Origin of the sequence: Micromonospora sp. NPDC050980 (assembly GCF_040653835.1) — a bacterium.
GTDB lineage: Bacteria > Actinomycetota > Actinomycetes > Mycobacteriales > Micromonosporaceae > Micromonospora.
Genome location: NZ_JBFAGS010000006.1, coordinates 247,704 through 304,269, shown reverse-complemented (window position 1 = coordinate 304,269; position 56,566 = coordinate 247,704). Strand labels below are relative to the sequence as shown.

Genomic DNA, 56,566 nt, shown 5'->3' with positions numbered 1-56,566 from the left:
GCTCCAGGAGGAGTTCGCGTTCAGCAAGCTGGTCGGCGTGTTGGCGGTGCTCGGCGACAAGGACGCCGCCGGCCTGCTCGAACTGCTCGAACCGGTACTCGACACGATCGTGGTCGCGGAGAACAGCTCGCCCCGGGCGATGCCCGTCGACGAGCTGGCCGAGCTGGCCGGGGAGATCTTCGGGCCGGACCGGGTGCAGGTGGCTCGGGAGATGCCGGACGCCATCGAGGCGGCGGTGGCGGAGGCCGAGTCCGACGTGCCGGGCGAATTGGCCGGCGTGGGCGTGCTGATCACCGGTTCGGTGGTGACCGTGGCCGACGCCCGCCGGCTGCTCAAGCGATGACCGGCCCGCAGCGGCGCCCGGACGCGGAGCCGGGCCCGGGCGGCGAGGCGGGTCCGGGCGCGGAGCAGCGCCCGGAGCAGCCGGGCGGGGCGGGTCCGGGCGGCGCCCGCCGGTCCGGGCTGCGCAACCCCGACAAGGCGGTACGCGGGCTGGGCGCCGGCACGCTGGCGCTGGAGGCGCTGGTGTTGCTGTTGGCCATCCAGCCGATCCGGGTGGTCGGCGGCGACCTGAGCGGCGCGGCGGTCGGCGCGATCGTCGCGCTGGCGGTGGCCTGCGTGGTGCTGGCCGGGATAATGCGGCGCGGCTGGGCCTGGCAGGCCGGCACCGTGGTGCAGGGCCTGCTGCTGCTCTCCGGGCTGCTGCACTGGTCACTGCTCGTGCTCGGCGTGATCTTCGCCCTGGTGTGGGCGTACGCCTGGCACGTGCGGCGGGTCATCCTCGGCTGACGCGCTGCCCGCGGGTCAGCAGGGGGCCGTTGCTATACCTCAGGCGTTAAGAAGGGGCCCCTCCTTGCACCTCAGGCGTCGGCGAGGGAGCGCCACTGGGTGAGCGCCACGCCGTGGCCGTCGGGGTCGCGGAAGGCAGCCGCCCACACCTCCAGCTTGGTGCCCCGGTTGACCACCCGAGGGGCGTAGGTGAACCGCACACCGGACCCGCGCAGCCGCTCGTACGCCGCCTGGATGTCGTCGACCTCCAGGTTGACGTGCACCAGGCGGCGGCTGATCGGCGCGGCGCCGGTGACCCGGCGCAGCACCAGCCGGGTCGGCCCGGAGCCGAGCACCGCGTTGCCCTCGCCCCGGTCCAGCTCCTCGAAGCCGAGTTCCCGGTAGAAGTCGAGGGACCGGTCCAGGTCGGTGACGAGCAGCGTGATCCCGACTCCGCTGATCGGGCTGGCCAGCTCGTCGTCCGGCGCGGCCTCGCCGGTCGGCCCGAAGATGGCCTCGTCCAGCTCCTGCGGGGTGGGCGGCGCGTCCCGCCCCGGGGCGTCCAGCGGGACGTCGATCGGGTCCACCGCCACCGTGTCGTCGGCGGGTCCCTCGGCCGGCGGGCGGGGCGCCGGCGCGCGCCGGGGGAGCGGGCCCAACGGAGCCGGCTCGACCAACTGTCCCTCCAGCACGACCGGCCCGCCGGGCCGGCGGCGCACCATCACCGGCTCGCGCTCCTCGGGGCCCGGCGGAAGGTCGTCCAGCAGCGGATCCGGCGCAGGCGGGTAGTCGTCGCGGAAGTCGTCCTCCGGGGCGCGCCCGGCCCACGGTGGGGCCTCCTGCGCGATCAGGGTCTCGTCGAACGGGTCCGCGTCGGCGTACTCCGGCGGCAGGTCGGCGACCGGGGCGGAGTTCTCGGCGTGGGTGGGCACCTCGTCCCAGAGCACCCGGACGTGGCGCTGGTCGTCGAGGGCCACCCGGACGGGCAGCGCCTGCCCGAGCGAGGGCCACTTGGCGACCGGCACCCGCGGCTCGATGATCTTCTTGGAGCGCGGCGGCAGCCCCGGCGCGTCGATCACCAGTTGCAGCTCACAGCGCCCGAAGGCGTATTGCGTGGGGGGTTCGGAGGCGCTGTGCACGTGGCCCAGGCCGACCACCCAGGTGCGGCCACCGCCACGGACCGTGGCCAGGGCGATCGCCAGCACGAGCAGCGCGACGCCGAGCGCGACGATCGCCCAGCTGGTCATCCCGAGCCCGAACAGGGTCACGAACGCGGCCACGGTGCCCAGCACCGCGCCGATCAGCTTGCGTACCGGCGCGATGGTGCGGTTCCCGCCATTCGCCACAGTGGACCTCCCAGGGGTTCCATGGTCAGGCTAGGCCGCCGCGGCGGGCCAGGGAAGACGCAGCCGCCGCGCCGGCGCCGGGACCGGGTCGCTACGCTGACCGTACCCAGCCCGACCCGGTTTGAGTGCACAGGAGGAAGCCAGCGTGTCCAGCAGCAGCCCGGACGAGCGGACGCTCGTACTGATCAAGCCCGACGCGGTGCGCCGTGGTCTGGTGGGCGAGATCCTGTCCCGTTTCGAGCGCAAGGGCCTGCGGATCGACGCGCTGGTGAGCCGGACCATGGACGGCGACTTCGCCGACCAGCACTACGCCGAGCACGTCGAGAAGCCGTTCTACCCGCCGCTGAAGACGTTCATGACCGGCGGCCCGCTGGTGGCGCTGGTGCTCTCCGGCGACCAGGTGATCGAGGTGGTCCGCGCCATGATCGGCAGCACCGACGGCCGCAAGGCCGCCGCCGGGACCATCCGGGGCGACCTGTCGCTGTCGAACCGGGAGAACCTGGTGCACGCCTCCGACTCGACGGACAGCGCCAAGCGCGAGATCGGCCTCTGGTTCCCCGAACTGGGCTGAGCCGTCGCCCCCGGCCGGTGAGGGGGCGCGGGGCGTCGCGGCCCGTCTCCGCCGGCTCCGGGGCGTTCGTCGGAGTGGCACGTTGGGTGACCGTCGACAGGTGGCGATCTTCTCTGAAATATCCGTTTCCGCTTCTCGCTGGCTCTCGTTGGCCCTGATGGTCGGGCCTGCGACGGCACCCGACTGACGGTGGCGCGGCGAGCGCCCGTCGAGGCAGGTCCGGTCGTACGACCGGGCGGCAGAGGGTGGAACGGATGACACTGGTCGGTGTTCGGACGCAGCCTGGCCCACGGGAGATCGGCGTCAACGCCGCGGGCAGCCCGCGGAAGACCTTCCGCGGTGACATCGAGGGCCTGCGCGCGGTGGCCGTCCTCCTGGTGCTGGTCGGTCACGCCGTGCCGGCCGTCCTCCCGGGCGGTTTCGTCGGTGTCGACGTCTTCTTCGTCATCTCCGGCTTCCTGATCACCGGCCTCCTCGTCACCGAGCTGCGGCAGACCGGCCGGATCTCGATCGCCGGCTTCTACGCCCGCCGGGCCCGCCGACTGCTGCCGGCCGCCGGGCTGGTGCTGCTGGCGAGCATGCTGCTCACCGTCGTGGCACTGCCCCGGACGAGGTGGCCCAGCACCGGCGGGGACGTGGTGGCCAGCGCCACCTACCTGATGAACTGGCACCTCGCCGACCGGTCGGTGGACTATCTCGCCGGCGGCCAGCCGCCCAGCATCCTCCAGCACTACTGGTCGCTCGCGGTGGAGGAACAGTTCTATCTGATCTGGCCGCTGCTGCTCATCCTGGTCATGCTGGGTGCCCGTCGGGCCCGTGGCGGGTGGCTGCGCACGGCGCGGTGGCGCCTCCCGCTCGGCCTGGCGCTGATCGCCGTTCCCTCGTTCGCCTGGTCCGTCGCGGAGACGACGAGTGATCCCGCCCGGGCGTACTTCATCACCACCACCCGGCTGTGGGAACTGGCCCTGGGTGGCGCGGTGGCGGTGTTCGGGTTGCTGGTTCCCCGGATGCCGGCCCGGCTGGGCGCCGCCGTCGCGTGGGCCGGCACGGGCGCGATCATCACGTCACCGCTCGTGCTGGACACCGCGACGGCGTTTCCCGGCTGGTCGGCGCTGCTGCCCACGCTCGGCACGGCGGCGGTGATCGCGGGCGGCGGATGCGCCGGCCGGGTCGGTCCCGGTCGGGTGCTGGGTCTCCGCCCGGTACGGGCCGTAGGAGCCATCTCCTACTCGCTCTACCTGTGGCACTGGCCGCTGCTGGTGGCCATCGACACGAAGTACGGTCCGCTGACCCAGACCACGGCCCTGGCCGTCGCGCTGTCCTCGGTGATCCCGGCCGCGCTGACGTACCGGTACGTGGAGGACCCGATCCGTCGTGGCCGGATCTTCGGGATCCAGCCACGACGGGCCCTCGCCCGGGGCGCGGCCTGCACCATCCTGGTCGCGGCCACCGGGCTGGGAATGCACGCGGCCACCCAACGTGAGGCGGCGCGGCTGGGCGCAGCCCTGGTCGCGCCGAACCCGGTCACGGGTGACGCGCCCGCGCCGCCGCCCGGCGCGGCCGTGCTCGGCCCGCATCCCCGCAACGCGCCGGCCGGTCAACCGGTGGACCGGGTGGCCGCGATCCAGCCCGACCCGCTGTTGGCCTACGGCGACCAACCGGACGTCTGGCGGGACAACTGTGTCACGCAGATCCCCGACAGTGAGGTCAGGACCTGCGTGTACGGCGATCCCAACTCGAACTACACCGTCTGGCTGGTGGGCGACTCCCACGCCGGCAACTGGGTGCCCCCGATGCAGGAGGTCGCCCGGACGAACCACTGGCGGCTGGTGACCTACATCAAGGCGAACTGCCCGTTCACCACCGGCGAGGTGGCCGACCACGGGCTGCGGCCGTACCCGACCTGCGGGGAGTGGAACCGGACCGTGCGCCAGCGGCTGCGCGCCGACCGGCCGAACCTGGTCCTCACCACGAACATGGTGTTCGTGCCGACGCGTGCCGGGGAGCCGGTCACCGGCGGCGAACGGCAGCAGGTCGCCGCGCAGCGGCAACGGCAACTGTGGTCGGAGCTGTCCGGGACCGGTCTCCGGCTGATCGTGCTGCGCGACACCCCGCTGCTGACCGAGCCGGGTCCGGCGGGGGTTCCGCGGGCGCTCAACGTGCCGGAGTGCGTGCTGCGCTACCGCGACCGGCTCACCCGGTGCGCGGTGCCCCGCCAGGCGGCGCTCGACGCCGGGGCGGGGCGGGCGCAGGAGCAGGCCGCGGCGGGTCTGCCCCACGTGAGCCTGATTGATCTGAACGACGCGATCTGCCCCGCCGACCGGTGTGTGCCGGTCATCGGCGGCGCGCTCGTCTATCGGGACAGCAACCACCTGACGGCCACGTTCGCCCGGACGTTGACGCCACGCCTGGCCGAGGCGCTGGACCGGGAGCTGAGTTGAGCACCTCGCCGGACCGCCCACCAACGGCCAGCGCGCGCTTCAGCCGGCGACCCGGGTCAGCGCGACCAGGTCGGTCAGCCGGGCCAGGTCGCCGTCGCGGGCGGCGGCGAGGAAGGCGTCGAGCAGCCGCCGCTGCTCGGCCGGGCCCGCGGTGAAGCGCCGCCGCTCCCGCGCGAGCCGGGACGCCGCGCGGTGGTGCAACTGGCGGCAGTCTGCCGCCGACCGGTCCAGGATGTCGCCGACCTCCGCGTACGGCACGGCGAAGGCGGTGTGCAGCACGTAGACCGCCCGTTCCGGCGGGGTGAGCCGTTCCAGCAGGTGCAACAGGGCGGTGGAGCCCGTCTCCCGCAGCTCGACGGTCTCCAGCGGCCCGAACGGCGACGGGTCGGTGGGCACCGGCTCGGGCAGCCACGGCCCGACGTACGTCTCCCGGCTGGCCTGCCGGGCGCGCAACCGGTCCAACGCCAGCCGGGTCACCACCCGGGACAGGTAGCGGCGGGGCTCGGTGACCGCCCGCCGGTCGACGTCGAGCCAGCGCAGGTACGCCTCGGAGAGCACGTCCTCGGCGTCGTGCAGGCTGCCCAGCAGCCGGTAGGCCAGCCCGAGCAGCATCGGCCGGTACGCGGTGAGCGCACCGGCCGCCTCCGCCGCCGCGGCGGCGTCCCACACCTCGTCGGGCACGCCGTGCTCGCCGAGCCGGGTGACCGCGTCGGTCAGCGCCAGCGCGGCCCGCTCCCGCTCGTCGAAGAACGACGGCGCCTCCCGCCAGGGGCCAGGACGAAGAGCCGCCGGCTGTCCTCCCCGGCGCCCAGCGCCTCCCGGGTGTGCATGTCGACGCAGAACGCGCAGCCGTTGAGCATCGACGCCCGCACCTTCACCAGCTCCAGCACGGTGTGGTCCAGGTTGCCCCGGATGTAGGTCTCCAGCCCGCGCACCAAGCGGTACGCCTCCGGCGCCGCCACCGCTGCCAGGTTGATCCGGCTCATCGCCGCCTCCCTCGTGTCGTCCGTACGTGGGTACGACGGATCCCGGCCCGGCCGGTGTGACGGTGCGGCGGTGTGACGGTCGTCATGCGGGATGTTGGGAGGGTCCCCTGTAATCCGTATGCGTTGACAGGGGCCCCTCCTTACTCGGAGGCGGAGGGGTGGGCGGGTCGAGTATCGTGGGCACCGCAAGGCGACGACCCGGCCATCACCGGTGAGCCTCCGGAAGAACAGCCGGGTGACCGGCCCAGTAGAACCGGACGGGTCCGGCCCGTCACAGCCGACGAACGAGCGGGCGGTCGATCCTGACCGCCAAGCGGGGTGGTACCGCGGACCACCCGGGAGCGCCGCCGAGGCGTGCCCCGGACGGTTCGTCCTCGCAGACCCACCGACGAGTGAGCTGCGCGAGGAGAGCGACCCCCGATGGCCTATCCGTTGCACGACCCGGCCGGCGCCGGCGTCCCGGCGAGCCCGGACCTGCCCGCGGTCGAGCGCCGGGTGCTGGAGCACTGGACCGCCGACAAGACCTTCGAAGCATCCGTGGAAGGCCGCCCGGCCGGCGCGGACGGCAAGAACGAATACGTCTTCTACGACGGCCCGCCGTTCGCCAACGGCCTGCCGCACTACGGCCACCTCTTCACCGGCTACGTCAAGGACGTGGTGCCGCGCTACCAGACCATGCGCGGCAAGCACGTCGAGCGGCGTTTCGGCTGGGACTGCCACGGACTGCCGGCCGAGGTGGTGGCCGAGAAGCAGCTCGGCATCACCACCAAGGCGGAGATCCTCGACCTCGGCGTGGCCCGGTTCAACGAGGCCTGCCGCGCCTCGGTGCTGGAGTTCACCCAGGACTGGGAGCGCTACGTCACCCGGCAGGCCCGCTGGGTCGACTTCGGCAACGACTACAAGACGCTCGACCTGGACTACATGGAAAGCGTCATGTGGGCGTTCAAGACCCTGCACGACAAGGGTCTGGTCTACGAGGGCTTCCGGGTGCTGGCCTACTGCTGGCGGTGCGAGACCCCGCTGTCGAACACCGAGACCCGGATGGACGACGTCTACCGGGACCGGCACGACCCGACGCTCACCGTGTGGTTCGAACTGACCGCCGACGAGACCGCGCCGGAGCCGCTGCGCGGGCCGGTGAAGCTGGGCGTCTGGACCACCACGCCGTGGACGCTGCCGTCGAACCTGGCGCTCGCGGTCGGGCCGGACATCGAGTACGCGGTGCTGGAGCGCGACGGCGAGCGGTTCGTGGTCGGCGCGGCGCGCCTCGGCGCGTACGCCAAGGAGCTGGAGGGATACGAGCAGGTCGGCACCGTGTCCGGCCGGGACCTCCTCGGGCGCCGCTACACGCCGCTCTACGACTTCCTGGTCGAGCCGGCCGGGCCGAACGCCTACCAGGTGCTCGGCGCGGAGTTCGTCACCACCGAGGACGGCACCGGGATCGTCCACCTCGCTCCGGCGTTCGGCGAGGACGACCAGAACACCTGCAACGCGGCCGGCATCCCGACCGTGGTCACCGTGGACGACCACACCCGCTTCACCGCGCTGGTCCCGCCCTATCAGGGCGAGCAGGTCTTCGACGTGAACAAGCCGGTGATCCGGGAGCTGAAGGAGCGGGGGGTGGTGCTGCGGCAGGACGTCTACACGCACTCGTACCCGCACTGCTGGCGCTGCGACACCCCGCTGGTCTACAAGGCGGTGTCGTCGTGGTTCGTCGCGGTGACGCAGTTCCGGGACCGGATGGTCGAGTTGAACCAGCAGATCAACTGGACGCCGGGGCACATCAAGGACGGCTCGTTCGGCAAGTGGCTCGCCAACGCCCGGGACTGGTCGATCAGCCGGAACCGGTTCTGGGGCTCGCCGATCCCGGTGTGGCGCTCCGACGACCCGAACCATCCGCGGGTCGACGTGTACGGGTCGCTCGACGAGATCGAGCGGGACTTCGGCGTACGCCTGACCGACCTGCACCGGCCGGCGGTGGACGACCTGGTCCGCCCCAACCCGGACGACCCGACGGGCCAGGCGATGATGCGCCGGGTGCCGGAGGTGCTGGACTGCTGGTTCGAGTCCGGCTCGATGCCGTTCGCCCAGGTGCACTACCCGTTCGAGAACCGCGACTGGTTCGAGCACCACTACCCGGGTGACTTCATCGTCGAGTACATCGGGCAGACCCGCGGCTGGTTCTACACCATGCACGTGCTGGCCACCGCGTTGTTCGACCGGCCGGCGTTCCGCAACTGCCTGAGCCACGGCATCCTGCTCGGCTCGGACGGCCGCAAGATGTCCAAGAGCCTGAAGAACTATCCGGACGTCTACCACGTGTTCGACTCCTACGGGTCGGACGCGATGCGGTGGATGCTGATGTCCTCGCCGGTGCTGCGCGGCGGGGACATGGCGGTCACCGAGACGCTGATCCGGGACGCGGTGCGGCAGGTGCTGCTGCCGCTGTGGAACGTGTGGTACTTCTTCACGCTCTACGCCAACGCGGACGGCTACCAGGCGAGCCGGCGCACCGACTCGACGAACGTGCTCGACCGGTACGTGCTGGCGAAGACGAACGAGCTGGTGGCGACCGTCGGCGCGCAGATGGACGCGTACGACATCTCCGGTGCCTGCGCGACCGTCCGGTCCTTCCTGGACGCGCTGACCAACTGGTACGTGCGTCGCTCGCGGGACCGGTTCTGGGCCGGCGAAGCGGACGCGTTCGACACGCTCTGGACCGTGCTGGAGACGCTCTGCCGGGTGGTGGCGCCGCTGGCGCCGCTGACCGCCGAGGAGATCTGGCGCGGGCTGACCGGCGAGCGGTCGGTGCACCTGACCGACTGGCCGTCCGCCGACGAGTTCCCGGCCGACCACGAGCTGGTCGCGGCGATGGACAACGTCCGGGCGGTCGCCTCGGCCGCGCTGTCCCTGCGCAAGGCGACGGGCCTGCGGGTCCGGCTGCCGCTGGCGAAGCTGACCGTGGCCTCGGCCGTCGCCGACCAGCTCCGGCCGTTCGCCGACCTGGTCGCCGACGAGGTCAACGTGAAGGAGGTCGTGCTCACCGGCGAGGTGTCCGCCTACTGCCAGCAGGTGCTGACCGTGGTGCCGAGGGCGCTCGGCCCGCGCGTCGGCAAGGCGGTCCAGCAGGTGATCAAGGCGGTCAAGGCGGGGGAGTGGGAACTCGTCGACGGCGCCCCGGTCGCCGCCGGGGTCACCCTCGCCGAGGGCGAGTACGAGCTGCGCCTGGTCGCCGCCGACGCGGAGCACTCCGCCCCGCTGCCCGGCGCGGACGGCGTGGTGGTGCTGGACACCGCTGTCACGCCGGAACTGGCCGCCGAGGGGCTGGCCCGGGACGTGGTCCGGGTGGTCCAGCAGGCCCGCCGCGACGCCGGCCTGGACGTCTCCGACCGGATCGCGGTGGCGGTGTCGGCCTCCGAGGAGGTGCGCGCGGCGGTCGCCGCGTACACCCACTTCGTGGCGCGGGAGGTGCTCGCGGACACCGTCGACTTCGCCGAGGGCCTCGACGGCTTCGCCGGCGAGGCCGGCGACGGTGAGCGCGTGGTGGTGAGCGTCCGCCGCGTGTGAGATGTAAGGCGGGGCCCCTTGTTAACGCATTCGGTAGAGAAGGGGCCCCGTCTCACTCCACGCACCGGCGGGTGGACTGCGTGCCACCCGCTCGGTCGGGGGTGTCGGCGTCGGCTACCGTGACAGCGCCTGTTTCGCGTACGACCGCCGGAGGACCCGTGCCCCTGCTCTACACCATCGGCAAGCTCACCGTGGCGCCCGCGCTCCGGTTGGCCTTCCGGCCGCACGCGGAGGGGTTGGAGCACATCCCGGCGACCGGCGGCGCGATCTTCGCGGGCAACCACCTCTCCGTCGCCGACGAGCTGCTGCTCGGCACCGTGGTCCCGCGGCACCTCGCGTTCTGGGCCAAGTCGGAATACTTCACCGGCACCGGGCTCAAGGGCGGCTTCTCCAAGTTCCTGCTCACCGGCCTGGGCGCGATCCCGGTCGAGCGGGGCGGCGGGCGGGCGGCGCTGTCCGCGTTCGACGCCGCGATCCCGGTGCTCAAGGCCGGTGACCTGGTCGCCGTCTATCCGGAGGGCACCCGCTCCCCGGACGGGCGGCTCTATCGCGGTCGCACCGGCGCGACCCGGCTGGCGGTGGCCGCCGGGGTGCCGATCATCCCGGTCGGCGTGACCGGCACCGACAAGGCCCAGCCGATCGGCACCCGGGTGCCCCGGCCGGGCCGGGCCAAGATCACCATCAAGTTCGGCAAGCCGCTGGACTTCACCGGCCGGCCCGACGACCGCTCGTCGCTGCGGGTCATGACGGACGAGCTGATGGCCGAGATCCAGAAGCTCACCGGCCAGGAGTACGTGCCCCGCTACGCCCCGCGGCGCGGCGAGCAGCCGCCCGCCTGACCCGCTCAGGACTGCTTGGGGACCACCACTCGCTGGCGCAGGTCGTCCAGCAGCCGGCCGCTGTCCTGGACCGACAGTCGGGTGAACACACCGGTGGTCAGGCTGCCGTGGTCCACCGAGGTGCACACCACCACCGGGTCGCCGTCGGCCCGCCCGACCGCGCAGCGCTCGTGCCGGCCGCGTACGCCGGTGTCCACGGTCACCGAGGGTTGCAGCTCGTAGTCGCCGGCGAGGCGCTTCAGCTCGGCCTCGGCGTCGGACTCCGGAGTGAACCGGAAACCGGTGCTGCCGAACAGGGTCACCCGCTTGCCGTCGTCGGTGGTGTAGATGCCGGCGAACGTGTCCTCGGCGAGCCAGTCCGCCTGGCGTACCCGGCTCTTCAGGTCTTCGGCCGCGGCCTGGCTGCCCCGGTCCTGGCGCAACCGCATCGAGTCGAGCCGGTCGGGGAGCGTGGCGCTGGCCGGGTACTGGCTGGAGAGCGGCTGGACCCACCAGAGCGGGACGCCGCAGCAGCACGCCACGCTGAGCAGCAGCACCCAGGGCCAGCGGCGTCGCCGGCGAACGGGCACCGGCACGTATCCCTTTGGGGCCTGCCACCCGGGCGGCGGCGCGGTCCGACCCCGGCGTTGCTTCGGGGGCCGCGCGGCCGGCGGCGACACCGGGCGGGCGGCCGGCGGACCGGGGTACGGCGGGTGCTGCTGCGGCGGCGACACCGGGCGGGCGGCCGGCGGGGCGGGGTAGGGCGGGGTGTGGGCCGGGGGTGACACCGGGCGGGCGGCCGGCGGTGGGGCCGGGTGGGCCGGCCACGGCGCGGTGTAGGGCATCGTCGCCGGCAGCGCCGGCAGCTCGGCCGACGGCAGGTTCCAGCCGGTGGTGTCCACCCCGGCCCAGGGGTCGACCGGGGTGGCGTGCTCGGGCGATTCGATCGGCGGCACCGGCGTGGGTTCGGCGGACTCGCCCCAGCCGCGGCGGCGCGGCGGCGCGGGCGGGACCGGCGCGGAACCGCTCCAGCGGGGGGCGGGCGGCTCGACGCGGGTCGGCGGCGTCGCCTGCTCGACCCGGGTGGGATCCGGCCCGGTCCCGGCCCGCCCGGGGGTCGGGCCGTCCTCGATCCGGGTGGGGTCGGGGGTGCGTGCGGCCGGCGGGCCGGGCACGGTGGCGGCGCCCCGGGCCCGACCGGCCGGAGTGGCGTCGGACTCGGCCGGCGCGGCGTCAGGGTCGGCCGGCGTGGCGTCGGGGTCGGGGTTGGGGTCGGGCTCGGCCGGGGTGGCGTCGGTCGGTGCGGCCGGGGCGGCGTCGGGGTCGGCCGGGGCGGCGTCGGCCGGGGCGGCCGGAACAACGTCGGTCGGCGCGGCCGGGGCGGCGGCGGCCGGAGCGCCGGCGTCCGCCCGCTCGCCGCCCGCCCGGTCGGCCTCGTCGCGGCCGGCACGCTCGCCGGGCGCGGCCGGCGACGTGGTGGCCCCGGTTGCGGCAGGCGTCGGTACGGCGGTCGGCGGCTCGGTGACGGACGGCTCCTCGGCCCCGTCGGCCGGCCGGTCCGCCCCCGGCTGCGGCTGCGACATCGCGGCAATCTCCTCTCGCGCCCGTTGCGAGGTTAGTACCGCCGCGCCACTGTCCACGAATCGTCGACCCGGTCGCCGGCGGCCGTGGGCCGCGGATCGTGATCAGGGCCGCAGGTCGGATCGGCGCGCCAACTCCTTGATCATCGGGGCGGCGGCGCGGGAAAGGTGCCGGTGGGCAAGGGGAGGCCGGGGCACCGCGTACGCTTGGGCATCATGAGTGCCCCGTCCACGACCCCACGTCCCGCCGTGACCAACTCGGTCTGGCCCCGGCTGGAGCCGCTGCTGCCGCAGGTGACCAAACCCATCCAGTACGTGGGTGGGGAGCTGGGCGCGGTGGTCAAGGACTGGGACGCCGCGGCCGTCCGGTGGGCGCTGATGTATCCGGACGCGTACGAGGTGGGGCTGCCCAACCAGGGCGTGCAGATCCTCTACGAGGTGCTCAACGAGCTGCCCGACGTGCTCGCCGAGCGCACGTACGCGGTCTGGCCGGACCTGGAGCGCCTGATGCGCGAGCACGGCGTGCCGCAGTTCACCGTCGACGCGCACCGCCCGGTGCGCGACTTCGACGTGTTCGGCGTCTCGTTCTCCACCGAGCTGGGCTACACCAACCTGCTCGCCGCGATCGACCTCGCCGGCATCCCGCTGCTCGCCGTCGACCGCACCGGGGCCGACCCGGTGATCGTGGCCGGCGGGCACGCCGCGTTCAACCCGGAGCCGATCGCCGACTTCATCGACGCCGCGGTGCTCGGCGACGGCGAGGAGGCGGTGCTGGAGATCACCGCGATCGTCCGGGAGTGGAAGGCCGAGGGCGCGCCGGGCGGCCGGGACGAGCTGCTGCTGCGGCTGGCCCGCACCGAGAGTGTCTACGTGCCGCGCTTCTACGACGTCGACTACCTGCCCGACGGCCGGATCCAGCGGGTCGTGCCGAACCGTCCGGACGTGCCGTTCCGGGTGCACAAGCGCACGACGATGGATCTGGACGCCTGGCCGTACCCGAAGAAGCCCCTGGTCCCGCTCGCCGAGACGGTGCACGAGCGGTACGCGGTGGAGATCTTCCGGGGCTGCACCCGGGGCTGCCGCTTCTGCCAGGCCGGCATGATCACCCGTCCGGTCCGCGAGCGTTCGATCACCACCGTCGGCCAGATGGTGCAGCAGGGGCTGGAGTTCTCCGGCTTCCACGAGGTAGGCCTGCTGTCGCTGTCGTCGGCCGACCACTCCGAGATCGGCGACATGTGCTCCGGCCTGGCCGAGCAGTACGCGGGCACCAACGTGTCGCTCTCGCTGCCGTCGACCCGGGTGGACGCGTTCAACATCGACCTCGCGCAGGAACTGTCCCGCAACGGGCGGCGGACCGGTCTGACCTTCGCTCCCGAGGGCGGGTCGGAGCGGATCCGCAAGGTGATCAACAAGATGGTGTCGAAGGAAGACCTCATCCGCACCGTGGTCACCGCATACTCCAACGGCTGGCGGCAGGTGAAGCTCTACTTCATGTGCGGCCTGCCCACCGAGACCGACGCCGATGTCCTGGAGATCGCCGACATGGCGCACGAGGTGATCCGGGCCGGCCGCGCCGCGACCGGGTCCAAGGACATCCGCTGCACGGTCTCCATCGGCGGGTTCGTGCCGAAGCCGCACACCCCGTTCCAGTGGGCCTCGATGGAGCGGCCGGAGGTCATCGACGGCCGGCTCAAGCTGCTCAAGCAGGCGATCAACAGCGACCGGTCGCTGGGCCGGGCGATCGGCTTCCGCTACCACGACGGCGAGCCGTCGCTGATCGAGGGCCTGCTGTCCCGGGGCGACCGCCGGGTCGGCGCGGTGATCCGCCGGGTCTGGGAGAACGGCGGCCGGTTCGACGGGTGGAGCGAGCACTTCTCCTACCAGCGCTGGGTGGACGCCGCCGCCGAGATGCTGCCGGCGTTCGGGGTGGACCTCGACTGGTACACCACCCGCCAGCGGGAGGAGCTGGAGGTCCTGCCGTGGGACCACCTCGACTCCGGCCTGGACAAGGACTGGCTCTGGCAGGACTGGCAGGACTCGCTGTCGGAGTACGAGCAGGACGACTGCCGGTGGACGCCCTGCTTCGACTGCGGCGTCTGCCCGTCCATGGACACCGAGATCCAGATCGGCCCGACGGGCCGCAAGCTGCTGCCGCTGACGCCTGTCGGCGGGTTGCGGCAGCCGGCCGCCGCCCAGGGCTGAGCACACGTCCGACGGAGCGCGGGAACCGAGGCGTTCCCGTGCTCCGTCGTGTCCCGCGCGGCCCCGGGGCGGGGCTGCCCCGACCGGTGCTTCCTCGATACCCTGCGTCCGTATCGGACCGGCCCCTCAGCCGGTAGCGGGGAGGACAGCATGGGCATCACGCCGCCGGACACCGGCGATCTGCACGTCAGCGTCGAGGACCTGGACGCCGCGGCCGACTACGTCGAGCGCCTCAAGCAGTACGTCGACGACACCATCGGCTACGAGATGGAACGCATCAAGGAGCGGATGAAGGGCGACAGCGACAACGCGCAGACGGTGCCCGACGGCACCCCGTTCGGCGCGTACGAGGACGCCCGGATGCAGTGGGCGGCGTTGACGACGTCGACGGCCAACATGGAGGCCCATCTCAAGGCCATCTCCGACAAGCTGGCCGGCCTGAAGCAGGGCACCGAGGACATCGCGAAGGCGTTCCGCGACGCGGAGGCCCGCGACGCGGCCAACGGCGGGCAGATCGAGCGGCTGCTGGAGTCGGCCGTGCCGCCGCCGGAGGCCGGGCGGCAGTCCACCGACCCGTACCCGGCCTGAGGGGGACGGTGATGGCGGGAGGCGTACCCGCCACCGGGCTGCCCGGCCCCGGTGGCGGGGGTGGTGGCGGGATGCCCGCGCTGGGCAGCACCGGCGTCGGCGGCGGCGCATACGACGGTGGGGCGTTCCGGCCGCCGCCCACGACGGGCGGCCCGGACCTCGGCGGCGGTCAACCCGGCGGCGCCGGTACGCATCTCCCGCCGGTCACCGGCGGGGCTACCCGGGCTCGGTCGACCACGGCCACGGCACCGGCCTGGCCGGCGCGGGCGCGGTCCCGCCCGGGGGCCCGGGCGGCGCGTTCGGTGGTGGCGGTGGCGGACCGAGCACGGTTGCCGGTTTCGGCGGTGGTGGCGCCGGGCCGGGTTCCGGTTCCGCCGGTGGACTCGGCGGCGGTGGCCCGGGCGCGGCCGGCGGGCTGGGGGTGGGCGCGCTGCCCGGCCTGGTCGGTGGCGGTAACGGCAAGGTCCCGCCGCTGACCAGCGCGGCCAACGCGGTGCGCGGCGCGACCGGCACCGGGGGCGTGGGCGTGGGCGGCCCGCGCGGCGGCACGCCCACCGGCGGCATGATGGGCGGACCCGGCGGCGCGGGGCACGGCGGCGGTGGCGAGCACTCGTCGTGGTTGACCGAGGACGACGATCCGTGGGGTGCCGGTGACGGTGCGTCCCCGGGCATCCTGCGATGAGGACGGACGGATGAGGGTGCGCGTCGGCGCGCTGCGGTCGGCGGCGGCCGGGGTGGTGGCCGCCCTGCCGGTGGTGGGGACCGCGCAGCCGGCGCTCGCCGCGCCGCGCCGCGCCGGGTCCGCCCGGCCCCGGTCGCGGCGGGTGCCCGGGGCTGCGCCAGGATGGAACGGACACGCAGGCACAGCCGAGGAGCTCACGATCGCCAGAAAGCCTCAACCCGAGGGCGGCCAGGCGCCCGTCGTCCAGCGGGTCCGCATCCGGTACGCCAAGCGTGGTCCGTTGCGGTTCACCTCGCACCGGGACTTCGCCCGCGCCTTCGAGCGTGCGTTGCGCCGGGCCGGCGTGCCGATCGCCTTCTCCCAGGGGTTCACCCCGCACCCCAAGATCTCGTACGCCTCGGCGGCGCCGACCGGGGTGGCCAGCGAGGCCGAGTACCTGGAGATCGGCCTGCGTGAGCCGGTCGACCCGGAGCGGCTGCGGGCGGCCCTGGACGCCGCGCTCTCGCCCGGGCTCGACGTGCTCGACGCGGTCGCGGCCACCGGCGGCAGCCTGGCCGACCGGATCGAGGCGTCGCGCTGGCGCATCGAGCTGCCCGAGGTCGACCCGGGCGTGCTCCGGGCGGCCGTGGCGGCCTTCACCGCCGCCGAGGAGATCCAGGTCGAGCGGATGACCAAGCAGGGCCGACGCACGTTCGACACCCGCAGCGCTGTGATCGCCATCGATGCGGCGGCGCCGGCTGAGACGCCTTCCCGAGCGGCGGCCGTACCGTGTGCGATACTCGAACTGGTCGTGCGGCAGGTCACCCCGTCCGTGCGACCCGATGACGTCCTTTCCGGCCTCCGCGTGGTGGCCGACCTGGAGCCGCCGGTCACCCCGAAGGTGATCCGGCTGGCGCAGGGCACGCTGACCGCGCAGGGCGAGATCGTCGATCCGTTGGACGCGGATCGCGACGGGGCAGCCATCGGAGAGCACTGACCGGACGGTCAGCGCTCTGGCAGGCAGACTTCGGCGGTCGCGCTCCCGCGCGCCCGGCGGAAACACCTTTGCGGCAACCCTGCGTGGCAGCGCTCAACCGCGCCCGGGGCAGCCAGAACTGGAGAACGTCCATGCTCGAGAACGAGCCCGAGGGCGGCGAACGGACCGGCGCGGAGCCGGCCGACGCGACCGCCGCCGACAACACCGCCGCCGAGGCGAAGCCCCCGGCCCGCAAGCGGGCCAGCCGCCGCAAGGCGGCTCCCCTCAACCAACCGGAGCAGACCGACGCCCCGGTCGAGGCGTCCGCCGCCGCCACCGGCAGCGGCGAGTCCCCGCAGGCCGAGGTGTTCGCGCCGGTGGCGGGGGAGTTGGCGGACGCGCCGAAGACCACCCGCCGGCGCCGCAAGGCGACCCCGGCGAAGGCGATCGAGGAGCCGGTGGCCGCCGCCGGGGTGGAGGCCACCTCCGACGAGGTGGTGCCGCCGGTCAAGGTGACCCGGACCCGTCGCCGCGCCAAGGCCACCGCGCCGGCCGAGGCGCTCCCCGGCACCGAGTCGCCGACCGAGGCGCCCGCCGAGGCGGCCGGGCCGGCGGTGGAGCCGTCCGCGGCGCCGCGGGCCGACGCCGTGGTCGACGGGCCGCTCTCCGCGCCCGGGGGCGCGGCCGAGATCGCCGAGGGCCGTGCGCCGCTCGACGAGGACGCCGGCGCCGACGCGGTGGGCGAGGACGCCGTCGACGAGCCCACCCAGGGCGAGGGCACCAAGCCGGTGCGCCGCACCCGGCGCCGTACCGCCGGGGCCGAGGACGCCGCGCCGCGCCACGCCGAGGAGGCCGATCTGGCCCGGGCCGGTGGGCTGGCCGACGCCTCCGGCACGGTCTCCACCGGCGCCGCGGTGCCGGGCGCCGAGGAGGAGCCGGCGGCCGAGGAGCGGCCGGCCACCGGTCGCCGGCGTCGGGCCGCGCTCTCCGCGCCGACCGTGCTGTTCATGCCTCCGCAGCCCGAGGAGGCCCCGGAGGTCCGGGTCACCTATCCGGTGGCCGAGGAGGTCGCGGAGGAGCCGGTCGAGACCGGCCGGCGCCGGCGCCGTGGCCGTCGCGAGCCCGAGCCGGCCGAGGCCGAGGCCGTCGAGGAGGAGCCGACCGCCGAGGCGGAGGAGACCGCCGAGACCGAGGATGAGGACGACGAGACGGCCGAGAGCCGTCGCCGTCGCCGCCGCGGTCGCCGGGGTCGGGGCCGGGGCAAGGGCGGCGCCGACGAGGCCGACGACGAGGAGTCCGGTACGGCGGAGCCGGCCGACGCGGAGACCGCGGAGACCGACGAGGACACCGAGGGCGAGGGGATGACCCGTCGCCGTCGCCGTCGTCGCCGCCGGGGCGCGGGAGAGGCGGAGACCGCCACCGAGGACGGCGTGCCGACGGTCGTCAAGATCCGTGAGCCGCGCAAGGCGGTCGACGAGGTGCAGGGCGTTTCCGGTTCGACCCGGCTGGAGGCCAAGCGGCAGCGTCGCCGGGACGGCCGGGAGCAGCGGCGTACCCGGCCGCCGATCCTGAGCGAGTCGGAGTTCCTGGCCCGCCGCGAGGCGGTCGACCGGACGATGGTGGTCCGCCAGCGCGGCGACCGCACCCAGATCGCGGTGCTCGAGGACGGCGTGCTGGTCGAGCACTACGTGACCCGCAACTCGTCGGGCACCATGGCCGGCAACGTCTACCTGGGTAAGGTGCAGAACGTGCTGCCCAGCATGGAGGCGGCCTTCGTCGACATCGGGCGCGGTCGCAACGCCGTGCTGTACGCCGGCGAGGTCAACTGGGACGCTACCGGGCTGGAGGGTCGGGCGCGGTCGATCGAGCAGGCGCTGCGTTCCGGCGACCCGGTGCTGGTCCAGGTCACCAAGGACCCGATCGGGCACAAGGGTGCGCGGCTGACCAGCCACGTCGCGCTCTCCGGCCGGCACCTGGTCTACGTGCCCAACGGCAACGCCTCCGGGATCAGCCGCAAGCTGCCGGACACCGAGCGCAAGCGGCTGCGGGACATCCTCAAGAAGCTGGTGCCGGACGGCGCCGGCGTGATCGTCCGCACGGCGGCCGAGGGCGCCAGCGAGGACGAGTTGGCCCGGGACGTCAAGCGGCTCCAGGCGCAGTGGGAGGACATCCAGGCCAAGGCGGCCTCCGGTGGCGCCCCGGTGCTGCTCTACGAGGAGCCGGACCTGGTCATCCGGGTGGTCCGGGACCTCTTCAACGAGGATTTCCGCGAGCTGGTCATCGAGGGCGAGTCGGCGTACGACGTGGTCGAGTCGTATCTGTCGCACGTCTCGCCGGACCTGGTGGCGCGGCTGCGCCGGCACGCCGGCGTCAACGACGTGTTCGCCGAGCACCGGATCGACGAGCAGATCCTCAAGGGGCTGGACCGGAAGGTCTTCCTGCCCTCCGGCGGCTCCCTGGTGATCGACCGGACCGAGGCGATGACCGTCGTCGACGTCAACACCGGCAAGTACACCGGCTCCGGCGGCAACCTGGAGGAGACGGTCACCCGCAACAACCTGGAGGCGGCCGAGGAGATCGTCCGCCAGCTCCGGTTGCGTGACCTCGGCGGCATCGTGGTGATCGACTTCATCGACATGGTGCTGGAGTCGAACCGGGAGTTGGTGCTGCGCCGGCTCACCGAGTGCCTGGGCCGGGACCGCACCAAGCACCAGGTCACCGAGATCACCTCGCTGGGCCTGGTGCAGATGACCCGCAAGCGGATCGGCGCGGGTCTGCTGGAGGCGTTCAGCGAGACCTGCGAGTGCTGCAAGGGCCGGGGCCTGATCATCCACACCGAGCCGGTGCCGGAGAAGCCCCGCGCCGGTGGCGCGGGGGAGAAGGTCAAGGCGGTCGCCTCGGCGGTCGCGCCGGTCGAGGAAAAGGGCCGCCGCCGGGGGCGCAAGGCCGCCGCGGAGAAGCCTGCCGCGGAGACCGCGCCGGAGCCGCCGGCCGCCGCCGAGCCGGAGCGGACCGTCGCCGAGTCGGAGCGGACCGTCGCCGAGGTGGTCGAGACCACTGACGACGACTACTACGACACCCAGGGCTACGACCTGTCCCGGTTCGCGGCCGACACGCCGGCCGCCCCGGCGGTGGCGGACAGTCAGGAGGGTGGGTCGGCCCGGCTGGCCGCCTCGGACGACCCGGACGCGATCGGTGACGGCGAGGCCGACGACGAGGGCGCCGACGGCGGCACCCCGCGGCGGCGGTCCCGGCGTGGTGGCGCCCGGCGGCGTACCCGGCCGTGAGCCGCTGACCTGCGTGGCGTTTGACAGGGCCCCCGCTCCGGCAACAGAGTGCCGAGCAGGGGCCCTGCCGTTTCCCGTCTACCCCCGGTCGGGCCGGCGCGTCCCGGAGGGAGGAGACATGCGTCGGGTGTTCGCGGTCACCGCGCTTACCGGACTGCTGCTGGCCGGGTCGGGCTGTGCCGGCCGGGACGACGATCCGTTCGCGGTGGGCTTCGCCTCACCGGCCCCGGCGGCCACCTCGCCCACCCCGGCCCCGACCGCCACCGGCGACGCGGGTGTCTGCGCCCGGGCGAAGCAGGCCGGCTCGGTGGCCGTGCAGACGTACGTGCAGAAGCTGGCGCAGATGCTGCGGGCCGGCGCCACCGGGGACGGGAGCACCGAGAAGGCCGCCCGGCGGGAGGCCGAGGCCGCCCTGGCGGGCTGGCGGGACGTGCTGAGGGAGCAGTCTCGGAAGGCCACCGACCCGCGGTTGGGCACGCTCCTGGCGGACCTGGCCGCCGAGGTGGGCGGGTTGGGCACCGACGTGCGGGCGATCGACGAGACGGAGTTCGACCGGCTCCAGGAGCGGCTCGACCAGCTCTGCCCGGCCTGACCGGCGGGCCCGGTTTGGGCGCCGGGGCTCCTATGGCGTACGCTTGCCTGCGGCGCACTTTGGTGTGCCTAGTTCCCGCGTGCCCGCGCCGCCGGTGTCACGGCTCCCGGCGAGACGCCGTGGGAACGACCGACCGGTAACGGTCGGTGAAGACGCCAGCAGCCTCAACGACAGGGAGTCCGCCTCCGATGTACGCGATCGTCAAGACCGGCGGCAAGCAGTACAAGGTCGCCGAGGGCGACGTGATCGAGGTCGAGAAGCTCACCGGCGCCCCCGGTGACGCGGTGAAGCTCACCGCGGTGCTCCTCGTCGACGGTGACGACCTGGTGACCGACGCGGCGAAGCTCGCGAAGGTCGCGGTGTCCGGTGAGATCGCCGCGCACACCAAGGGCCCGAAGATCCGGATCCACAAGTTCAAGAACAAGACCGGCTACCACAAGCGTCAGGGTCACCGGCAGCCGCTGACCCAGATCAAGGTGACCGGCATCTCCAACAGCGGGAAGTAGGTCGTCGGACAATGGCTCACAAAAAGGGTGCGTCCAGCTCGCGTAACGGTCGTGACTCCGCGGCCCAGCGGCTCGGCGTGAAGCGCTTCGGTGGTCAGGTCGTCAGCGCGGGTGAGATCCTCATCCGTCAGCGTGGCACCAAGTTCCACCCCGGTGACCTGGTCGGCCGTGGCGGCGACGACACGCTGTTCGCGCTGTCCGCCGGCGCGGTGCAGTTCGGCACCAAGCGCGGTCGCAAGACCGTCAGCATCGTGCCGCAGCAGTAGTTCGAAGGCGAAGCGGGCCGCGGACCTCGGGTCCCGGCCCGCTTCGCCTTTCCACGCGCGGGGCGGAACCCCGCTGGAAGGATTGGCGTCGTGACGACGTTCGTTGACCGGGTCGTCCTGCACATGCAGGCCGGCGACGGCGGGCACGGCTGTGTCTCGATCCACCGGGAGAAGTTCAAGCCCTTCGGCGGCCCGGACGGCGGCAACGGCGGCCACGGCGGCAGCGTGTCGCTGGTGGTCGACCCGCAGGTCACCACGCTGCTCGACTTCCACTTCCGGCCGCACCTGAAGGCCGAGAACGGCAAGGGCGGGGCCGGCTCGAACCGGGACGGCGGCAACGGCCGTGACCTGGTGATCAAGGTGCCGAACGGCACCGTGGTGCAGAGCCTCGACGGTGAGGTGCTGGCCGACCTGGTCGGTGTGGGCACCACGTTCGAGGCGGCGCGGGGCGGTCGGGGCGGTCGGGGCAACGCTTCGCTGGCCAACGCCCGCCGCAAGGCGCCGGGCTTCGCCGAGCTGGGGGAGCCGGGCGACCGGCTCGACGTGGTGCTGGAGCTGAAGAGCGTCGCCGACGTCGGCCTGGTCGGCTTCCCGTCCGCCGGCAAGTCCTCGCTGATCTCGGTGATCTCGGCGGCCAAGCCGAAGATCGCCGACTACCCGTTCACCACGCTGGTGCCGAACCTGGGCGTGGTCCGGGTGGACAACCACACCTTCACCGTCGCCGACGTGCCCGGCCTGATTCCGGGTGCCGCCACCGGCAAGGGCCTGGGCCTGGAGTTCCTGCGGCACGTCGAGCGGTGCGCCGTGCTGGTGCACGTGGTCGACACCGCGACCCTGGAGCCGGGTCGCGACCCGCTGGCCGACATCGACGCGATCGAGTCGGAGCTGACCCAGTACGGCGGGCTCGCCGACCGGCCCCGGCTGGTCGCGCTGAACAAGGTCGACGTGCCGGACGGGAAGGACCTGGCCGACATCGTCCGCCCCGATCTGGAGGCCCGCGGCTTCCGCGTCTTCGACGTCTCCAGCGCCACCCGGGAGGGCCTGCGCGAGCTGACGTTCGCGATGGCCCAACTGGTCGACGAGAGCCGCCGAGCGGCCCCGCCGGCCGAGCCGACCCGGATCGTGATCCGCCCGAAGGCGGTCGACGACGCCGGGTTCACCATCGAGGCCGAGGCCGACGGTTCGTACACCGTGCGCGGCAGCCGGCCGGAACGTTGGGTGAAGCAGACGAACTTCGACAACGACGAGGCGGTGGGTTACCTGGCCGACCGGCTGGCCCGCCTCGGCGTCGAGGAGAAGCTGGCGAAGGCCGGCGCGCAGGCCGGTGATCTGGTGCGGATCGGCGAGCGGGAGTTCGACTGGCAGCCCACGCTGTATGCGGGCGTGGACTTCGTCCCCGGCAACCGGGGCACGGACCTGCGGCTGGAGGACAAGTCGACGCGGCCGTCGGCCGCCGACCGGCTGGCGGCGCGCAAGGCCCGCCGGCGTCGCCCGGAGGACGAGATCGAGGGGGCGGCGGAGACCGCGGCGGACCCGGCGGACGACCTGGACGACCCGGACGACGATTAGTTCGGCTCCGTCCGTGTTCGGGACGTTGGCCGGAAACCTCCGCGAAATCCGGCGGACCTAGCGTGGCCGGATGCTTATCGAATCCCGGCCCGCCACCGACCCGGAGATCGCCACGCTCGTCGACGCCCAGCAGCGCGAGCTGCGGGACGCCGACGGCGGTCTGGACGGGCAGGTGACCGTCGTGCACGACGACATCGACTACCTGGCGGCCGTGGTCGCCGGCCGGGCGGTCGGCTGCGGCGGCCTCCAGGCGCTCGACGCCGACACCGGCGAGCTGAAGCGGATGTACGTCCGGCCCGCGTTCCGGGGGCAAGGCGTCGCCCGGCAGTTGCTCGTGGCGCTGGAGGAGTTGGCCTTCCGCCGGGGGCATCGCACGGTCTGCCTGGAGACCGGCACCTACCTGCCGGCCGCGATCGCGCTCTACCGGTCCGCCGGCTACCGGCCCGTCCCCGTCTACGGCGAGTACGTCGACAACCCGTACAGCGTCTGCTTCGCCAAGCGGCTCCCCGTCGGGGTGTGAGGAGGGGCCCCTTCTTAACGTCTGCCGTCGAGAAGGGACCCCTTCTCACACCCCGCCGGGGGCGCGCGGACGGGCGTGTCGTGGCTGGTCAGGGGCGGTCGATCGGGGTGTCCGGCCGACCGCCGGCACCCACCTCGTTGTTCAGCAGCAGGCCGGTGGCGAGCATGCCGAAGCCGAGGGCCAGGTGCAGCCAGTCGTCGGCGTCGTTGAACGGCACGAAGTTGGCCCCGCTCTCCCGGTCGACGGCGAAGCCGTAGAGCCAGAGCACCAGGTAGAGCGCGCCGCCGCCGGCGAGGAACACCCGCGCCCCGGCCAGCCGGCGGGCCACCACCAGCCCGACCAGCCCGAAGATCAGGTGCACCAGGTTGTGCAGCACCGAGACCTGGAAGAGGCCGAGCAGCTTCGCCCCGGAGTGGTGCCCGGCGAACGTCAGCTCGTCGTAGTGCGACGTGACGCCGGGGACGAAGCCGAGCACGCCGATCAGCACGAAGAGGGCCGCCGCCGCGAGGGCGACCTTCTGCACGGCCGGTCGGGCCGGCGCGTCTGCGCGCGCGTTCCGCGCCATCGCGGTCACCCCCGTGAACTCACCGCCGCCCGGGCGGACGGCACCCCCATTCTGTGACCGGCCCGGGTCGGTTCCGCAGAGAAATGATGAATCAGGCATGGACCCGGCGGCCGGGGGTAGGGCAGTTGTCACGCGGAAAACATCTGCGTGACCCCCCGAGACGCAAACCGCTGGAACGCACGAGCGGAAGGGACACCATGACTCAGGATCTTTCCTCCACGTCCGCCACGTACGAGTCGACGAACGGCGGCGGCGTACGCGATCAGGCCCGCCAGGTCGGCTCCGACGCCGCGCACGCGGGCGGCGCGGTGGCGCAGACCGCCAAGGAGCAGGGTCGGGAGGTGGTCGGCGAGACCAGGCGGCAGGCCCGCGACCTCTACGGCGAGGCTCGCCACCAGGTTGCCGGCCAGGCCGGCGAGCAGCAGCGGCGGGCCGCCGGCGGCCTGCGGTCACTGGCCGACGAGATGCGGTCGATGGCGGAGCAGGGTGGCGGCTCCGGACCGGTCACCGAGCTGGCCCACCAGGCGGCCGAGCGGGTGCACGGCGTGGCCGGTTGGCTGGAGCAGCGTGAACCGGGCGACCTGCTCAACGAGGTGAAGGGCTACGCCCGTCGTAACCCGGGCACGTTCCTGGTCGGCGCCGCCCTGCTGGGCGTGGTCGCCGGTCGGCTCACCCGGAACATCGCCGCCGTGGGCAACGACGGTGGTGCCGGGCAGTCCTACGACCCGGACCGGACCGCCGTCATCCCGACCACGCCGGGGGTGCCCGCCCAGACCCCGCCGGGTGGCTACCTCGACCCGACGCCGGGCAGCTACGCCGAGCCGGACCCGGGCTACTCCGCGCCGGGCGCGGCCTACCCGGGTGGCGGCGCGCCGAACACCTGGGCCGACCCGGCCGGGGGCACCGGCCAGCCGCTGCCCCCGCCGACCCGGACCGACCCGCTGCCGGGCGTCCCGTCGACCGGCGCGCCGCGTCCGTGAGCCGCCGCAGAGGCAGAAGGGAGGCGGCGGCATGACCGTGCCGACGCAGGATTCGGGTTACCAGGCGCCGGGCGCGCCACACCAGGCCGACGAGGTGCGGGCCAGCTCGATCGGTGAGCTGATGAGCCAGGTCACCGGCGACCTCTCCACGCTGATGCGCCAGGAGGTCGAGCTGGCCAAGGCGGAGATCCGCCAGGAGGGCAGGAAGGCGGGCAAGGCCGCCGGCCTCTACGGCGGCGCCGGCTTCGGCGGCTACATGGTGGCGCTCTTCGTCTCCATCGCGGTGTGGCAGTTCCTCGACAACGTCATGGACTCCGGACTGGCCGCGCTGATCGTGGCGGTGGTGTGGGCCGCGATCGCCGCCGTCCTCTACTCGAAGGCGAAGAAGAACGCCGAGCAGATCCGCGGCCTGAAGCAGACCAACGACAGCGTGCAGCGCATCCCCGACGCACTCAAGCCGCACCCGGAGGGAGTCACCCGATGAGCACCGATCCCGACCAGATCCGCCGGGAGATCGAAGCCACCCGCAACAACCTCAGCTCGGACGTGGACGCCCTGGCGTACAAGGTCAGCCCGGGCCGCATCGTCGACGACCGCAAGCAGCGCGTCCGTGGCGCGCTGACGAACGTGAAGGACAAGGTGATGGGAACCGCTTCCGATCTCGGCCACAGCACCGGCCACGCCGCGCACTCGGCGGGCAACCACGCCTCCTCGGCCGCCTCCACGGTGGGCGACAAGGCGCACTCCGCAGCCTCCAGCGTGGGCGAAGCCGCCCACCGGGCGCCGCAGGTGGTGCGGCAGAAGTCCCAGGGCAACCCGATCGCCGCCGGCGTGATCGCCTTCGGCGTCGGCATGCTGGTCTCCTCGCTGATCCCGGCCACCCGTCGCGAGCAGGAGCTCGCCGCGCAGGTCAAGGAGAAGGCGACCGAGCACGGCGGCGTGGTCAAGGAGAAGCTGGGCGAGGTCGCCGGCGAGCTGAAGGACGAGCTGCGCGAGCCGGCCCAGCACGCCGCCGAGTCGGTGCGGTCGACCGCACAGGAGGCCGCGCACGCGGTCAAGGACGACGGCCGCGGTGCCGCCCAGGACGTCCGGGAGAGCGCGCACCAGGCCCGGTCCTGACCACCCTGTGTGTTGGGCGGGGCCCTTCTTGTCGCTCAGGCGTCAACAAGGGCCCCCGCCTTCGCATGTCTCGACCCAGCCGGCCAGCTCATCGGGGCGGCGGGCCAGCCGCCGGCGCAACGCGCGGGGGGAGTGCGCGGCCACCGTCAGCCGACTGCCCGCGTAGGGCACCCCGCCGCGCAGCCGCCGGCCCACCGCGAGCCAGGCGCACACCCCGCGTTCCAGCAGCCACACCGGCGCGGCCAGCGTGGTGTGCGCCGGGAAGACCCGGGCCCCGCCGGCCCGGCGCCGGCCCAGCTCCGCCACCGCGACCGTGACCAGCCCGGCCCGCAGCAGCAGCCCCGGGCGCCGGGCGGCGAGCGCGACCGCCGTGGCCGGCAGCACCGCCAGCGCGGCCAGCAGCCACGCCGGCCGGGCCGTCTCGTCGTACGCCTGGCGGACCCGCTGCCCGCGGAAGTGTGCGGCGGTGGGCGGGAGCCGCCGCACGTACAGCCAGGCCGCGGTCGCCGTGCTGCCGCCGTACGCGCGGACCGTCCGGCTCAACTCCAGGTTCTCGAAGAGCACGTCCGGGTCGTAGCCGCCCATGGCCAGGAACGTGCCCCGGCGCACCGCGAGCGTGCCCGGCCAGTCCCCGCCGAACGCCCGGGCGAGCAGCGTCCGGCCGGTGTCCCACCAGGCGTGCCAGGGCAGCGGGTCGAAGTGGTTCTGCGGCCGGACCAGGTCCACCCGGTCGAGCAGCTCGTGCACGGCGCGCAGCGCCTCCGGGTCGTACCGGACGTCGTCGTCGGCGATCACCACGTGTTCGTGCCGGGCCAGCGCGACCCCGGTGAGCACGCCGAGCACCTTGCCGTTGCGCCCGCGCAGCGCCGGGTCCGGTGGGACGTGTCGGACCAGCCCCCGCCAGGCGGTCGCGTGCCGGGCGTAGCGCTGCGGCGGCGAGCCGTCGACCACCACCACGTCGACCCATCGGCACAGCTCGCGCAGATAGCCGGTCAGCTCGCCGAGGTCGAGGTCGAGGCCGGCGCGCAGCGGCAGGACGTACGCCATCGGGAGCCGGACCGGCGCGGGCGCGGCGGCGGTCCGGCCGGGGCGCGGCCGGGTCGGTACGGTCGTGCGGGTCACGTCGCCTCCGTCGGGATCGGTCCCGCGGCTTGCCCGGAATGCGACGCCTGAAACCGTTTCGGGCTCCTCGCGCCGGGTAGCGCAGCCAACCACGGACGGTCCGAGTCGTCCGGGCTGGAGGAGACGTGATGAGCAGCAACGGAACGAGGTGGGCGCTGGCCGGCGCCGCCGCGGTGACCGCGCTGGGGGTCACCCGCACGGTGGCCCGGCGCCGGCGCCGGCACCAACCCGACCGGGAGGACGGCTGGTACGTGGTACGTCGCGGCATCACCGTCGACCGGCCGGTCGAGGCGGTGGTCGGCTTCTGGGCCGACCGGGAACGGCTCGACCGCGGGCTGGCCGACTGGGCCACCCTGGAGCAGCTCGACGAGAACCGGTGGCGCTGCGTGGCCGCCGACCCGGCCGGCGGCGGCACCCAGTGGCGGGCGGAGATCACGGTCACCGGGCCGGGACGGCTGACCTGGCGCGTCACCGACGGCCCGGTGAGACAGCGGGGGCGGGTCGAGTTGGTCACCGCGCCGCAGGACCGGGGCACGGAGATCCGCGCCGAGCTGCGCTGGCGTTCCGGCCCGCTGCGCCGGGCGGTCGGCCTGGCCGGCGGCGACCCGGACCTGGCGCTGCGCACCGTGCTGCGCCGGATCAAGTCGCTGATCGAGACCGGCCAGGTGCTGGACACCCGGCACGACCCGTCCGGACGCAGCCCGCGGCAGGAGCGGGCCACCGACAAGGTACGCGAGAAGCTGATCGTGGGAGGGCGGCCGTGAGGGCGCTGTGCTGGGAAGGCGTCGGCAAGCTCGCCGTGCGCGACGTGCCGGAGCCGGGCATCCGGTCGGCCGGCGACATCATCGTGAAGGTCCGGGCGAGCAGCGTCTGCGGCTCCGACCTGCACCTCATCAACGGCTACCTGCCGGCGATGCGGGAGGGGGACGTGCTCGGCCACGAGTTCATGGGCGAGGTGGTGGAGACCGGGCCGGACGTTCGGCGGATCTCCGTCGGCGACCGGGTCGTGGTCGGCTCGGTGGTGGCCTGCGGCGGCTGCTGGTACTGCCGCACCGAGCAGTACTCGCTCTGCGACAACTCCAACCCGCAGCCGGTCTTCACCGAGAAGCTGTGGGGGCACTCGCCGGCGGGCATCCTCGGCTACTCGCACGCCGCCGGCGGCTACTCCGGCAGCCACGCCGAGTACATCCGGGTGCCGTTCGGCGACGTGGGCGCGTTCACCGTGCCGGACGGGGTGCCGGACGACTCGGTGGTCTTCGCCTCCGACGCCATGCCGACCGGGTGGATGGCGGCCGACTTCTGCGGCCTGAAGGGCGGCGAGGTGGTCGCGGTCTGGGGCGCCGGCGGGGTCGGACAGATGGCCGCCCGGTCCGCGCAGATCCTCGGCGCCGAGCGGGTCGTGCTCATCGACCGGCTGCCGGAACGGCTCGACACCGCGGCCCGGCGCCTCGGCGTGGAGACGATCAACTATGCGGAGACCGACGTGCTGGAGGCGCTACGCGAGCTGACCGCCGGGCGTGGGCCGGACGCCTGCATCGAGGCGGTCGGCATGGAGTCGCACGACGTCGGGCCGACCTACGCGTACGACAAGGCGAAGCAGACGGTACGGCTGCAGAGCGACCGGCCGACGTCGGTCCGGCAGGCGATCATGGCGTGCCGCAAGGGCGGCACGGTCAGCATCGTCGGGGTGTACGGCGGCCTGGTGGACAAGTTCCCGCTCGGCGCGGCCATGAACAAGGCCCTGGTGCTGCGGATGGGGCAGATGCACGCGCAGCGCTACATCCCGATGCTGCTGGACCGGGTCGCGGCCGGCGAGATCGACCCCGGTTACCTGGCGACCCACCCGATGTCGCTGGAGGACGGGGCCCGCGGCTACGAGATCTTCGAGCAGAAGCGGGACGGCTGCCTGCGCACCGTCCTGCATCCGCCGACGGCCTGACCGGCAGGGGTGCGGTCGGTACTAGGCGGCCGGCCGCACCCCGTCGACGATCAGCCCGCTGGGCGGCAGCGTCGGCATCCGGGTGAGGTCGAGCGCCAGGTCCTGCGGCGGCACGTGGTAGCTCATCGTGCCGGTCAGCGCGGCCACCGCCCGTTTCATCAGTTCGATCGTGACCCACTCGCCGGCGCAGCGGTGCCCGGTGTGGTGGTCGCCGCCGCCCTGCGGGATCAGGCCGAACGGGTCGTCCCGCCAGCCGGCGAAGCGTTCCGGGCGGAACCGCTCCGGCTCGGGCCACAGCTGCGGGTGGTGGTTCGTCCCGTACAGGTCCAGCAGCACGCGGCGGCCCTGCGGGAACGCGTACCCCCGCCACTGGAACGAGCGGCGCACCCGGGCCGCGGCGACCGGGAAGAACGGGTAGTAGCGGCGTACCTCCTGGACGAACTGCTCGGTCGCGTCGTCGTCGCCGCGTACCCGGTCCCGCCAGTGCGGGTGGTCGTGCAGCGCCAGCGCGGCGAAGACCACGTACCGGTCCACCGCGACCGTGGGGCGGAGCACGTTGAGCAGTTCCACCGCGGCGATCCGGCGGGGCAGCGGCGTGCCCCGCTCGTCCCGGTGCTCGGCGACGACCCGCAGCGCGCTGCCCTCGGGCGCGGGCAGCGTGCCGGCCCGTACCCGGTCGACGAGCGCGCCGGCCCAGCGTTCGGCGCGGCGGCGGCCGAGCAGGCCGCGCCAGTGCTTCGGGCCCGGCACGGCCGGCCCTTCGATCATGGCGTGCATCTCGGCGGTGCGGCGGCGCACGTCGGCCTCGGGCAGCGGCACCCCGGCCCAGGCGCACACCGCCCGGGTGAGCATCCGGCCGACCTCGTCGTAGAGCACCACCGGGCCCTGCCCGGCCCAGGCCGGGATCTTCGCCCGCCACTCGTCGTCGAAGAGTTGACCGAGGCGCCGGACCGCGGCCGGCGTCATGATCGACATGAACATGGCCTTGCGGGCGCGGTGCGCCGCCAGGTCGAGGCCCTGCACGCCGCCGACCCCGGTCAGCGTGCGCTGGACGCGCATCGGCATGGCGCCGCGCCGGACGAACCGCTCCTCGTCGTAGAACAGCTCGGCGGCGTCCCGTCCGCGCAGGCAGATCGTCGGCTCCAGGAGCAGCCGGGTCTGCACGACGTCGGTGCCGAACCGGTCGCAGCGCGCGCCCACGAAGCGGTAGCCCTCGCGGAGGAACGCCACGGTGCTGTCCGGGCTCCGGTCGCTCGGCATGGTGCTCATCTCGGCTGCTCCTGACGCGGTTCGACGGTCCTGGGCGACGTTGGCTACCTACCCGGGGCGATGCCGCCGAATCCTCTATCTGCGCAGCTCAGCCGGGTTCGGGAAAGGTGGCGGTGAAGCGGACCCCCCGCTGGCCCCTCCCCGGGGGCGGAAAAGCTGATTGGCTCGACGCAGGGACCGGCGGCGGCCGGTCCCGCCCCGCCGGCGCGAGGTCCGGCGGGGCCACCGGAGACGGGGAGGGCTAGGCATGCGCGACGACCGGGCGGCACGGCGGTGGCACCGCGACGCGGTGGCCGGGCTGCGGGGCGGCGGCCGGGAGGAACCGCTGATCGGCGGGCCCCGGCGTGCCGGGACCCGCCCACCGCGGTTCTTCACCGTGCACCTCGGCTTCGCGGCGGCCGACCCCGCCGTCGCGCGCGAGGTGGCCGTCGCGTACGCCGAGGCGCTCGGTCTGCTCCGCCCGGAGCTGGCGCTCGGCGCGGCGGCGCTGTCGCCGGCCGACGCCTGGCACCGCGCCGAGCGGCTGTTCTGCGGCGCGGTCGGGCCCGACGGCGAGCGGTGCGCCGACGTGGCCGGCCACCCCGGTTTCCACCACGCGCCCGGGCCGGGCGGGCTCGGCTGGGGCGACGGTGACTGACTCAGTCCAGGTCGAACTCGCCGTCCTGGGCGCCGGCGACGAACGCGTCCCACTCGGCCTGGGTGAAGACCAGCACGGGCCCGTCCGGCTCGGCCGAGTTGCGCATCCCGATCAGGTCGTCGACGAAGGCCACCTCGACCGCGCCCTCGGACGTGTCGCCCTCCGCTCGCTGCCAGACCGCCCGAGAAGTGTCGAAATCGCCCTTGGGGTGCTGACCCATCGTTGTTCCTCCATCGCCAGGTGTCACGGGAAGGCCCCGTGCGGACCTCATCGGGCAGGATAAGCGGATGCCGAGCCTGACCCGTGCAGAGGCAACCGCGCGTGGCGCGTCGGTCACCGTCGAGTCCTATGAGGTGGACCTCGACCTGACCGGCGACGCCGAGCGGTTCCGCTCCACCACCACCATCCGGTTCCGGGCCACCCCCGGCGCCGAGACCTTCGTCGACGTCAAGCCCCGCCGACTCCTGCGGGCCCGCCTCAACGACCGCGACCTCGACCCGGAGTTGCTGTCCGAGGAGCGGCTGCCGCTCACCGGGCTGGCCGCGACGAACACGCTCACCGTCGAGGCCGAGATGGCCTACTCCAACACCGGCGAGGGGTTGCACCGCTTCGTCGACCCGGCCGACGGTGCGACCTACCTCTACGCGATGTCCTTCCTGGACGACGGTCCGCGCATCTTCGCCGCGTTCGACCAGCCGGACCTGAAGGCCCCGGTGACGTTGACGGTCACCGCGCCGCCGGAGTGGACGGTGGCGGCCAACGGCCGGCTCGCCGACCGGCCGGCGCCCGGGCGCTGGGAGTTCGCCCCCACCGCACCGGTGGCCACCTACCTCGTCTCGCTGGTCGCCGGGCCCTGGCACGTGCTGCGGTCCGAGCACGACGGCGTTCCGCTCGGCCTCTACTGCCGGCGGTCGCTCGCCGCGCACCTCGACGCCGACGCGGACGAGATCTTCACGATCACCCGGCAGTGCCTCGACCGGTTCCACCAGCTCTTCGCCGAGCGCTACCCGTTCGGCAAGTACGACCAGGCGTTCGTGCCCGAGTTCAACGCCGGCGCGATGGAGAACCCGGGCCTGGTGACGCTGCGCGACGACTACGTCTTCCGCTCGGCGGTGACCGACACCCAGCGCGAGCAGCGGGCCACCGTCATCGCGCACGAGATGGCGCACATGTGGTTCGGCGACCTCGTGACCATGCGCTGGTGGGACGACCTGTGGCTGAACGAGTCGTTCGCGGAATACCTGGGCACCCGGGTCACCGCCGAGGCGACCCGGTTCGATCAGGCGTGGACCACGTTCGCGTTGCGCCGCAAGGCGTGGGGATACGCGGCCGACCAGCGCCCGTCCACCCACCCGGTGGCCCCGGAGGAGGTCGCCGACGCGGCGGCGGGCCTGCTCAACTTCGACGGCATCTCCTACGCCAAGGGCGCCGCCGCGCTGCGCCAGCTCGTCGCCTGGCTCGGCGACGAGGCGTTCCTCGCCGGCCTGAACGCGCACTTCGCGAAGCACCGGTTCGGCAACGCCACCCTCGCCGACCTGCTCGACAGCCTCGCCACCGCCGGCGGTCGCGACCTGGCCGGCTGGGCCGAACGGTGGCTGCGCCGCCCGCAGGTCAACACGCTGCGGACGGCGACGACGGTGGACGCCGACGGGCGTTGGGCCGAGGTGAGCGTGGTGCAGACCGCGCCGGCGAGCCACCCGGTGCTGCGACCGCACCGCATCGGGGTGGCCCACCACCCCACCGACGGCCCGGTGCGCCGGTTCGAGGTCGACCTCGACCCGGCCGCCGACGGCGGTCGCACCGTGCTGCCCGAGCTGGCCGGTCAGCCCGCCACCGGCCTGCTGCTGCCCAACGCCGGTGACCTCACGTTCGCCAAGATCCGGCTCGATCCGGCGTCCGCCGGCGCGGTGCCGACGCTGCTCCCCTGCCTGGACGACCCGCTGGCCCGGGCGCTGCTCTGGGGGGAGGCGCTCGACGCCGCCACCGACGGCGAGCGGCCGGTCGGCGACCTGGTCGCGTTGATCGCCGCCGCGTTGCCGGCCGAGACCGAGGTGATCATCGCGGAGGACGTGCTTACGCTCAGCCGCGGTCTCGTCGACCGCTACCTGGAGCCGCTGGCCCGGGACGCGGCGCTGCTGCGGGTCGCCGAGGCGTGCCGGACGCTGCTGGCGGGCGCGCCGGCGGGCGGTTCGCTGCAACTCGCCGCGGCCCGTGGCCTGATCGGCGCCACCACGGACGCCGGGCTGCTCGCCGGCTGGCTGTCCGGCGAGGGTGTGCCGGCGGGGTTGGCGGTCGACGCCGACCTGCGCTGGGAGTTGCTGCACCGGCTGGTGGTGCTGGGCGGCGCGGGCGAGTCCGAGATCGCCGCCGAGTCGGCCGCCGACCGCAGCGCCACCGGCGTCGAGCGGGCGGCCGGCTGCCGGGCGGCGCTGCCCGACGCGGACGCCAAGCGCGCCGCCTGGGAGATCGTCACCCGCAACACCGAGTTGTCGAACCGGCTGGTGGAGGCCACCGCCGAGGGGTTCTGGCAGCCGGAGCAGGCGGAGTTGACCGCCGGATACGTCGAGCGATACTTCGCCGACATGCCGGCGGCCACGCGCAGACGTACCCCGTGGGTGGCGGACCGGGTCGCGGCGCTGGCCTTCCCGCGCTATGCCGTGGCGCAGCCCACCCGGGAGTTGGCCGCGGCGCTGCTGGCGCGCGACGACCTCACGCCGGGGCTGCGCCGGCGGGTCGTCGACCTGGACGACGACCTGCGGCGGGCGTTGGTGGCCCGGACGGCGGTGGCCGCCGCGGGCGCCTGAGCGGTGACGCGCCGGGCGGGTGGACACCCGTCCGGCGCGAGCCCGACGGCCCGGGCCGGGCGGTGTCGGAGTGCGGCCTAGGATCGCGGGGTGGAGGAAGACATCCGGCGGATCGGCATCATGGGCGGCACGTTCGACCCGATCCACCACGGTCACCTGGTGGCGGCGAGCGAGGTGGCGGACCGGTTCGGCCTGGACGAGGTGGTCTTCGTGCCCACCGGCCAGCCGTGGCAGAAGGCGGACGAACCGGTCAGTCCGGCCGAGGACCGCTACCTCATGACGGTGATCGCCACCGCCTCCAACCCGCGTTTCCAGGTGAGTCGCGTCGACATCGACCGCGGCGGGCCCACCTACACCGTCGACACGCTGCGCGACCTGCACGCCGAATACGGTCCGAAGACGCAGTTGTTCTTCATCACCGGCGCGGACGCGCTGGAGCGGATCCTCTCCTGGAAGGATCTGGACGAGGTGCTCGAACTGGCCCACTTCATCGGCGTGACCCGGCCCGGCTTCGAGTTGTCCGATCAGCACCTCCCGGCGGACTCGGTCAGCCTGGTGCAGGTGCCCGCCATGGCCATCTCCTCGACCGACTGCCGCGCCCGGGTCAGCCGGGGTGAGCCGGTCTGGTATCTGGTGCCGGACGGTGTGGTGCAGTACATCGCCAAACGGCGGCTCTACCAGCGCTGATCCCGCCCGTTACGTCCCCGTTCGTGCCTGAAACCGACCAGAACTGGCAAGTCGCCGTACCAGCGGGTGTGAGAGGCTTGGAGAGTCGCACGGTTGATCGAAGGAGAACGGTGACCACCATTCCCGAGCGCGCGTACGAGTTGGCGATGGCCGCCGCCCAGGCCGCGGCCGACAAGAAGGCGGAGGACATCGTCGTCATCGACGTCGGTGACCAGCTCGCCATCACCGACGCGTTCCTGGTGGCCTCGGCGCCGAACGAGCGTCAGGTGCTCGCCATCGTCGACGCCATCGAGGAGCGCCTGCTGGAGCTGCCGGAGAAGGCCAAGCCGATCCGCCGCGAGGGCGAGCGGGGTGGCCGCTGGGTGCTGCTCGACTACGTCGACATCGTGGTGCACGTGCAGCACACCGAGGAGCGCGAGTTCTACGCGCTCGACCGGCTCTGGAAGGACTGCCCGCAGATCCCGTTCGTGGACCGCGACCTGGCCGACTCGGCCGCCGGCACCGCCACCGCCGAATGACCCGCCTGATCATCTGGCGGCACGGCAACACCGACTGGAACGCCGCGAGCCGGGTCCAGGGCCAGACCGACGTGCCGCTCAACGACCTCGGCCGGGAGCAGGCCCACGCCGCCGCACCCGTGCTGGCCGCGCTGCGCCCCGACGCCATCGTCGCCAGCGACCTGCGCCGGGCCGCCGACACCGCCGCCGCTCTCGCCGCGCTGACCGGGCTTCCGGTCCGCACCGACGCCCGGCTGCGCGAGCGGCACTTCGGCAAGTGGCAGGGCCTGGCCCTCACCGAGGTCGCCGAGCGCTTCGAAGACGAGTACGCCCGCTGGCGGGCCGGCGCCCCCGATCCCGGCGCCGACGTCGAGAGCCTCGACGACCTCGGCAAGCGGCTCGGCGCCGCGTTCCAGGACGCCGCCGACCTGGCCGCCGGCGGCACCGTTGTCGTCACCACGCACGGCGGCGCCGCCCGCCAGGGCGTCGGCCACCTGCTCGGCTGGGACCACAGCGTGCTACGCGGTCTCGGCGCGCTGGCCAACTGCCACTGGACCGAGCTGCGTCACGACGACGTCCGGGGTTGGCACCTGCGGGCGCACAACGTCGGGCTGATCACCCGACCGGCGCTCACCGACGCGATCTGAGACCTCCGGCCCCGGCGCGGCACCGCCACATCGGCTAGCGTGCCGGTCATGCCCGTAGCGGTCGTCACCGACTCCACCGCCTACCTACCCCCCGAACTGGTCCGCGCGCACCGGCTCACCGTCGTACCGCTGACCGTCGTGCTCAACGGCGCCGAAGGGTTGGAGGGCATCGAGACGTCCCCGGCGGACGCCACCCGGGCGTTGAGCGCCCGCCGCGTCTCGGTGAGCACGTCGCGGCCCGCGCCGGAGCAGTTCGCGCGGGTCTACCGCGCGCTGCTGGCCGAGGGCGCCGACGCCGTGGTCTCGGTGCACCTCTCCGCCGAGCTGTCCGGCACCGTCCAGGCGGCCCGGCTGGCCGCCGCCGACGTCGGCGACGACCGGGTCGCCGTGGTGGACAGCCGCTCCTGCGGCATGGGCCTCGGCTTCCCGGCGCTCGCCGCCGCCTCGGCCGCCGCCGGGGGCGCCGACCTGGCCGGGGTACGCACGGCGGCGCGGGACGCGATCGACCGCACCACCATCTTCTTCTACGTCGACACGCTGGAGTTCCTGCGCCGGGGCGGCCGGATCAACGCGGCCGAGGCACTGCTCGGCACCGCCCTCTCGGTCAAGCCGATCATGCACATGCCGGACGGCGCGATCGTGCTGCGGGACAAGGTCCGCACCGCCAGCCGGGGCGTAGCGCGCCTGGTCGACCTGGCCGTCGAGGCGGCCGGCGACGCCGACGTCGACCTGGCCGTGCACCACCTCGCCGCCGCGCCACGCGCCGAGGCGTTGCTGGCCGCGCTGAGCGATCGGTTGGGCGACCGGCTGCACGACACGTACGTCACCGAGGCCGGCGCCGTGGTCGCCGCGCACGCCGGCCCCGGCCTGGCCTGCGTGGTCGTCCACCGCCGCCGGTGAGCCCGCGGTCGGCCGGCGCTCGCGCCGTTCTCGCGCTGCCGGTCGACGGCGGCCGGGCCGCGCTCGGGCTCGACCCGGAGGCGCGCTGACCGCCGCACGGGACAACCAGCGTCAGGTGCACCACGTCCCGGCGGATCCTCGCCGGCATCGCCGATCAGCACATCGGCGGCTTGATCGGACGGTTGTCCACAAGCGCCGCTTGTCCACAGGCGGGCACGCACGGACCGGCCCTTGGCCCACCGTCGCCGCTAGCGTGCCGAGCCGTGTCAGACGACGAGGAGACGACGGTGCGGCGGAGGCTCGCCCTGCTGTTCACGCCAGCAGCGGGCCGGACCACCGTGCCGCCTCCCGCCGGCGGTACGCCGCAGGCTGTCCGAGCGGCGACGCCGGAGCCGTCACCGGCGTACCCCTATCCCCAGCCGGACCGCTCCGCACCGCGACGGGGCCCCGTGGAGCCCGACCACGCGCCGACGCCGCTGTTCGGGGCGTCCGTCGTGGGTGATGCCGACGGGCCGGAGGCGGACCCACCGCCGGAGCCCTCGCGCGGGTTGGCATCGCGGTTGCCCGGGCCCGGTGCGTTCGATCCGGGCCGTCGCGGCGTCCGCGCCCTCGCCGCCGTGGCCGCGCTCGTCGTGCTGGTGGCCGCCGTCTGGGCGTGGCGGTCCCGCCCGACCGCCGAGCCGGTCCGTGCGGTCGCGCCGGCCGGGGATGCGACGCGGGCGGCGGCCGGCGCGGTGACCGAGGCGGCGGCGCCGGCCGCCTCGTCCGGTCAGGTGGTCGTCGTCGCGGTGGCCGGCAAGGTCCGTCGCCCGGGACTGGTGCGGCTGCCGGCCGGCGCTCGGCTGGCCGACGCCGTGGCGGCGGCCGGTGGCGCGCTGCCCGGGGTCGACGTGGCGCTGCTCAACCCCGCCCGCAAGCTCACCGACGGCGAGTTGATCCTGGTCGGCGTGACCGCCCCGCCGGGGCAGGCCGCGCCCGGGCCGGCAACCGGCGGCGGTGTGCCCGGTGGCCCAGCCGTCGGGCCGGTGAACCTGAACACCGCCACGCTGGCCCAGCTCGACACGCTGCCCGGCGTCGGCCCGGTGCTCGCCCAGCGGATCCTCGACCACCGGGAGCAGCACGGCGGGTTCCGGTCCGTCTCCGAACTGCGGCAGGTCGAGGGCATCGGGGACGCCCGCTACGAGCAGCTCAAGGAACTGGTGACGGTGTGAGCGCCGACGGTGGGGACGCCGCGCCCGACCTGCGGCTGGCCGGGTTCGCGGCGGCGACCTGGCTCGCCGCGCTGGCCGGGCTGCACCTCTCCGTGTGGGCGACCGTCTGGCTGGCGACCGCCGCCGCCGGGCTCGCGTTCGTCGCGGGCCTGCGCCTGCGACGCGGGGGGACCGCACCGATCCGCCGCTACGGCTGGATCACTGTCGCGGTCCTGCTCGGCGTGCTCTGCGGGGCGGCGGCGACCGGGGCGCGGCTCGTGGTCCGCGACGCCGCCCCGATCCGCGCGCTCGTCACCGAACGTGCGGTGGTCACCGCCGACCTGGTGGTGCGCGACGACCCACGTCGGGTGCGCGGCTCGCCCGGCCGCCCGGCGCCGCTGCTGGTCCGCGTCGACCTGCTCCGCCTCACCGGTTCCGACGGCGGCCAGGTCACCGGCCCGGCGCGCGGCCTGGTGCTCGCCACCGACCCGGGTTGGCAGGGGCTGCTGCCGGGGCAACACGTCACCACCCGCGGCCGGCTCGCGGAGCCGCGCGGCGGTGACCTCACGGCGGCGGTGCTCTCGGTCACCGGTGCGCCCGTCCGACGCGGCGACCCGTCGTGGGTCCAGCGAGCGGCCGGCGCGCTGCGGTCCGGGCTGCAACGGGCCTGTGAGCCGCTGCCCGACGCGCCGGGCGGTTTGCTGCCCGGCCTGGTGGTCGGCGACACCAGCCGGCTGCTGCCCGAGGTGGAGGAGGACTTCCGGGCCACCGGGATGACGCACCTCAACGCGGTGTCCGGGTCCAACGTGGCGATCATCGTGGGGGCGGTGCTGCTGCTGGCCCGTTGGGCGCGCGCCGGCCCGCGTACCGCGGTGGCGCTCTGCGGCCTCGCCCTGGTCGGTTTCGTCATCCTGGTGCGGCCCTCGCCGAGCGTGGTGCGGGCCGCGGCGATGGGCGCGATCGGGCTCGCCGCGCTGGCCGCCGGCCGGCCCCGGGCCGCGCTGCCCGCGCTGGCCGCCGCCGTCGCCGGCCTGGTGCTGCTCGATGCGGACCTGGCCGGTGATCCGGGCTTCGCGCTGTCGGTCTGCGCCACCGGCGGACTGCTGCTGCTCGCGCCCGGGTGGCGGGACGCGTTGCGACGTCGGGGCGTGCCGCCGGGGTTGGCGGAGGCGCTGGCGGTGCCGGCCGCTGCGCAGCTCGCGTGCGGCCCGGTGATCGCCGGGCTGTCCGCGACGGTCAGCCTGGTGGCGGTGCCGGCGAACCTGCTGGTCGTGCCCGCGGTCGCGCCGGCCACGGTGCTGGGCGTGCTCGCCGCCGTGCTGTCGCCGGTGTGGCCGGCCGGCGCCGAGTTCCTGGCCTGGCTGGCGAGTTGGCCGGCGCGCTGGCTGGTGGTGGTGGCGTCGCACGGAGCGGGTCTGCCGGCCGGCAATGTGCCGTGGCTGGGCGGGGTGGCCGGTGCGCTGCTGCTGGCGGCCGTGAGCGTGGCGCTGCTGCTCGCCGCCCGGCGGCGTCGGGCCCGGCGGCTGGTCGCGGTCGTCGTGGTGGCGGTGGTGCTGGGGGCGGTGCCGATCCGGTTGCTGGCCTCCGGGTGGCCGCCGCGCGGCTGGGTGGTGGTGGCGTGCGCGGTGGGGCAGGGCGACGCGGTGGTGCTGCCGGTCGACGCCGGGCGGGCCGTGGTGGTCGACGCCGGCCCGGAGCCGTCCGCGGTGGACGGCTGCCTGCGGCGGCTTGGCGTACGCGAGGTGTCGCTGCTGGTGGTCAGCCACTTCCACGCCGACCACGTGGGCGGGGTGGCCGGGGTGTTCCAGGGGCGGCGGGTGGATGCGGTGGTCGGCCCGCCCTGGTCCGAGCCGCCCTACGGGGTGGCCCAGGTGCGCGCGGCGGCCCGCCGTGGTGGGGCCCGTCTCGACGCGGTGCCGGCGGGCTGGCGCTGGCGGGCCGGCGCGGTGGAACTGGCCGCGGTCGGGCCGCCGTACCCGCTGCGCGGCAGCCGCTCCGACCCGAACAACAACTCGCTGGTGCTGACCGCCACCGTGGCCGGGGTGCGGATCCTGCTCGCCGGCGACGCCGAGACCGAGGAGCAGCGGGCGCTGCGGGAGACGCTGCCGACCGCCGCGATCCGGGCGGACGTGCTGAAGGTGGCGCACCACGGGTCGGCCTACCAGGATCCGGATTTCCTCGCCGCGGTCCGCCCGGCGGTCGCGCTGGTCTGCGTCGGCGTCGACAACGACTACGGGCACCCCAACGCGGGTCTGATGGGCCGGTTGACCAGGGCAGGTGCCCGGGTGATGCGCACCGACACCGACGGCGACGTGGCCGCGGTCCGGGCCGGAGCCGGCTTGGCGGTGGTCGCGCGGGGAGTCGAACGGGGGAGGTCGTGGTGAACGCGCCGGAGCGATCCGGGGATCTTGTCGGCATAGCTGGTAGATCAAGGCAAAATGTCGCGATTTGCGTTGTGTGCGGGCTGCGCCGTCACAGTCCCGGATGAGCAGGCACGCACCGGTCGGAGTGCGTGCGAGTATGGGCGACGTGACCCCCGCCAGCCTGCCGCCCATTCTGCTCGTCCTCGGCGACGAGGAGCTGCTCGCCACGCGCGCGGTCTCCGAAGCCGTCGCCCGGGCCCGGGCGGTGGACCCCGACGTGGACGTGCGGGAATACCAGGCCGGCTCGGTGGCGGTCGGCGAGATCGACGAGATGCTGAGCCCGTCGCTGTTCGGCGGACGCCGGGTGCTGGTGCTCCGCTCCGGGCAGGACACCCGCAAGGACCTGTCCGCCGCGCTGTTGGCGTACGCGAAGAATCCCGACCCGGACGTGCAGCTCGTGGTGCTGCACCTGGGTGGCGGGAAGGGCAAGGCGTTCGCCGACGGGCTGCGGGCGGCGGGCGCCACAGTGGTGCCGGCGGCGAAGCTGAAGGGCCACCGCGAGCGCGTCGCCTTCGTCCGGGACGAGATCCGCCGCAACGGCGGGAAGTGCGCCGACGACGCCGCTGAGGCCCTGATCGCGGCCGTCGGCAACGACCTGCGCGAGTTGGCCGCCGCCTGCTCCCAGCTCGTCGCCGACACCGACGGGCGGATCGCCGCCGAGACGGTCTCCCGCTACTACCGGGGCCGGGTCGAGGTCACCGGCTTCACCGTGGCCGACGCGACGATGGTCGGCGACGTCCCCGGCGCGCTGGAGGCGCTGCGCTGGGCGCTGCACGTCGGGGTGGACCCGGTGCCCATCGCCGACGCGCTCGCCGACGGCGTGCGCACCGTGGCGCGCGTCGCCTCGGCCGGTCGGGGCAGCGCCTACCAGCTCGCCAGCAGCCTCGGCATGCCACCGTGGAAGATCGAGCGGGCCCAGCGTCAGGGTCGTGGCTGGACGCCGGAGGGCCTGGTCGAGGCGATGCGGGCGGCGGCCGAGTGCAACGCGGCGGTCAAGGGCGGGGCCGACGACCGCGCCTACGCGCTGGAGCGGGCCGTCTTCTCGGTGGCCGGGGCCCGGCAGGGCGGCGCCCGGTGACCCGAGCGTGGTCGACAGTGCCGACGGACGAGGAGCGCTACCGCCCGCTCTACGCCCGGGTGCTCGGACTGCGCTTCGTCAACCCGGGCGGGGTGCTCTGCTTCCTGTTCTTCGAGGGCGCGGCGGCGCTGGCCGTGCTGCTCGCGCTCGCCGAACTGGTGAACTGGTGGGCGGTGCTGGTGTTGCCGACCGCGGTGGCCGCGATGGTCAAGCTGAACGACGTGGTGGCCGAGCTGGTGATCCGCACCGCCGCGCAGGTGCCCGAGCAGGAGCGGGATCGCTTCCGCCGGCAGGTGGAGCCGGTCGTCGGGCGGGCGCGGGTGCCGGTCCGGGCCCGGGCCCTGCCCGCCGGCGTGAGCCTGGCCGCCGAGCAGAGGACGGCCGGCCCGGCCGCGTCCCGTCATCGGCCGAGCCGCTCGCCGCTGCCGTTCGGCCGGGCCGGAGAGGGCGAACGCCGGATCGACTCCGAGATCACCTGGCCCGATTCCTTCCGCTGACCGCCGCTGCCGGGCAGGCGGGAAGCTTGATTGAATAGGAATCTGTCAATAGATTGAGGGTGGGCACCGCCGAGGTCCCGGGTGACCCGGGCCGTCGGCGGCGAACAGTTCCACCCCGAGCCGGGCACGTCGGTCGGCGCATCGCCGCGCCGCATCCAGGGCACGTTGTCGCGCCACGCGCGCCGACGGGTCGCCTCCGCCCAGCTCGACTTCGAAGGACCCTCATGACGATTCTCCGCGCCCGCACCGCCCCTTCCCTGGCGGTCGTCGCCGCGCTGGCCGCCACCGTGGCCGCGACCGGAACGGCAGTGCTCGCCGGCCCGGCCTCAGCCGCCCAGGGCTGCCGGGTCGACTACACGCCCAACCAGTGGACCGGCGGGTTCACCGCCGCCGTCAAGGTCTCGCCCGGCGACACCGCCGTCTCCGGTTGGACCGTCACCTGGACGTACGCCGGGGACCAGCGCGTCACGAACGGCTGGAACGCCACGGTCAGCCAGTCCGGGGCGACGGTCACCGCCCGCAACATGTCGTACAACGGCAGCATCCCGGCCGGCGGCTCCACCGAGTTCGGTGTGCAGGGCACGTTCACCACCGCCGGCGGCGCACCGACCGGGTTCACCCTGAACGGCGTACCGTGCAACGGCGCCGGGCCGACCCCGACCGGCGGGCCCGCCACGACGACGCCGCCCACCAGCGCGCCACCGACCACGGCCCCGCCCACCACCGCGCCGCCCACCACCGCCCCGCCGACCAGCGCACCGCCCACCACGCTCCCGCCGACCAGCCCGCCGCCGACCACCGAACCACCGGCCGGGTGCGCCGGGGCGGTGCTCTGCGACGGCTTCGAGAACCAGAGCGGCTCGGCGCCGTCCGGCGACTGGACCGTGGTGAACCCCGACTGTGCCGGCGCCGGCACGGCCACCATCGACACGGCCACCACCCACAGCGGCAACCGGGCGGTCCGGATCAACGGCGCGGCCGGATACTGCAACCACGTCTTCGTCAGGTCCACGAAGAACCTCGGCGGCGTGGGCAGCGTCAGGTACACCCGGATCTGGGTGCGGCACACCACCGCCCAGCCGACCGACCACACCACGATGATCGCGATGGCCGACGCCGCCGACGGCAACAAGGACCTGCGGATGGGCGGCCAGAACGGCGCCATGCAGTGGAACCGGGCGTCCGACGACGCGACGTTGCCGGAGCAGAGCCCGGCCGGGGTGGCGCAGAGCGTGCCGCTGCCCACCAACCGGTGGGCCTGCCTGGAGTTCATGGTCGACGGCTCGGCCGGTCAGCTCCGCACCTGGCTCGACGGCGTCGCCGTCACCGGGCTCACCGCCGACGGCGTGCCGACCCACGACATCGACGGCCAGTGGTACAACCGCACCTGGCGGCCGCAGCTCACCGACCTGAAGCTGGGCTGGGAGAGCTACGGCGGTGGCGCCGACACCCTCTGGTACGACGACGTCGCGGTCGGATCCAGCCGGATCGGCTGCTGAGCGCACCGGACGGGTCCGGGAGAACGCGGACAGCCGGAAGCCCCGGGACGTGGTCCCGGGGCTTCCGGTCGGGTCTGCGGTCTCGTCAGGCCGAGAACGAGGCGACGCGCTTGGCGATCGCCGACTTCCGGTTGGCCGCCTGGTTGGCGTGGATGACACCCTTGCTGGCAGCCTTGTCCAGCTTGCGGGTGGCCTCCTGCATGAGGACGGTCGCCTTCTCGGCGTCGCCGGCCTCAGCAGCCTCGTGGAACTTGCGGATGGCGGTCTTCAGCGACGACTTGACCGACTTGTTCCGCAGCCGGCGCTTCTCGTTCTGCCGGTTGCGCTTGATCTGGGACTTGATGTTCGCCACGCGACAGCCTCGTCTTGATAGCTCGGGTTGGTCAGCTTCCGCGCACGACGAGCATGCGTCATCGCCGCGCGAATGGCCAGGCTACCAGGTCGCCCCGGCCCCAACCAAAACCGGGGGAAGGAGGGGCCCCCTCTTAACGCCTTCGGTATAGAAGGGTCCCCCTCTCAACCGGAGGTGTTAAGAAGGGGCCCCTCCTTCTCGGGCAGCGGGGTCAGGTCCAGCCCTGGCGGGCGGTCAGCCAGGCGAGTGCCTGCTCACCGCTCCACCGCTGGTGCGACCGCAGGTGCGGGGAGGCGGTCGACGGTCCGGCGGTGGCGCCGGTGAGGAAGTAGCCGGCCAGTGCGGCGAGGCTCACGTCCAGCGCGTCGGGTGGCGCCCCGGCGGTCGCCGGGTGGCCGGCGAAGGCGGCGTCCGCGTCCAGGCCGGTGGCGTACCCGGTGATGAGCAGGCCGGCCAGGTCGAACCAGGCCGGCCCGTGGCAGAGCCAGGTCCAGTCGCAGAGCCAGGCGCGGCCGGCGGGGTCCACCAGGAGGTTGTCCACCCGCAGGTCGCCGTGGGCCAGCCCGGGGGCCGCGTCGGCGTACCCGGGGAGCCGGGTCTCCAGCGCGACCAGCTCCGCCAGCGGCGCCCGGGCCGCCGCCGCGGGCAGCGGCTCGCGGCCGGCGGCCACCTCGCCCCACCACAGGATGTCGTCCCGGGCCAGGTCGGCGAGGCGGGGCAGGCCGAGCGCGACGAGCTGCGCGGGCGGCTCGGCGAGCGCGGCGGCCACTTCGGCGTACGTGGTGAGGGCCGCCGCCAGCTCGGCCGGCTCCCAGGGCAGCCGGGGGACGTGCCCGTCGATCGCGTCGAGCGCGAGGGCGTACCAGCCGGATTCGGTAAGCGCCCAGCGTGGCCGGGGCACCGGCAGGCCGGCGGGGAGCCGGGCCAGGATCGCGGCCTCGTGGGCGTACCAGTCGACCAGGTGCCGCTGCCCGTGCAGCGCCGCCGCCTTGACGAACGCCCGCTCGCCGGTCGGGCCGGTCAGCACGGCGGCGAAGCCGCGGGTGAAGCCGCGGGTGAAGCCGCCGCCGGCCACCTCGACCGCCGCGGGCGGACCACCGAGCCGGGCGGCCAGCGCGTCGCGCAGCCCGGACGGCAGGTCGGCCCAGCCGGGGCGCACGGCCGTCGCCCCGTACGCGACGGGCGGTAGTGAGATCGCGCGCACCCCACCATGCTGCCGCATCGGCACACCGCCGGGTGCCGGCGGCGCGTCGGTGGGCTCTGCCAGACTGCCGAGCATGAGGACCGAGGACTTCTGGCAGTTGATCGACCAGGCCCGGGCCGGGGGCGGGGGAGAGGCCGACGCGGTCGCCGCCCGGGCGGTCGCGCTGCTCGCCGAGCGCGACCCCGAGGAGATCATCGGGTACGCCCACCACCAGCGGCGGGTGTTGGCCGCCTCCTACCGGGTCGACCTGTGGGGCGCGGCATACCTGATCAACGGCGGCGCCTCGGACGACGGCTTCGAATATTTCCGGGGCTGGCTGATGACGCAGGGTCGGGCCGTCTTCGCGCGGGCGGTCGGCGAGCCGGACTCGCTGGCCGAGCTGCCGCGGGTGCGGGCCGCCGCGCTCAGCGGCGAGGAGTTCGAGTGCGAGCGGATGCTGTCGGTGCCCTGGGAGGCCCACCGGAAGGCCACGGCGGCCGAGCTGCCCGCCGAGCGTGATCCGGTGCCGGTGCCGGACCTGAACGACTTCTGGGACTTCGACGACGAGGATGAGGCCCGGCGCCGGCTGCCGAGGCTCGCCGCGCTGTTCGTCGAGCCGCCGGCGGAGTGACGGGGGAGCCCGGGCGCGCCTCGGACGACGTGGGAGCATAGAGGGGGCCGGCGTCACGCCGGCCCGCTCCCGTCAGCCGACCAGAACGGACCGCTGTGCCACCGACGCTCGATCCCGGCGCGAACGCTCCCGGTGCCACCGACCCGGCGCGCATCCGGAACTTCTGCATCATCGCCCACATCGACCACGGGAAGTCGACCCTGGCCGACCGGATGTTGCAGCTCACCGGCGTGGTCGACCCGCGACAGATGCGCGCGCAGTACCTGGACCGGATGGACATCGAGCGCGAGCGCGGCATCACCATCAAGAGCCAGGCCGTGCGGATGCCGTGGACGATCCGCGACGGTGACCGGGCCGGCGAGACCGCCGTCCTGAACATGATCGACACCCCCGGTCACGTCGACTTCACCTACGAGGTGTCCCGTTCGCTGGCCGCCTGCGAGGGCGCGATCCTGCTTGTCGACGCCGCGCAGGGCATCGAGGCGCAGACGCTTGCCAACCTCTATCTGGCGCTCGAGAACGACCTGCACATCATTCCGGTGCTCAACAAGATCGACCTGCCGGCCGCCCAGCCGGAGAAGTACGCCGAGGAGTTGGCCCATCTGATCGGCGGCGACCCGGCGGACTGCATCCGGGTCTCCGGTAAGACCGGCGAGGGTGTGCCGTACCTGCTCGACGAGATCGTCCGGCAGTTCGTGCCGCCGGTCGGTGCGGCCGGCGACCCGGCCCGCGCGATGATCTTCGACTCGGTGTACGACGTATACCGCGGCGTAGTCACCTACGTCCGGGTGGTCGACGGCCGGATCTCGGCCCGCGACCGGATCAAGATGATGTCCACCGGGGCGGTCCACGAGCTGCTGGAGATCGGCGTCATCTCGCCCGAGATGGTGAAGGCGGAAGCGCTCGGCGTCGGCGAGGTCGGCTACCTGATCACCGGTGTGAAGGACGTGCGCCAGTCCCGGGTCGGCGACACCATCACCATCAACGGCAACCAGGCCAAGGAGGCGCTCGGCGGCTACAAGGATCCGAAGCCGATGGTCTACTCGGGTCTCTATCCGATCGACGGCTCGGATTACCCGAACCTGCGCGAGGCGCTCGACAAGCTGAAGCTCAACGACGCCGCGCTCACCTACGAGCCGGAGACCTCGGGCGCGCTGGGCTTCGGTTTCCGCTGCGGGTTCCTCGGCCTGCTGCACCTGGAGATCATCCGGGAGCGGCTGGAGCGGGAGTTCAACCTCGATCTCATCTCCACCGCGCCCAACGTGGTCTACCGCGCCATCACCGAGGACGGCGAGGAGATCGTGGTGACCAACCCGAGCGAGTACCCGACCGGCAAGATCGCCGAGGTGTACGAGCCGACGGTGCGGGCCACGGTGCTCACCCCGAACGACTACGTGGGCGCCGTGATGGAGCTGTGCCAGGGACGTCGGGGCACCCTGCTCGGCATGGACTACCTCTCCGCCGACCGGGTGGAACTGCGTTACACGCTGCCGTTGGCCGAGATCATCTTCGATTTCTTCGACCAGCTCAAGAGCCGTACCAAGGGTTACGCCTCGCTCGACTACGAGCCCTCCGGCGAGCAGGCGTCCGATCTGGTGAAGGTCGACATCCTGCTGCACGGCGAGCCGGTGGACGCGTTCAGCGCCATCGTGCACAAGGACAAGGCATACAACTACGGCACCACGATCGCGGCGAAGCTGCGTTCGCTGATCCCGCGCCAGCAGTTCGAGGTGCCGATCCAGGCGGCCATCGGCAGCCGGGTGATCGCCCGGGAGACGATCCGCGCGATCCGCAAGGACGTGCTCGCCAAGTGCTACGGCGGTGACATCAGCCGGAAGCGCAAGCTGCTGGAGAAGCAGAAGGAGGGCAAGAAGCGGATGAAGATGGTGGGCCGGGTGGAGGTCCCGCAGGAGGCCTTCATCGCCGCGCTCTCCTCCGACTCCGGGGACGGCAAGAGCGCCCGAAAGAAGTAGTCAACCGGGTCCCGTGACCGGCCGGCGGCCCTTCCGGGGTGCCGGCCGGTTCGCGTACCCAGGAAATTTTCAGCTTCCGCCGGCGCTCCCACCTGCGGATTCGGCCTTCGGGGTGGCCGGGAGTCGGGTGGGCGGCGCTCCGGCCGGTTTCGATTTTCGGCCGGTCGGGAACTTAGCGGTCACGACAGCAACCGCACAGAACGTGCGAAACCGCTTATTTGGAGGACCGACCGTGGAGTTCACCGTCTGGGGCATCATCACCGCGCTGATCGTCGGCCTGATCGTCGGCGCGCTGGGCCGGCTGGTCGTGCCGGGCCGTCAGAACATGCCGATCTGGCTGCACATGCTGATCGGCGTCGGCGCCGCGCTGCTCGGCACCATCGTCGCCCGGGCCTCCGGGTTCGCCGACACCGCCGGCATCGACTGGCGTGAGCTGCTGCTGCAGGTTCTCTTCGCCGCCATCGGTGTCGCCCTGGTGGCCGGCTTCGGCCGTCGGCGCGGCGTCACCCACCACTGATCGCGGATCACCCGCCTCGACGGGCGCCCGGCCGAACCGGCCGGGCGCCCGTCGGCTTTTCCGCATTGAACCCGGTCGGTGCGGCAGCGCTGCGAGGCAATGGTGACCCGGGCTGGAACTTTCTCACGAAGTAGCAGCTCAGCACCGGTGCGAACAATTCGTCATCGGAGTCGGTTTGGGATTTTGGCGGGTCGGGAACTTAGCGGTCACGACAGAAACCACACGAAGTTGTGTGACCCGATCCGAAGGAGGAGGGCGACCATGGAGTTCACCGTCTGGGGCATCATCACGGCGCTGGTCGTTGGTCTGATCGTCGGCGCGCTGGGCCGGCTGGTCGTGCCGGGCCGGCAGAACATGCCGATGTGGCTGCACATGCTGATCGGCGTCGGCGCCGCGCTGCTGGGCACGGTCGTCGCCCGGGCCTCCGGGTTCGCCGAGACCGCCGGCATCGACTGGCGTGAGCTGATGCTGCAGGTTCTCTTCGCCGCCATCGGTGTCGCCCTGGTGGCCGGCGTCGGGCGCCGGCGCGGCGTCTCGCGTTACTGACCCCCCGCACCACACCTCGACGGGCGCCCGGCCATCGGCCGGGCGCCCGTCTGCGTACCCCCGCTCTGACCTGCCCGGACGGCACCCCTGCCGGCCGGGCCTTCGCCTGCGATACCGTCGCCTCGGCCGCCGGTCGGGAACTCCCCCTGTTGTAAAGGAAATTTTCCTACTAAGGTGCGGCGGAGAAGGTTAGTGCCAAACGGCCCTGAGGGAGATATGGCGTGAACAGGTGGAAGCGGCTGGCCCCGGTCACCGCCATCGTGGCGTCGGCCGCGCTGGTGCTGACCGCGTGCGGTGGCTCCGGCGACGACGACAAGGCCGCCGACAACAGCAAACTGACGGTCTGGATGATGGGCGAGGGCGGCGACGCCCAGACCGCGTTCCTCGACACGGTCGAGACGGAGTTCAAGAAGAAGCACCCCGAGACCGACGTGGTGGTGCAGTACATTCCCTGGCTCGAAGCACCGAAGAAGTTCCAGGCCGCGCTGGCCGGTGGTGAGGGCCCCGACGTCACCGAGCTGGGCAACACCGAGACCCAGGGCTGGGCCGCGCAGGAGGCCCTCGCCGACGTCACGGACAAGTTCAACGGCTGGTCCGAGGGCAAGGACATCCTGCCCGACCTGGTGCGCAACGCCCAGCTCGACGGCAAGCAGTACGGCGTGCCGTGGTACGCCGGCGTGCGCGCCGTCTACTACCGCACCGACTGGTTCGCCGAGGCCGGCGTGAAGCCGCCGACGACCTGGGACGAGATGGTCGCCGCCGCCAAGGCCGTCCAGGCCAAGAAACCCGGCACCTACGGCATCGCCCTGCCCGGCAACTCCGAGCTGCCGTTCTACTCCTTCCTCTGGGGTGCCGGCGGCGAGATCGCCACCAAGGACGGCGACACCTGGAAGTCCGGCTACCACACGCCCGAGGCGCAGAAGGCGGTCAAGTTCTGGACCGACCTGGTGACCGTGCACAAGGTCGCTCCGCCCGCCGCGGCCGGTTGGAACGAGGTCGACGCGCGCACCCAGTTCGCCACCGGCAAGGCCGCCATGGCGTTCGCCGGGAGCTGGCAGGGCGGCGCGATGAAGAAGGACAACCCGGACATCGAGAAGGTCTGGGGCACGTTCCCCATCCCCGGCCCGGACGGCAAGCCCGCCCCGGCGTTCGCCGGCGGCTCCGACATCGCCATCTGGCAGGACAGCGAGCGGCAGGCGCTGGCCTGGGATTACATGACCGTGCTGCTGAGCAAGCAGAAGGACCAGGAGTTCGCCTCCAGCCTCAACTTCTTCCCGGTCTACCAGGACCTGGTCAGCAGCGGTGACTACGCGAACGACAAGGTGATGGCCGCGTTCGCCACCGCCATCCAGAACACCAAGCTGACCCCGCTCACCCCCAAGTGGGTCGAGGTCAGCCGCACCAAGACGGTGACCCAGGCGATGAACAGCTCGGTCATCAAGGGTCAGAAGACGGTCGAGCAGGCAACCGCCGACGCGGCCACCGAGATGGAAGGCATCTTGAACAGCAAGTGAGCCTACTGACGAAGAGCCCCGGCGAGGCCGCCGCGCGGGAAACCCCCGCGCGGCGGCGCCGCCGCAAGGTGGACCGCCTCCCGTACCTGCTGCTCCTGCCCTGCCTGGCGATCATCGCCGTGCTCCTGCTCTGGCCGCTCGGCCAGGTCGTGCTGATGTCCTTCTACAAGCTGGACAACGTCCGGCAGCTGCGCGGAGACCGCGAGTGGCCGTGGATCGGGCTGGCCAACTACACGCAGATCCTCGGCGACCCGTTCTTCCGGACGGTGCTGCGCAACACCGTGCTCTTCGCGGTCGCCAACGTGGCGCTCACGATGGTGCTCGGCACGCTTGTCGGGCTGCTGCTCAACCGGCTCGGCAAGCGGATGGCGACGTTCGTGGCGAGCTGCGTGATGCTCGCCTGGGCCACCCCGGCGCTCACCGGCACCATCATCTGGAAGTGGATCTTCGACGACACGAGCGGCCTGGTCACCTGGCTGTTCAACAAGCTTCCCGACGGCCTCTCCACCGCCCTGTTCGGGCGCAGCGACTGGACCGGCTACGGCTGGTTCAACGATCCGCTGCTGTTCTTCGCCATCCTGACGCTGGTGGTGGTCTGGCACTCGTTCCCGTTCATCGCGGTGAGCGTGCTGGCCGGGCTCAAGAGCGTGCCCACCGAGTTGCAGGAGGCGGCCCGGGTCGACGGCGCCGGGCCGTGGCGGGTCTTCTGGTCGGTCACCTTCCCGATCCTGCGGCCGGTGTTCGGCATCCTCGTGGTGCTCTCCACGATCTGGGACTTCAAGGTCTTCACCCAGCAGTTCGTGCTGGCCGGCGGCACCCAGGACCGGACGACGTTCATGCTGTCGATCTACTCGTACGCGGAGGCGTTCTCGCCACCGCCCAAATACGGCCTCGGCTCCGCGATCGCCGTCATCCTCACCGTCATCCTGCTCGTGGTGACGGCCCTGTACGTCCGCATGGTGCTCCGGCAGGAGGACGAGTCGTGAAGAAGCTCGCGCTCAACGGGGCCGGCCTGCTGGTCGCGCTCTTCGCCGCGTTCCCCGTCTACTGGATGATCGCGACGTCGCTGAAGCCCAATCGGGAGATCTTCTCCGCCACGCCGCGTCCGGTGCCGACGAAGCCCACGCTGGAGCACTACCGGGAGATCCTCGGCGGCAACCTGATCCCCGGCGTGACGTTCCTCGACTTCTTCCTCAACAGCGTGCTTGTCGCGGTGGCCACCGTGCTGCTGAGCGGGCTGGTCGCGCTGCTCGCCGCGACCGCGGTGGCCCGGTTCCGGTTCAAGCTGCGCACCAGCTTCCTGATCCTGCTCCTGGTGGTGCAGATGATCCCGCTGGAGGCGCTGGTCATCCCGCTGTTCCTGATGATCCAGCGACTCGGTCTCTACAACACGCTGCCCAGCCTGATCCTCACCTACCTGGGCTTCTCGCTGCCCTTCGCGGTCTGGATGCTGCGCGGCTTCGTGGCGGCGGTGCCGAAGGAGTTGGAGGAGGCGGCGGCGATCGATGGGGCCAGCCGGGCGCAGACCTTCCGCAAGGTGCTCTTCCCGCTGGTCGCGCCGGGCCTGGTGGCCACCAGCATCTTCTCCTTCATCACCGCCTGGAACGAGCTGATCTTCGCGCTGACCTTCATCAACGACCAGCAGAAGTACACGCTGCCGGTGGCGATGACGTTCTTCTTCGGCCGGGACGACACCGCCTGGGGCTCGGTGATGGCCGCGTCCACCCTGTTCACCCTGCCGGTCATCGTGTTCTTCCTGCTGGTGCAGCGCCGGATGGTCTCCGGGCTGGTCGCGGGCGCGGTGAAGGGCTGAGGTGGTGCGCCGTGCCGGTCAGGTGTCGGCGAAGACCTCGGCCAGCACCTGCGTCGCCGGATCGCCCTTCACCCGGTCCCAGGTGCCCTGCTCGGCCGTCCACTCCAGACTGCCGAAGCGGACCCGCTTCACGCCGTGGTCGTCGGCGTGTGAGACCAGCCAGTGCGCGTACCGCCAGCCGTCGCGGTCGTCGCTGGCCGGCACCGTCAGCCCGGTCAGGTCCGACGCCGCGGCCAACCGGGGCAGCCCCCAGTCGAGCGTCAAGCCCTCCAGGGCCGCGCGGGCCGCGGCCGCCCCGCGCATGGTCGGCGTCGGACCGACGGTGCAGGCCACCGCGCCGGTCGCCTGGCCGAGCAGCGCGCGGGTGAGGACCTCCGACTCGTCCGCCCACTTCTGGTACGCCTCGGGGTAGGCCGACCGCTGCACCCGCTGGGCGGCCTCGGTGATCCGCATCTCCTCCCAGCCCCTGACCTTCTTCAACGCGGCGTAGAACTTCCGCGTCGAGTAGCGGGGGTCGCGGATCTCCTCCGGCGTGCCCCACCCCTGGCTCGGGCGCTGCTGGAACAAGCCCAGCGAGTCCCGGTCACCGTGGGCGATGTTGCGCAGGTGCGACTCCTGGTAGGCGGTGGCCAGCGCCACCACCACGGCCCGCTCGGGCATCCGGCGCTGCACGCCGATGGCCGCGATGGTGGCCGCGTTCGCCATCTGGTCGGCGCCGAGCACCACCTCGCCGTCAGCCCGCACGGTGCAGGTCCGGCTGGCCAGCGGCAGTCGCAGGTGGTGACCGAACTGCTTGGTCACGAACCAGACGGCGAGCAGAGCCAGGACGCACACCACCACACCAGATGCCACGATCGCCGCTCGCGTCCGCACCAGCACCCCCAGTCCCGACAGTCCGACCAGCGTACGTCGCCGGTACCGCTTCCCGACTCGGTCGACCGGCCTGCTCACCGCCCCGTCACCGGCCGGTGACGCGGTGCCGGTTGTTAACAGGGGGCCCCGCCTATACCAGATGCGTTAACAGGGGGCCCCTCCTTTCATTCTCCGGCGGGCACCCACGCCGCCGGGCGCTTCTCGCGGAACGCGAGCACCCCCTCCCGCCCTTCGTCGGAGAGGAAGTACCCGGTGGAGAGCGCCGCCAACTCGGTGATCTCCGCCCGCAGATCGGTCGCGGCGGGCCGGCGCAGCAGCTCCTTCGTCCCGGCCAGCGCCGCCGGTGCGCCCCGGACCAGCGACGCGCGGTAACGCTCGACGGCGGCGTCCAGCCCGTCCGCCGGCACCGCGGCGGTGACCAGGCCGACCTCGGCGGCCCGCCGGCCGTCGAACACCTCGCCGGTCAGGTAGAGCTCGGCGGCGGCCCGGGGGCTCAGCCGGGGCAGCACGGTCGCCGAGATGACCGCCGGGATCACCCCGATCCGCACCTCGGTGAACGCGAACGTGGCGTCCTCGGCGCAGACCGCGAGGTCGGCGGCGGCGATCAGACCCAGCCCGCCGGCCCGGGCCGGCCCGGCGACCTTCGCCAGCACCGGCTTCGGGCATTCCCGCACCGCGACCAGCACGTCGCCGAGCATCCCGGCCGGCACGGTCCCGCTGGCGTACGCGGCGGCGGTCTCCTTCAGGTCGGCCCCGGAGCAGAACACCGGGCCGGTGTGGTCGAGCACGATCGCCCGGACCGCGTCGTCGGCGACCGCCGCGGCCAGCCCGGCCAGCAGCTCGGTCATCAGCGGGGTGGAGAGCGCGTTGCGGTTGTGCGGGCTGTCCAGGGTGAGCGTGGTCACCCCACGGGCCGTGGCGACCCGCACGAGAGCGTCCGGAGAGGTCATGCCGGGCACACTAGTGGCCATGCCCGGCGTCCTTCCAGAAGGCGAACCCGTCCCGCGCGACGGGTCGCTGCCCGCTGCCGCCCGCCGCGCCGTCGGCGCCCGCGGCTTCGGCGTGTACGTGCACGTCCCGTTCTGCGCCAGCCGGTGCGGTTACTGCGACTTCAACACGTACACCGCCGCCGAGCTGGGCGGTGGGGCGAGCCGGGAGACGTACGCCGACTCCGTGCTGGCCGAGCTGGCGCTCGCCGTCCGGGTGTTGGGGGACACGCCGCCGCCGCGGGTGGACACCGTCTTCGTCGGCGGCGGCACCCCCACCCTGCTGCCCGCCGACGACCTGGCCCGGATCCTCGACGGCATCGACCGCACCTGGGGGTTGGCCGCCGACGCCGAGGTGACCACCGAGGCCAACCCGGAGTCGGTGACCCCGGAGTCGCTGAAGGCGCTGCGGGCCGCCGGCTACACCCGGATCTCGCTCGGCATGCAGTCCGCCGCGCCGGGGGTGCTCGCGGTGCTCGACCGGCGGCACGGCGCGGGCCGGGCCACCGCCGCCGCCCGGGAGGCGCGCGACGCCGGGTTCGACCACGTCAACCTGGACCTGATCTACGGCACCCCGGGGGAGACGGCCGACCACTTCGCCGCCTCGCTGGCCGAGGTCATCGACGCCGGGGTGGACCACGTCAGCGCGTACGCCCTGATCGTGGAGGACGGCACCCGGCTGGCCGCGCGGATCCGCCGGGGCGAGCTGCCGTACCCCTCCGACGACGTGGCGGCGGACCGCTACCTGGCCGCGGAGGCGGCGCTGGGCGCGGCCGGCTTCTCCTGGTACGAGGTGTCGAACTGGGCCCGGTCGGAGGCGGCGGCCTGCCGGCACAACTTGCTCTACTGGACCGGCGCCGACTGGTGGGGCCTGGGCCCGGGGGCGCACAGCCACGTCGGCGGGGTGCGCTGGTGGAACGTCAAGCACCCGTCGGCGTACGCGGAGCGGCTGGCCGTCGGCGCGTCGCCGGCGCTGGCTCGGGAGCGGCTCACCGGCACCGAACAGCACATGGAGGACGTGATGCTGCGGCTGCGGCTCGCCTCCGGGCTGCCGCTGGACGTGCTGGACGACGCCGGCCGCGCCGGCGCCGAACGGGCCCGGGCCGGCGGGCTGCTCGACGCCGGCGCGTACGCCGAGGGTCGGGCCGTGCTCACGCTGCGCGGCCGGCTGCTGGCCGACGCGGTCGTGCGCGACCTGCTGCCCTGACGGGCCGGCCGGCCCCGCCTCGCGGGACCGGCCGGCGGCTGTCACTTGATCAGGCTGGCCGACATCGGATAGCGGTAGAGCTGGCCCTCGTTGGCCTTCACCCCGCCCAGGATGCCGAAGATGATGCCGACGATCATGGCGCCGACGCCGACCACGGCGCCGATCAGGATGCAGGTGAGGATCCAACCGACCAGGGCGATGACCGACCAGATGAGCTGGAAGTTGAGCGCGGCGACCGCGTGCGCCCGGACGGTCGGAGACTGGTTGCCCCGGGCCAACAGCGCCACCAGCGGCGCGATCCAGCCCAGCACCCCGCCGCCGATCAGCATCCCGGCCGCGCCGCCGAAGTGCGCCACCAGGGCCCAGGTCTTGTCGTCGTTGTTGGCGTAGCCGCTCGGCGGGCCGTACGAGCCGCCACCGGGATAGCCGGCACCGGGCGCGCCGTACCCCGGGGTGCCACCACCCGGCGGCGGATAGCCGCCCGGCGGCGGGTAGCCACCCGGCGGGGGCTGGCCGCCCGGGGGCGGATAGCCACCGGGCGGGGGATAGCCGCCTCCGGCCGGCGCGCCGGACAGTGGTGCGGTGGGCGGCTCGTCGGCCGGCGACGAGCCGTAGGGCGCCGACGGTGAGGTCGGGTCGGGCTGGGGGTTGGGATCCCCCGCTCCGGGCGGGCGAGGAGGTTCAGTCATGCACGTCACCGTAGGTCCCGGGAGCAAGCGGCACCAGGGCTGTTCGGCCCCGGCGCGCCGGGCCGTCCCGGCGGGTCGGACCGGGGGTGCGCCACTGATCATCGCGTCGGTGGGGGTGCCGACGTAGACTGGCACTCGCTACAGTCGAGTGCCAGCCGCCCGGCGGATGCCGCGCGTCGCCGGGCCGAGGTGCGTCAGGAGGTGGGGGAGATGGGTCTCGACGACCGCAAGCTCGCCGTGCTGCGTGCCATCGTCGAGGACTACGTCGCCACGCAGGAGCCGGTGGGCAGCCGGGCCCTGGTCGAGCGGCACCAGCTCGGCGTCTCGCCGGCGACCGTGCGCAACGACATGGCGGTGCTGGAGGAGGAGGGTTACATCCGGCAGCCGCACACCAGTGCCGGCCGGGTGCCCACCGACCGCGGCTACCGCCTCTTCGTCGACCGGCTCTCCCGGGTCAAGCCGCTCAGCCCGGCCGAGCGCCGGGCGATCGAGCGCTTCCTGGTCGGCGCGGTCGACCTCGACGACGTGGTGCACCGCACGGTCCGGCTGCTGGCCCAGCTCACCCGGCAGGTCGCGGTGGTGCAATATCCCAGCCTGGCCCGGTCCAAGGTGCGCCACCTGGAGCTGGTGCCGATCTCCACCACCCGGCTGATGGTCGTGATGATCGCCGACACCGGGCGGGTGGAGCAGCGGCTGGTCGAGCTGCCCGCCCCGATCCCCGCCGACGACGTGACGGACCTGCGCCGGCTGGTCAACGAGAAGCTGGTCGGCACCCAGCTCGCCGAGACGCCGCCGCTGGTGCAGGCGTTGGTCGAGGAGTCCGTTCCGCACCTGCGACCGGCCATGACCACGCTCTCCACGGTGCTGCTGGAGACGCTCGTCGAACGGCACGAGGAACGGCTCGCGCTCGCCGGGCAGGCCAACCTCACCCGGGGCGGCCTGCTCGACTTCCAGGGCTCGCTGCGGCCCATCCTCGAGGCGCTCGAGGAGGAGGTCGTGCTGCTCAAGCTGATCGGCGAGGCCGAGCCGAGCACCACCCGGGTGCTCATCGGCGACGAGAACGAGGTCGACAACCTGCGGGCCGCGTCGGTGGTCAGCACCGGTTACGGCCCGGGCAGCACAATCGTCGGTGGGCTCGGCGTGCTCGGGCCGACCCGGATGGACTACCCCGGCAATATCGCCACG

At 73.6% G+C, this 56,566-nt stretch carries 54 protein-coding genes (2 of these 54 only partly in view); 41 read left to right on the top strand and 13 right to left on the bottom strand.

Annotation, left to right across the window (positions count from 1 at the left end):
* Both AB0H28_RS13195 and AB0H28_RS13190 read left to right on the top strand, forming a co-directional pair.
* Positions 1-343: the final stretch of a folylpolyglutamate synthase/dihydrofolate synthase family protein gene (locus tag AB0H28_RS13195; RefSeq protein WP_358038198.1), read on the top strand. The gene continues 1,001 nt to the left of window position 1, outside the view; 343 of the gene's 1,344 nt are visible here — the last part of the coding sequence; its start codon lies off the left edge, out of view; the stop codon is at positions 341-343.
* The gene (locus AB0H28_RS13190) at positions 340-789 is read left to right on the top strand and encodes a DUF4233 domain-containing protein (protein WP_358038195.1); all 450 of its coding nucleotides are present in this window, start codon (positions 340-342) and stop codon (positions 787-789) included. Before AB0H28_RS13195 ends, AB0H28_RS13190 begins: the two co-directional genes overlap by 4 nt.
* 71 nt (positions 790-860) lie before the next feature.
* On the opposite strand, the gene AB0H28_RS13185 is transcribed toward AB0H28_RS13190, so the two are convergent.
* On the bottom strand, positions 861-2,114 hold the full coding sequence (locus AB0H28_RS13185; protein WP_358038192.1) for a VOC family protein: 1,254 nt from the start codon (positions 2,112-2,114) through the stop codon (positions 861-863).
* Positions 2,115-2,259: 145 nt separating this feature from the next.
* Here AB0H28_RS13185 and ndk point away from each other — a divergent pair, with 145 nt between their 5' ends.
* The gene (gene ndk / locus AB0H28_RS13180) at positions 2,260-2,685 is read left to right on the top strand and encodes a nucleoside-diphosphate kinase (protein ID WP_358038189.1); all 426 of its coding nucleotides are present in this window, start codon (positions 2,260-2,262) and stop codon (positions 2,683-2,685) included.
* 254 nt (positions 2,686-2,939) lie between these two features.
* Positions 2,940-5,126 carry an acyltransferase family protein gene (locus AB0H28_RS13175; RefSeq protein ID WP_358038186.1) on the top strand — a complete coding sequence of 729 codons (2,187 nt, stop codon included), beginning with the start codon at positions 2,940-2,942 and terminating at the stop codon, positions 5,124-5,126.
* 39 nt (positions 5,127-5,165) lie between these two features.
* Here AB0H28_RS13175 and AB0H28_RS13170 read toward each other — a convergent pair whose 3' ends face one another.
* On the bottom strand, positions 5,166-5,807 hold the full coding sequence (locus AB0H28_RS13170; protein WP_358038183.1) for a sigma-70 family RNA polymerase sigma factor: 642 nt from the start codon (positions 5,805-5,807) through the stop codon (positions 5,166-5,168).
* Between the two features lie 32 nt (positions 5,808-5,839).
* On the bottom strand, positions 5,840-6,112 hold the full coding sequence (locus AB0H28_RS13165; RefSeq protein WP_358038180.1) for a carboxymuconolactone decarboxylase family protein: 273 nt from the start codon (positions 6,110-6,112) through the stop codon (positions 5,840-5,842).
* 420 nt (positions 6,113-6,532) lie between these two features.
* Between AB0H28_RS13165 and ileS the strand changes: the two genes are divergently transcribed.
* Positions 6,533-9,679 (top strand): isoleucine--tRNA ligase, encoded by a 3,147-nt coding sequence (gene ileS / locus AB0H28_RS13160; protein WP_358038177.1) that lies wholly within the window; start codon positions 6,533-6,535, stop codon positions 9,677-9,679.
* A gap of 158 nt (positions 9,680-9,837) precedes the next feature.
* Entirely contained in the window at positions 9,838-10,518 is a 681-nt protein-coding gene (locus tag AB0H28_RS13155; RefSeq protein ID WP_358038173.1) for a lysophospholipid acyltransferase family protein, read from the top strand.
* A gap of 5 nt (positions 10,519-10,523) precedes the next feature.
* Here the strand turns inward: AB0H28_RS13155 and AB0H28_RS13150 are convergent, their stop codons facing one another.
* Positions 10,524-12,080: a hypothetical protein gene (locus AB0H28_RS13150; protein ID WP_358038169.1), complete on the bottom strand. Its 1,557-nt coding sequence runs from the start codon at positions 12,078-12,080 to the stop codon at positions 10,524-10,526.
* 213 nt (positions 12,081-12,293) lie between these two features.
* Between AB0H28_RS13150 and AB0H28_RS13145 the strand changes: the two genes are divergently transcribed.
* The 10 genes from AB0H28_RS13145 (at position 12,294) to AB0H28_RS13100 (ending at position 23,244) form a co-directional block, all read left to right on the top strand.
* Positions 12,294-14,279 (top strand): TIGR03960 family B12-binding radical SAM protein, encoded by a 1,986-nt coding sequence (locus tag AB0H28_RS13145; protein ID WP_358038166.1) that lies wholly within the window; start codon positions 12,294-12,296, stop codon positions 14,277-14,279.
* A 150-nt stretch (positions 14,280-14,429) separates the two neighbouring features.
* Positions 14,430-14,867 carry a hypothetical protein gene (locus tag AB0H28_RS13140; protein ID WP_358038163.1) on the top strand — a complete coding sequence of 146 codons (438 nt, stop codon included), beginning with the start codon at positions 14,430-14,432 and terminating at the stop codon, positions 14,865-14,867.
* Between the two features lie 421 nt (positions 14,868-15,288).
* Entirely contained in the window at positions 15,289-15,549 is a 261-nt protein-coding gene (locus AB0H28_RS13135; RefSeq protein WP_358038160.1) for a hypothetical protein, read from the top strand.
* A gap of 256 nt (positions 15,550-15,805) precedes the next feature.
* Entirely contained in the window at positions 15,806-16,525 is a 720-nt protein-coding gene (locus AB0H28_RS13130) for a TIGR03936 family radical SAM-associated protein (RefSeq protein ID WP_358038252.1), read from the top strand.
* 131 nt (positions 16,526-16,656) lie between these two features.
* Positions 16,657-19,791, top strand: a complete 3,135-nt coding sequence (locus AB0H28_RS13125; protein WP_358038157.1) for an Rne/Rng family ribonuclease — start codon at positions 16,657-16,659, stop codon at positions 19,789-19,791.
* A gap of 118 nt (positions 19,792-19,909) precedes the next feature.
* A complete protein-coding gene (locus AB0H28_RS13120; RefSeq protein WP_358038154.1) occupies positions 19,910-20,383 on the top strand; it encodes a hypothetical protein in 474 nt (157 codons plus the stop codon).
* A 188-nt stretch (positions 20,384-20,571) separates the two neighbouring features.
* Positions 20,572-20,889 (top strand): 50S ribosomal protein L21, encoded by a 318-nt coding sequence (rplU, locus tag AB0H28_RS13115; RefSeq protein ID WP_091072401.1) that lies wholly within the window; start codon positions 20,572-20,574, stop codon positions 20,887-20,889.
* Positions 20,890-20,900: 11 nt separating this feature from the next.
* On the top strand, positions 20,901-21,155 hold the full coding sequence (gene rpmA, locus AB0H28_RS13110; protein ID WP_088960747.1) for a 50S ribosomal protein L27: 255 nt from the start codon (positions 20,901-20,903) through the stop codon (positions 21,153-21,155).
* A 90-nt stretch (positions 21,156-21,245) separates the two neighbouring features.
* Positions 21,246-22,724, top strand: a complete 1,479-nt coding sequence (gene obgE, locus AB0H28_RS13105) for a GTPase ObgE (protein ID WP_358038150.1) — start codon at positions 21,246-21,248, stop codon at positions 22,722-22,724.
* A gap of 70 nt (positions 22,725-22,794) precedes the next feature.
* Positions 22,795-23,244, top strand: coding sequence for a GNAT family N-acetyltransferase (locus tag AB0H28_RS13100; protein WP_358038147.1), 450 nt, complete (start codon positions 22,795-22,797; stop codon positions 23,242-23,244).
* 88 nt (positions 23,245-23,332) lie between these two features.
* On the opposite strand, the gene AB0H28_RS13095 is transcribed toward AB0H28_RS13100, so the two are convergent.
* Positions 23,333-23,809: a DUF4383 domain-containing protein gene (locus AB0H28_RS13095; RefSeq protein WP_358038144.1), complete on the bottom strand. Its 477-nt coding sequence runs from the start codon at positions 23,807-23,809 to the stop codon at positions 23,333-23,335.
* 197 nt (positions 23,810-24,006) lie between these two features.
* Between AB0H28_RS13095 and AB0H28_RS13090 the strand changes: the two genes are divergently transcribed.
* From AB0H28_RS13090 to AB0H28_RS13080, 3 genes are read left to right on the top strand one after another with little or no spacing between them, the layout of a single operon-like run.
* Positions 24,007-24,789, top strand: coding sequence for a hypothetical protein (locus AB0H28_RS13090; protein ID WP_358038141.1), 783 nt, complete (start codon positions 24,007-24,009; stop codon positions 24,787-24,789).
* A gap of 31 nt (positions 24,790-24,820) precedes the next feature.
* Positions 24,821-25,273: a phage holin family protein gene (locus tag AB0H28_RS13085; protein WP_358038138.1), complete on the top strand. Its 453-nt coding sequence runs from the start codon at positions 24,821-24,823 to the stop codon at positions 25,271-25,273.
* A complete protein-coding gene (locus AB0H28_RS13080; RefSeq protein ID WP_358038135.1) occupies positions 25,270-25,908 on the top strand; it encodes a DUF3618 domain-containing protein in 639 nt (212 codons plus the stop codon). Before AB0H28_RS13085 ends, AB0H28_RS13080 begins: the two co-directional genes overlap by 4 nt.
* A gap of 42 nt (positions 25,909-25,950) precedes the next feature.
* On the opposite strand, the gene AB0H28_RS13075 is transcribed toward AB0H28_RS13080, so the two are convergent.
* A complete protein-coding gene (locus tag AB0H28_RS13075; RefSeq protein ID WP_358038132.1) occupies positions 25,951-27,030 on the bottom strand; it encodes a glycosyltransferase in 1,080 nt (359 codons plus the stop codon).
* Positions 27,031-27,158: 128 nt separating this feature from the next.
* On the opposite strand from AB0H28_RS13075, the gene AB0H28_RS13070 reads away from it, so the two are divergent.
* Positions 27,159-27,794, top strand: coding sequence for a cyclase (locus tag AB0H28_RS13070; protein WP_358038129.1), 636 nt, complete (start codon positions 27,159-27,161; stop codon positions 27,792-27,794).
* Entirely contained in the window at positions 27,791-28,969 is a 1,179-nt protein-coding gene (locus AB0H28_RS13065) for a zinc-dependent alcohol dehydrogenase (RefSeq protein ID WP_358038127.1), read from the top strand. The genes AB0H28_RS13070 and AB0H28_RS13065 overlap by 4 nt, the downstream gene beginning before the upstream one ends.
* 21 nt (positions 28,970-28,990) lie before the next feature.
* Here the strand turns inward: AB0H28_RS13065 and AB0H28_RS13060 are convergent, their stop codons facing one another.
* Positions 28,991-30,238 (bottom strand): cytochrome P450, encoded by a 1,248-nt coding sequence (locus AB0H28_RS13060; RefSeq protein ID WP_358038124.1) that lies wholly within the window; start codon positions 30,236-30,238, stop codon positions 28,991-28,993.
* Positions 30,239-30,485: 247 nt separating this feature from the next.
* Between AB0H28_RS13060 and AB0H28_RS13055 the strand changes: the two genes are divergently transcribed.
* Positions 30,486-30,875, top strand: a complete 390-nt coding sequence (locus tag AB0H28_RS13055; protein WP_358038121.1) for a hypothetical protein — start codon at positions 30,486-30,488, stop codon at positions 30,873-30,875.
* A 1-nt stretch (position 30,876) separates the two neighbouring features.
* Here AB0H28_RS13055 and AB0H28_RS13050 read toward each other — a convergent pair whose 3' ends face one another.
* Positions 30,877-31,095 carry a DUF397 domain-containing protein gene (locus tag AB0H28_RS13050; protein WP_358038119.1) on the bottom strand — a complete coding sequence of 73 codons (219 nt, stop codon included), beginning with the start codon at positions 31,093-31,095 and terminating at the stop codon, positions 30,877-30,879.
* Between the two features lie 67 nt (positions 31,096-31,162).
* Between AB0H28_RS13050 and pepN the strand changes: the two genes are divergently transcribed.
* From pepN to AB0H28_RS13000, 10 genes are all read left to right on the top strand, one after another.
* The gene (gene pepN, locus AB0H28_RS13045; RefSeq protein ID WP_358038117.1) at positions 31,163-33,679 is read left to right on the top strand and encodes an aminopeptidase N; all 2,517 of its coding nucleotides are present in this window, start codon (positions 31,163-31,165) and stop codon (positions 33,677-33,679) included.
* A 90-nt stretch (positions 33,680-33,769) separates the two neighbouring features.
* Positions 33,770-34,366 (top strand): nicotinate-nucleotide adenylyltransferase, encoded by a 597-nt coding sequence (nadD, locus tag AB0H28_RS13040; RefSeq protein ID WP_358038114.1) that lies wholly within the window; start codon positions 33,770-33,772, stop codon positions 34,364-34,366.
* A gap of 146 nt (positions 34,367-34,512) precedes the next feature.
* Positions 34,513-34,884 (top strand): ribosome silencing factor, encoded by a 372-nt coding sequence (gene rsfS, locus AB0H28_RS13035; RefSeq protein WP_278109869.1) that lies wholly within the window; start codon positions 34,513-34,515, stop codon positions 34,882-34,884.
* Positions 34,881-35,510: a histidine phosphatase family protein gene (locus AB0H28_RS13030; RefSeq protein ID WP_358038111.1), complete on the top strand. Its 630-nt coding sequence runs from the start codon at positions 34,881-34,883 to the stop codon at positions 35,508-35,510. Before rsfS ends, AB0H28_RS13030 begins: the two co-directional genes overlap by 4 nt.
* Positions 35,511-35,558: 48 nt before the next feature.
* Positions 35,559-36,410: a DegV family protein gene (locus tag AB0H28_RS13025; RefSeq protein WP_358038109.1), complete on the top strand. Its 852-nt coding sequence runs from the start codon at positions 35,559-35,561 to the stop codon at positions 36,408-36,410.
* A gap of 263 nt (positions 36,411-36,673) precedes the next feature.
* Entirely contained in the window at positions 36,674-37,621 is a 948-nt protein-coding gene (locus AB0H28_RS13020; RefSeq protein WP_358038105.1) for a helix-hairpin-helix domain-containing protein, read from the top strand.
* A complete protein-coding gene (locus tag AB0H28_RS13015) occupies positions 37,618-39,984 on the top strand; it encodes a ComEC/Rec2 family competence protein (protein WP_358038102.1) in 2,367 nt (788 codons plus the stop codon). Before AB0H28_RS13020 ends, AB0H28_RS13015 begins: the two co-directional genes overlap by 4 nt.
* Before the next feature lie 136 nt (positions 39,985-40,120).
* On the top strand, positions 40,121-41,101 hold the full coding sequence (gene holA / locus AB0H28_RS13010; RefSeq protein ID WP_358038099.1) for a DNA polymerase III subunit delta: 981 nt from the start codon (positions 40,121-40,123) through the stop codon (positions 41,099-41,101).
* A complete protein-coding gene (locus tag AB0H28_RS13005) occupies positions 41,098-41,598 on the top strand; it encodes a hypothetical protein (protein ID WP_358038096.1) in 501 nt (166 codons plus the stop codon). Before holA ends, AB0H28_RS13005 begins: the two co-directional genes overlap by 4 nt.
* 224 nt (positions 41,599-41,822) lie before the next feature.
* Complete coding sequence (locus tag AB0H28_RS13000) at positions 41,823-43,097, top strand: cellulose-binding domain-containing protein (RefSeq protein WP_358038093.1); 1,275 nt, start codon at positions 41,823-41,825, stop codon at positions 43,095-43,097.
* A gap of 85 nt (positions 43,098-43,182) precedes the next feature.
* On the opposite strand, the gene rpsT is transcribed toward AB0H28_RS13000, so the two are convergent.
* Together rpsT and AB0H28_RS12990 are read right to left on the bottom strand one after the other, a co-directional pair.
* A complete protein-coding gene (gene rpsT / locus AB0H28_RS12995) occupies positions 43,183-43,449 on the bottom strand; it encodes a 30S ribosomal protein S20 (protein WP_091071372.1) in 267 nt (88 codons plus the stop codon).
* A 211-nt stretch (positions 43,450-43,660) separates the two neighbouring features.
* Positions 43,661-44,671, bottom strand: coding sequence for a phosphotransferase (locus AB0H28_RS12990; protein ID WP_358038089.1), 1,011 nt, complete (start codon positions 44,669-44,671; stop codon positions 43,661-43,663).
* Positions 44,672-44,726: 55 nt separating this feature from the next.
* Between AB0H28_RS12990 and AB0H28_RS12985 the strand changes: the two genes are divergently transcribed.
* The 7 genes from AB0H28_RS12985 to AB0H28_RS12955 all read left to right on the top strand — a co-directional run bounded on the left by AB0H28_RS12985 (position 44,727) and on the right by AB0H28_RS12955 (position 51,626).
* Entirely contained in the window at positions 44,727-45,263 is a 537-nt protein-coding gene (locus AB0H28_RS12985) for a DUF4240 domain-containing protein (RefSeq protein WP_358038086.1), read from the top strand.
* Positions 45,264-45,358: 95 nt separating this feature from the next.
* Entirely contained in the window at positions 45,359-47,236 is a 1,878-nt protein-coding gene (lepA, locus tag AB0H28_RS12980) for a translation elongation factor 4 (RefSeq protein WP_358038083.1), read from the top strand.
* A gap of 232 nt (positions 47,237-47,468) precedes the next feature.
* Entirely contained in the window at positions 47,469-47,753 is a 285-nt protein-coding gene (locus AB0H28_RS12975; RefSeq protein WP_358038080.1) for a GlsB/YeaQ/YmgE family stress response membrane protein, read from the top strand.
* A gap of 261 nt (positions 47,754-48,014) precedes the next feature.
* A complete protein-coding gene (locus tag AB0H28_RS12970) occupies positions 48,015-48,299 on the top strand; it encodes a GlsB/YeaQ/YmgE family stress response membrane protein (RefSeq protein ID WP_282284075.1) in 285 nt (94 codons plus the stop codon).
* A 221-nt stretch (positions 48,300-48,520) separates the two neighbouring features.
* Positions 48,521-49,813, top strand: a complete 1,293-nt coding sequence (locus tag AB0H28_RS12965) for a sugar ABC transporter substrate-binding protein (RefSeq protein WP_358038076.1) — start codon at positions 48,521-48,523, stop codon at positions 49,811-49,813.
* Positions 49,810-50,799 carry a sugar ABC transporter permease gene (locus AB0H28_RS12960; protein WP_358038073.1) on the top strand — a complete coding sequence of 330 codons (990 nt, stop codon included), beginning with the start codon at positions 49,810-49,812 and terminating at the stop codon, positions 50,797-50,799. The genes AB0H28_RS12965 and AB0H28_RS12960 overlap by 4 nt, the downstream gene beginning before the upstream one ends.
* Positions 50,796-51,626: a carbohydrate ABC transporter permease gene (locus AB0H28_RS12955; RefSeq protein ID WP_358038070.1), complete on the top strand. Its 831-nt coding sequence runs from the start codon at positions 50,796-50,798 to the stop codon at positions 51,624-51,626. Before AB0H28_RS12960 ends, AB0H28_RS12955 begins: the two co-directional genes overlap by 4 nt.
* 18 nt (positions 51,627-51,644) lie before the next feature.
* Here the strand turns inward: AB0H28_RS12955 and AB0H28_RS12950 are convergent, their stop codons facing one another.
* Positions 51,645-52,505 (bottom strand): hypothetical protein, encoded by an 861-nt coding sequence (locus AB0H28_RS12950; protein ID WP_358038067.1) that lies wholly within the window; start codon positions 52,503-52,505, stop codon positions 51,645-51,647.
* 158 nt (positions 52,506-52,663) lie between these two features.
* Entirely contained in the window at positions 52,664-53,449 is a 786-nt protein-coding gene (locus AB0H28_RS12945) for an enoyl-CoA hydratase-related protein (protein WP_358038064.1), read from the bottom strand.
* A gap of 19 nt (positions 53,450-53,468) precedes the next feature.
* On the opposite strand from AB0H28_RS12945, the gene hemW reads away from it, so the two are divergent.
* Positions 53,469-54,692 carry a radical SAM family heme chaperone HemW gene (gene hemW, locus AB0H28_RS12940; protein ID WP_358038061.1) on the top strand — a complete coding sequence of 408 codons (1,224 nt, stop codon included), beginning with the start codon at positions 53,469-53,471 and terminating at the stop codon, positions 54,690-54,692.
* 41 nt (positions 54,693-54,733) lie between these two features.
* Here hemW and AB0H28_RS12935 read toward each other — a convergent pair whose 3' ends face one another.
* Positions 54,734-55,381 (bottom strand): DUF4870 domain-containing protein, encoded by a 648-nt coding sequence (locus AB0H28_RS12935; RefSeq protein ID WP_358038058.1) that lies wholly within the window; start codon positions 55,379-55,381, stop codon positions 54,734-54,736.
* 210 nt (positions 55,382-55,591) lie between these two features.
* Between AB0H28_RS12935 and hrcA the strand changes: the two genes are divergently transcribed.
* Positions 55,592-56,566, top strand: the 5' portion of a protein-coding gene (gene hrcA, locus AB0H28_RS12930) for a heat-inducible transcriptional repressor HrcA (protein WP_358038055.1). Its footprint extends 48 nt past the window's final position; 975 of the gene's 1,023 nt are visible here — the first part of the coding sequence; its start codon is at positions 55,592-55,594; its stop codon lies off the right edge, out of view.

Bases quoted from the DNA above. Each gene is read 5' to 3' on its own strand.
- AB0H28_RS13140 (WP_358038163.1), top strand. From the start codon at position 14,430: ATGGGCATCACGCCGCCGGACACCGGCGATCTGCACGTCAGCGTCGAG.
- AB0H28_RS13090 (WP_358038141.1), top strand. From the start codon at position 24,007: ATGACTCAGGATCTTTCCTCCACGTCCGCCACGTACGAGTCGACGAAC.
- AB0H28_RS13120 (WP_358038154.1), top strand. From the start codon at position 19,910: ATGCGTCGGGTGTTCGCGGTCACCGCGCTTACCGGACTGCTGCTGGCC.
- AB0H28_RS12990 (WP_358038089.1), bottom strand. From the start codon at position 44,671: ATGCGGCAGCATGGTGGGGTGCGCGCGATCTCACTACCGCCCGTCGCG.
- AB0H28_RS13095 (WP_358038144.1), bottom strand. From the start codon at position 23,809: ATGGCGCGGAACGCGCGCGCAGACGCGCCGGCCCGACCGGCCGTGCAG.
- rpmA (WP_088960747.1), top strand. From the start codon at position 20,901: ATGGCTCACAAAAAGGGTGCGTCCAGCTCGCGTAACGGTCGTGACTCC.
- AB0H28_RS12985 (WP_358038086.1), top strand. From the start codon at position 44,727: ATGAGGACCGAGGACTTCTGGCAGTTGATCGACCAGGCCCGGGCCGGG.
- AB0H28_RS12970 (WP_282284075.1), top strand. From the start codon at position 48,015: ATGGAGTTCACCGTCTGGGGCATCATCACGGCGCTGGTCGTTGGTCTG.
- AB0H28_RS13025 (WP_358038109.1), top strand. From the start codon at position 35,559: ATGCCCGTAGCGGTCGTCACCGACTCCACCGCCTACCTACCCCCCGAA.
- AB0H28_RS13100 (WP_358038147.1), top strand. From the start codon at position 22,795: ATGCTTATCGAATCCCGGCCCGCCACCGACCCGGAGATCGCCACGCTC.
- AB0H28_RS13125 (WP_358038157.1), top strand. From the start codon at position 16,657: ATGCTCGAGAACGAGCCCGAGGGCGGCGAACGGACCGGCGCGGAGCCG.
- AB0H28_RS13145 (WP_358038166.1), top strand. From the start codon at position 12,294: ATGAGTGCCCCGTCCACGACCCCACGTCCCGCCGTGACCAACTCGGTC.
- AB0H28_RS13000 (WP_358038093.1), top strand. From the start codon at position 41,823: ATGACGATTCTCCGCGCCCGCACCGCCCCTTCCCTGGCGGTCGTCGCC.
- AB0H28_RS13050 (WP_358038119.1), bottom strand. From the start codon at position 31,095: ATGGGTCAGCACCCCAAGGGCGATTTCGACACTTCTCGGGCGGTCTGG.
- AB0H28_RS13085 (WP_358038138.1), top strand. From the start codon at position 24,821: ATGACCGTGCCGACGCAGGATTCGGGTTACCAGGCGCCGGGCGCGCCA.
- AB0H28_RS13190 (WP_358038195.1), top strand. From the start codon at position 340: ATGACCGGCCCGCAGCGGCGCCCGGACGCGGAGCCGGGCCCGGGCGGC.
- rplU (WP_091072401.1), top strand. From the start codon at position 20,572: ATGTACGCGATCGTCAAGACCGGCGGCAAGCAGTACAAGGTCGCCGAG.
- AB0H28_RS13165 (WP_358038180.1), bottom strand. From the start codon at position 6,112: ATGAGCCGGATCAACCTGGCAGCGGTGGCGGCGCCGGAGGCGTACCGC.
- AB0H28_RS13060 (WP_358038124.1), bottom strand. From the start codon at position 30,238: ATGAGCACCATGCCGAGCGACCGGAGCCCGGACAGCACCGTGGCGTTC.
- rsfS (WP_278109869.1), top strand. From the start codon at position 34,513: ATGGCCGCCGCCCAGGCCGCGGCCGACAAGAAGGCGGAGGACATCGTC.
- AB0H28_RS13070 (WP_358038129.1), top strand. From the start codon at position 27,159: ATGAGCAGCAACGGAACGAGGTGGGCGCTGGCCGGCGCCGCCGCGGTG.
- AB0H28_RS13030 (WP_358038111.1), top strand. From the start codon at position 34,881: ATGACCCGCCTGATCATCTGGCGGCACGGCAACACCGACTGGAACGCC.
- AB0H28_RS12935 (WP_358038058.1), bottom strand. From the start codon at position 55,381: ATGACTGAACCTCCTCGCCCGCCCGGAGCGGGGGATCCCAACCCCCAG.
- holA (WP_358038099.1), top strand. From the start codon at position 40,121: ATGGGCGACGTGACCCCCGCCAGCCTGCCGCCCATTCTGCTCGTCCTC.
- ileS (WP_358038177.1), top strand. From the start codon at position 6,533: ATGGCCTATCCGTTGCACGACCCGGCCGGCGCCGGCGTCCCGGCGAGC.
- AB0H28_RS13055 (WP_358038121.1), top strand. From the start codon at position 30,486: ATGCGCGACGACCGGGCGGCACGGCGGTGGCACCGCGACGCGGTGGCC.
- AB0H28_RS12945 (WP_358038064.1), bottom strand. From the start codon at position 53,449: ATGACCTCTCCGGACGCTCTCGTGCGGGTCGCCACGGCCCGTGGGGTG.
- AB0H28_RS13080 (WP_358038135.1), top strand. From the start codon at position 25,270: ATGAGCACCGATCCCGACCAGATCCGCCGGGAGATCGAAGCCACCCGC.
- hemW (WP_358038061.1), top strand. From the start codon at position 53,469: ATGCCCGGCGTCCTTCCAGAAGGCGAACCCGTCCCGCGCGACGGGTCG.
- pepN (WP_358038117.1), top strand. From the start codon at position 31,163: ATGCCGAGCCTGACCCGTGCAGAGGCAACCGCGCGTGGCGCGTCGGTC.
- AB0H28_RS13150 (WP_358038169.1), bottom strand. From the start codon at position 12,080: ATGTCGCAGCCGCAGCCGGGGGCGGACCGGCCGGCCGACGGGGCCGAG.
- AB0H28_RS13175 (WP_358038186.1), top strand. From the start codon at position 2,940: ATGACACTGGTCGGTGTTCGGACGCAGCCTGGCCCACGGGAGATCGGC.